General features: G+C 68.7%; 54 protein-coding genes and 5 pseudogenes. 31 read left to right on the plus strand and 28 right to left on the minus strand.

Annotated features, from left to right (window positions below; all coding sequences use genetic code 11):
* Positions 1-161 precede the first annotated feature (161 nt).
* Positions 162-290 carry a hypothetical protein gene (locus ACFV9H_RS29010; RefSeq protein WP_385403823.1) on the minus strand — a complete coding sequence of 43 codons (129 nt, stop codon included), beginning with the start codon at positions 288-290 and terminating at the stop codon, positions 162-164.
* A 91-nt stretch (positions 291-381) separates the two neighbouring features.
* On the opposite strand from ACFV9H_RS29010, the gene ACFV9H_RS29015 reads away from it, so the two are divergent.
* A complete protein-coding gene (locus tag ACFV9H_RS29015; RefSeq protein ID WP_385403826.1) occupies positions 382-753 on the plus strand; it encodes a multiprotein-bridging factor 1 family protein in 372 nt (123 codons plus the stop codon).
* A gap of 4 nt (positions 754-757) precedes the next feature.
* Positions 758-1,243 carry a DUF5959 family protein gene (locus ACFV9H_RS29020; protein ID WP_385403829.1) on the plus strand — a complete coding sequence of 162 codons (486 nt, stop codon included), beginning with the start codon at positions 758-760 and terminating at the stop codon, positions 1,241-1,243.
* 517 nt (positions 1,244-1,760) lie between these two features.
* Here the strand turns inward: ACFV9H_RS29020 and ACFV9H_RS29025 are convergent.
* Complete coding sequence (locus ACFV9H_RS29025) at positions 1,761-3,887, minus strand: ISL3 family transposase (RefSeq protein WP_385403831.1); 2,127 nt, start codon at positions 3,885-3,887, stop codon at positions 1,761-1,763.
* Between the two features lie 1,123 nt (positions 3,888-5,010).
* Positions 5,011-5,238: a hypothetical protein gene (locus tag ACFV9H_RS29030; RefSeq protein ID WP_385403945.1), complete on the minus strand. Its 228-nt coding sequence runs from the start codon at positions 5,236-5,238 to the stop codon at positions 5,011-5,013.
* On the opposite strand from ACFV9H_RS29030, the pseudogene ACFV9H_RS29035 reads away from it, so the two are divergent.
* Positions 5,198-5,513 (plus strand): annotated as a pseudogene (locus tag ACFV9H_RS29035) (transposase); the annotation flags it as partial. The gene ACFV9H_RS29030 and the pseudogene ACFV9H_RS29035 overlap by 41 nt on opposite strands.
* Before the next feature lie 87 nt (positions 5,514-5,600).
* On the opposite strand, the gene ACFV9H_RS29040 reads toward ACFV9H_RS29035, so the two are convergent.
* Both ACFV9H_RS29040 and ACFV9H_RS29045 read right to left on the minus strand, forming a co-directional pair.
* A complete protein-coding gene (locus tag ACFV9H_RS29040) occupies positions 5,601-6,041 on the minus strand; it encodes a phage tail protein (protein WP_385403834.1) in 441 nt (146 codons plus the stop codon).
* Positions 6,042-6,219: 178 nt separating this feature from the next.
* Positions 6,220-6,399 (minus strand): hypothetical protein, encoded by a 180-nt coding sequence (locus ACFV9H_RS29045; protein WP_008742117.1) that lies wholly within the window; start codon positions 6,397-6,399, stop codon positions 6,220-6,222.
* Positions 6,400-6,607: 208 nt separating this feature from the next.
* On the opposite strand from ACFV9H_RS29045, the gene ACFV9H_RS29050 reads away from it, so the two are divergent.
* Complete coding sequence (locus tag ACFV9H_RS29050; RefSeq protein ID WP_385403837.1) at positions 6,608-7,141, plus strand: hypothetical protein; 534 nt, start codon at positions 6,608-6,610, stop codon at positions 7,139-7,141.
* Here the strand turns inward: ACFV9H_RS29050 and ACFV9H_RS29055 are convergent.
* The gene (locus ACFV9H_RS29055; RefSeq protein ID WP_385403840.1) at positions 7,138-7,812 is read right to left on the minus strand and encodes a hypothetical protein; all 675 of its coding nucleotides are present in this window, start codon (positions 7,810-7,812) and stop codon (positions 7,138-7,140) included. The genes ACFV9H_RS29050 and ACFV9H_RS29055 overlap by 4 nt on opposite strands.
* A 738-nt stretch (positions 7,813-8,550) precedes the next feature.
* On the minus strand, positions 8,551-9,387 hold the full coding sequence (locus ACFV9H_RS29060; RefSeq protein WP_385403843.1) for an alpha/beta fold hydrolase: 837 nt from the start codon (positions 9,385-9,387) through the stop codon (positions 8,551-8,553).
* A 273-nt stretch (positions 9,388-9,660) separates the two neighbouring features.
* Here ACFV9H_RS29060 and ACFV9H_RS29065 point away from each other — a divergent pair, with 273 nt between their 5' ends.
* Positions 9,661-9,831 (plus strand): hypothetical protein, encoded by a 171-nt coding sequence (locus ACFV9H_RS29065; RefSeq protein ID WP_385403845.1) that lies wholly within the window; start codon positions 9,661-9,663, stop codon positions 9,829-9,831.
* A 180-nt stretch (positions 9,832-10,011) separates the two neighbouring features.
* On the opposite strand, the gene ACFV9H_RS29070 is transcribed toward ACFV9H_RS29065, so the two are convergent.
* The 4 genes from ACFV9H_RS29070 to ACFV9H_RS29085 all read right to left on the minus strand — a co-directional run bounded on the left by ACFV9H_RS29070 (position 10,012) and on the right by ACFV9H_RS29085 (position 14,445).
* Entirely contained in the window at positions 10,012-10,170 is a 159-nt protein-coding gene (locus ACFV9H_RS29070) for a hypothetical protein (RefSeq protein WP_385403847.1), read from the minus strand.
* A gap of 802 nt (positions 10,171-10,972) precedes the next feature.
* Positions 10,973-12,364, minus strand: coding sequence for a hypothetical protein (locus tag ACFV9H_RS29075; RefSeq protein ID WP_385403850.1), 1,392 nt, complete (start codon positions 12,362-12,364; stop codon positions 10,973-10,975).
* Positions 12,365-13,026: 662 nt separating this feature from the next.
* Positions 13,027-13,566, minus strand: a complete 540-nt coding sequence (locus ACFV9H_RS29080) for a DUF6328 family protein (RefSeq protein WP_385403853.1) — start codon at positions 13,564-13,566, stop codon at positions 13,027-13,029.
* A 576-nt stretch (positions 13,567-14,142) separates the two neighbouring features.
* Positions 14,143-14,445: a hypothetical protein gene (locus tag ACFV9H_RS29085; RefSeq protein ID WP_385403856.1), complete on the minus strand. Its 303-nt coding sequence runs from the start codon at positions 14,443-14,445 to the stop codon at positions 14,143-14,145.
* 187 nt (positions 14,446-14,632) lie between these two features.
* On the opposite strand from ACFV9H_RS29085, the gene ACFV9H_RS29090 reads away from it, so the two are divergent.
* The gene (locus ACFV9H_RS29090) at positions 14,633-15,100 is read left to right on the plus strand and encodes a GNAT family N-acetyltransferase (RefSeq protein WP_385403858.1); all 468 of its coding nucleotides are present in this window, start codon (positions 14,633-14,635) and stop codon (positions 15,098-15,100) included.
* Between the two features lie 731 nt (positions 15,101-15,831).
* On the opposite strand, the gene ACFV9H_RS29095 is transcribed toward ACFV9H_RS29090, so the two are convergent.
* The 3 genes from ACFV9H_RS29095 to ACFV9H_RS29105 all read right to left on the minus strand — a co-directional run bounded on the left by ACFV9H_RS29095 (position 15,832) and on the right by ACFV9H_RS29105 (position 18,871).
* The gene (locus tag ACFV9H_RS29095) at positions 15,832-16,965 is read right to left on the minus strand and encodes a transglycosylase family protein (protein ID WP_385403860.1); all 1,134 of its coding nucleotides are present in this window, start codon (positions 16,963-16,965) and stop codon (positions 15,832-15,834) included.
* A 199-nt stretch (positions 16,966-17,164) separates the two neighbouring features.
* On the minus strand, positions 17,165-18,514 hold the full coding sequence (locus tag ACFV9H_RS29100) for an FG-GAP-like repeat-containing protein (RefSeq protein WP_385403863.1): 1,350 nt from the start codon (positions 18,512-18,514) through the stop codon (positions 17,165-17,167).
* Between the two features lie 171 nt (positions 18,515-18,685).
* Positions 18,686-18,871 (minus strand): hypothetical protein, encoded by a 186-nt coding sequence (locus ACFV9H_RS29105; protein WP_385403865.1) that lies wholly within the window; start codon positions 18,869-18,871, stop codon positions 18,686-18,688.
* Between the two features lie 409 nt (positions 18,872-19,280).
* On the opposite strand from ACFV9H_RS29105, the gene ACFV9H_RS29110 reads away from it, so the two are divergent.
* The gene (locus ACFV9H_RS29110) at positions 19,281-19,778 is read left to right on the plus strand and encodes an RICIN domain-containing protein (protein ID WP_385403867.1); all 498 of its coding nucleotides are present in this window, start codon (positions 19,281-19,283) and stop codon (positions 19,776-19,778) included.
* A 128-nt stretch (positions 19,779-19,906) separates the two neighbouring features.
* Here the strand turns inward: ACFV9H_RS29110 and ACFV9H_RS29115 are convergent, their stop codons facing one another.
* The 3 genes from ACFV9H_RS29115 to ACFV9H_RS29125 are packed head-to-tail and all read right to left on the minus strand — an operon-like array spanning position 19,907 to position 22,373.
* The gene (locus ACFV9H_RS29115; protein ID WP_385403870.1) at positions 19,907-20,497 is read right to left on the minus strand and encodes a transposase; all 591 of its coding nucleotides are present in this window, start codon (positions 20,495-20,497) and stop codon (positions 19,907-19,909) included.
* Positions 20,494-21,009: a winged helix-turn-helix domain-containing protein gene (locus ACFV9H_RS29120; RefSeq protein ID WP_385403872.1), complete on the minus strand. Its 516-nt coding sequence runs from the start codon at positions 21,007-21,009 to the stop codon at positions 20,494-20,496. The genes ACFV9H_RS29115 and ACFV9H_RS29120 overlap by 4 nt, the downstream gene beginning before the upstream one ends.
* Before the next feature lie 53 nt (positions 21,010-21,062).
* Complete coding sequence (locus ACFV9H_RS29125; protein WP_385403875.1) at positions 21,063-22,373, minus strand: M48 family metallopeptidase; 1,311 nt, start codon at positions 22,371-22,373, stop codon at positions 21,063-21,065.
* A gap of 360 nt (positions 22,374-22,733) precedes the next feature.
* Here ACFV9H_RS29125 and ACFV9H_RS29130 point away from each other — a divergent pair, with 360 nt between their 5' ends.
* Both ACFV9H_RS29130 and ACFV9H_RS29135 read left to right on the plus strand, forming a co-directional pair.
* Positions 22,734-23,033, plus strand: coding sequence for a DUF6207 family protein (locus tag ACFV9H_RS29130; RefSeq protein WP_385403877.1), 300 nt, complete (start codon positions 22,734-22,736; stop codon positions 23,031-23,033).
* Between the two features lie 79 nt (positions 23,034-23,112).
* Positions 23,113-23,574, plus strand: coding sequence for a hypothetical protein (locus tag ACFV9H_RS29135; protein WP_385403880.1), 462 nt, complete (start codon positions 23,113-23,115; stop codon positions 23,572-23,574).
* Positions 23,575-23,592: 18 nt separating this feature from the next.
* Here the strand turns inward: ACFV9H_RS29135 and ACFV9H_RS29140 are convergent.
* Positions 23,593-23,807, minus strand: a pseudogene (locus ACFV9H_RS29140) (IS5/IS1182 family transposase); the annotation flags it as partial.
* A gap of 324 nt (positions 23,808-24,131) precedes the next feature.
* Here ACFV9H_RS29140 and ACFV9H_RS29145 point away from each other — a divergent pair.
* The 4 genes and pseudogenes from ACFV9H_RS29145 to ACFV9H_RS29160 all read left to right on the plus strand — a co-directional run bounded on the left by ACFV9H_RS29145 (position 24,132) and on the right by ACFV9H_RS29160 (position 26,348).
* On the plus strand, positions 24,132-24,665 hold the full coding sequence (locus tag ACFV9H_RS29145; protein ID WP_385403883.1) for a hypothetical protein: 534 nt from the start codon (positions 24,132-24,134) through the stop codon (positions 24,663-24,665).
* A gap of 225 nt (positions 24,666-24,890) precedes the next feature.
* Positions 24,891-25,145, plus strand: a complete 255-nt coding sequence (locus ACFV9H_RS29150) for a hypothetical protein (RefSeq protein WP_385403938.1) — start codon at positions 24,891-24,893, stop codon at positions 25,143-25,145.
* A 50-nt stretch (positions 25,146-25,195) separates the two neighbouring features.
* A pseudogene (locus ACFV9H_RS29155) lies at positions 25,196-25,438 on the plus strand (transposase); the annotation flags it as partial.
* 547 nt (positions 25,439-25,985) lie between these two features.
* On the plus strand, positions 25,986-26,348 hold the full coding sequence (locus ACFV9H_RS29160; protein WP_385403885.1) for a transposase: 363 nt from the start codon (positions 25,986-25,988) through the stop codon (positions 26,346-26,348).
* Between the two features lie 108 nt (positions 26,349-26,456).
* Here the strand turns inward: ACFV9H_RS29160 and ACFV9H_RS29165 are convergent, their stop codons facing one another.
* Positions 26,457-27,887 (minus strand): hypothetical protein, encoded by a 1,431-nt coding sequence (locus tag ACFV9H_RS29165; protein WP_385403887.1) that lies wholly within the window; start codon positions 27,885-27,887, stop codon positions 26,457-26,459.
* Positions 27,888-28,428: 541 nt separating this feature from the next.
* Here ACFV9H_RS29165 and ACFV9H_RS29170 point away from each other — a divergent pair.
* Positions 28,429-28,560, plus strand: a complete 132-nt coding sequence (locus ACFV9H_RS29170) for a hypothetical protein (protein WP_385403889.1) — start codon at positions 28,429-28,431, stop codon at positions 28,558-28,560.
* 362 nt (positions 28,561-28,922) lie between these two features.
* Here the strand turns inward: ACFV9H_RS29170 and ACFV9H_RS29175 are convergent, their stop codons facing one another.
* On the minus strand, positions 28,923-29,333 hold the full coding sequence (locus tag ACFV9H_RS29175) for a hypothetical protein (RefSeq protein ID WP_385403891.1): 411 nt from the start codon (positions 29,331-29,333) through the stop codon (positions 28,923-28,925).
* Between the two features lie 340 nt (positions 29,334-29,673).
* On the opposite strand from ACFV9H_RS29175, the gene ACFV9H_RS29180 reads away from it, so the two are divergent.
* From ACFV9H_RS29180 to ACFV9H_RS29215, 8 genes and pseudogenes are all read left to right on the plus strand, one after another.
* The gene (locus ACFV9H_RS29180) at positions 29,674-31,251 is read left to right on the plus strand and encodes an ISL3 family transposase (RefSeq protein ID WP_385403893.1); all 1,578 of its coding nucleotides are present in this window, start codon (positions 29,674-29,676) and stop codon (positions 31,249-31,251) included.
* Between the two features lie 237 nt (positions 31,252-31,488).
* Entirely contained in the window at positions 31,489-31,704 is a 216-nt protein-coding gene (locus ACFV9H_RS29185) for a hypothetical protein (protein WP_385403896.1), read from the plus strand.
* Positions 31,705-32,025: 321 nt separating this feature from the next.
* A pseudogene (locus tag ACFV9H_RS29190) lies at positions 32,026-32,232 on the plus strand (transposase family protein); the annotation flags it as partial.
* A 205-nt stretch (positions 32,233-32,437) separates the two neighbouring features.
* Positions 32,438-32,596 carry a hypothetical protein gene (locus ACFV9H_RS29195; RefSeq protein WP_385403947.1) on the plus strand — a complete coding sequence of 53 codons (159 nt, stop codon included), beginning with the start codon at positions 32,438-32,440 and terminating at the stop codon, positions 32,594-32,596.
* Positions 32,581-32,760, plus strand: coding sequence for a transposase (locus ACFV9H_RS29200; protein ID WP_385403949.1), 180 nt, complete (start codon positions 32,581-32,583; stop codon positions 32,758-32,760). Before ACFV9H_RS29195 ends, ACFV9H_RS29200 begins: the two co-directional genes overlap by 16 nt.
* A complete protein-coding gene (locus tag ACFV9H_RS29205) occupies positions 32,757-32,891 on the plus strand; it encodes a hypothetical protein (protein ID WP_385403898.1) in 135 nt (44 codons plus the stop codon). The genes ACFV9H_RS29200 and ACFV9H_RS29205 overlap by 4 nt, the downstream gene beginning before the upstream one ends.
* A 236-nt stretch (positions 32,892-33,127) precedes the next feature.
* Positions 33,128-34,279: a HEAT repeat domain-containing protein gene (locus ACFV9H_RS29210; RefSeq protein WP_385403900.1), complete on the plus strand. Its 1,152-nt coding sequence runs from the start codon at positions 33,128-33,130 to the stop codon at positions 34,277-34,279.
* 144 nt (positions 34,280-34,423) lie between these two features.
* On the plus strand, positions 34,424-34,699 hold the full coding sequence (locus ACFV9H_RS29215) for a hypothetical protein (protein ID WP_385403902.1): 276 nt from the start codon (positions 34,424-34,426) through the stop codon (positions 34,697-34,699).
* 200 nt (positions 34,700-34,899) lie between these two features.
* Here ACFV9H_RS29215 and ACFV9H_RS29220 read toward each other — a convergent pair whose 3' ends face one another.
* Positions 34,900-36,051 (minus strand): hypothetical protein, encoded by a 1,152-nt coding sequence (locus tag ACFV9H_RS29220; protein ID WP_385403905.1) that lies wholly within the window; start codon positions 36,049-36,051, stop codon positions 34,900-34,902.
* 927 nt (positions 36,052-36,978) lie between these two features.
* On the opposite strand from ACFV9H_RS29220, the gene ACFV9H_RS29225 reads away from it, so the two are divergent.
* Positions 36,979-37,428 carry a DUF3592 domain-containing protein gene (locus ACFV9H_RS29225; protein ID WP_385403908.1) on the plus strand — a complete coding sequence of 150 codons (450 nt, stop codon included), beginning with the start codon at positions 36,979-36,981 and terminating at the stop codon, positions 37,426-37,428.
* Between the two features lie 736 nt (positions 37,429-38,164).
* Here the strand turns inward: ACFV9H_RS29225 and ACFV9H_RS29230 are convergent.
* Positions 38,165-38,332, minus strand: a pseudogene (locus tag ACFV9H_RS29230) (DDE-type integrase/transposase/recombinase); the annotation flags it as partial.
* A gap of 1,320 nt (positions 38,333-39,652) precedes the next feature.
* Here ACFV9H_RS29230 and ACFV9H_RS29235 point away from each other — a divergent pair.
* The gene (locus ACFV9H_RS29235; protein ID WP_385403910.1) at positions 39,653-39,952 is read left to right on the plus strand and encodes a hypothetical protein; all 300 of its coding nucleotides are present in this window, start codon (positions 39,653-39,655) and stop codon (positions 39,950-39,952) included.
* Between the two features lie 244 nt (positions 39,953-40,196).
* Here the strand turns inward: ACFV9H_RS29235 and ACFV9H_RS29240 are convergent, their stop codons facing one another.
* Entirely contained in the window at positions 40,197-40,472 is a 276-nt protein-coding gene (locus ACFV9H_RS29240) for an isoamylase early set domain-containing protein (protein WP_385403912.1), read from the minus strand.
* Positions 40,473-40,675: 203 nt separating this feature from the next.
* Here ACFV9H_RS29240 and ACFV9H_RS29245 point away from each other — a divergent pair, with 203 nt between their 5' ends.
* The gene (locus ACFV9H_RS29245; RefSeq protein ID WP_385403915.1) at positions 40,676-40,873 is read left to right on the plus strand and encodes a hypothetical protein; all 198 of its coding nucleotides are present in this window, start codon (positions 40,676-40,678) and stop codon (positions 40,871-40,873) included.
* Positions 40,874-41,186: 313 nt separating this feature from the next.
* Entirely contained in the window at positions 41,187-41,615 is a 429-nt protein-coding gene (locus ACFV9H_RS29250; protein WP_385403917.1) for an STAS domain-containing protein, read from the plus strand.
* A gap of 46 nt (positions 41,616-41,661) precedes the next feature.
* Here the strand turns inward: ACFV9H_RS29250 and ACFV9H_RS29255 are convergent, their stop codons facing one another.
* A complete protein-coding gene (locus tag ACFV9H_RS29255; RefSeq protein ID WP_385403919.1) occupies positions 41,662-42,078 on the minus strand; it encodes a CBS domain-containing protein in 417 nt (138 codons plus the stop codon).
* Between the two features lie 246 nt (positions 42,079-42,324).
* On the opposite strand from ACFV9H_RS29255, the gene ACFV9H_RS29260 reads away from it, so the two are divergent.
* Complete coding sequence (locus ACFV9H_RS29260; protein ID WP_385403940.1) at positions 42,325-42,723, plus strand: STAS domain-containing protein; 399 nt, start codon at positions 42,325-42,327, stop codon at positions 42,721-42,723.
* A gap of 742 nt (positions 42,724-43,465) precedes the next feature.
* Here the strand turns inward: ACFV9H_RS29260 and ACFV9H_RS29265 are convergent.
* Positions 43,466-43,948, minus strand: coding sequence for a hypothetical protein (locus ACFV9H_RS29265; protein WP_385403922.1), 483 nt, complete (start codon positions 43,946-43,948; stop codon positions 43,466-43,468).
* A gap of 378 nt (positions 43,949-44,326) precedes the next feature.
* On the opposite strand from ACFV9H_RS29265, the gene ACFV9H_RS29270 reads away from it, so the two are divergent.
* The 3 genes from ACFV9H_RS29270 to ACFV9H_RS29280 all read left to right on the plus strand — a co-directional run bounded on the left by ACFV9H_RS29270 (position 44,327) and on the right by ACFV9H_RS29280 (position 47,064).
* Positions 44,327-45,157 carry a hypothetical protein gene (locus ACFV9H_RS29270; RefSeq protein ID WP_385403943.1) on the plus strand — a complete coding sequence of 277 codons (831 nt, stop codon included), beginning with the start codon at positions 44,327-44,329 and terminating at the stop codon, positions 45,155-45,157.
* A gap of 104 nt (positions 45,158-45,261) precedes the next feature.
* Positions 45,262-46,121, plus strand: a protein-coding gene (locus tag ACFV9H_RS29275) for an IS5 family transposase (protein ID WP_385403925.1) whose coding sequence is annotated in 2 segments (ribosomal slippage) — positions 45,262-45,610 and positions 45,610-46,121 — 861 coding nt in all. Because the reading frame shifts where the segments join, the coding sequence is not laid out codon by codon here.
* Between the two features lie 127 nt (positions 46,122-46,248).
* Positions 46,249-47,064, plus strand: coding sequence for a hypothetical protein (locus ACFV9H_RS29280; protein WP_385403927.1), 816 nt, complete (start codon positions 46,249-46,251; stop codon positions 47,062-47,064).
* Positions 47,065-47,291: 227 nt separating this feature from the next.
* Here ACFV9H_RS29280 and ACFV9H_RS29285 read toward each other — a convergent pair whose 3' ends face one another.
* Complete coding sequence (locus tag ACFV9H_RS29285; RefSeq protein WP_385403929.1) at positions 47,292-47,951, minus strand: SMI1/KNR4 family protein; 660 nt, start codon at positions 47,949-47,951, stop codon at positions 47,292-47,294.
* A 311-nt stretch (positions 47,952-48,262) separates the two neighbouring features.
* On the opposite strand from ACFV9H_RS29285, the gene ACFV9H_RS29290 reads away from it, so the two are divergent.
* Positions 48,263-49,180 carry a transposase family protein gene (locus ACFV9H_RS29290; RefSeq protein ID WP_385403931.1) on the plus strand — a complete coding sequence of 306 codons (918 nt, stop codon included), beginning with the start codon at positions 48,263-48,265 and terminating at the stop codon, positions 49,178-49,180.
* A 29-nt stretch (positions 49,181-49,209) separates the two neighbouring features.
* Here ACFV9H_RS29290 and ACFV9H_RS29295 read toward each other — a convergent pair whose 3' ends face one another.
* Together ACFV9H_RS29295 and ACFV9H_RS29300 are read right to left on the minus strand one after the other, a co-directional pair.
* Positions 49,210-50,013, minus strand: a complete 804-nt coding sequence (locus tag ACFV9H_RS29295; protein WP_385403933.1) for a methyltransferase domain-containing protein — start codon at positions 50,011-50,013, stop codon at positions 49,210-49,212.
* A gap of 216 nt (positions 50,014-50,229) precedes the next feature.
* The gene (locus tag ACFV9H_RS29300) at positions 50,230-51,165 is read right to left on the minus strand and encodes an NADP-dependent oxidoreductase (protein ID WP_385403935.1); all 936 of its coding nucleotides are present in this window, start codon (positions 51,163-51,165) and stop codon (positions 50,230-50,232) included.
* Between the last annotated feature and the right edge of the window lie 227 nt (positions 51,166-51,392).

Below are 51,392 nucleotides of genomic sequence, written 5' to 3' on the forward strand. Positions count from 1 at the left end.
GCTCTCCTCGGCGGACCAGCTCCGCCACGACGTGCCGGCCGGTGTTCCCGGTGGCACCCGTAACCAATGTCGTCACGTCGAACCCCTTTCGTCCCATCCGACGCTAGAAGCTCAACCGGGCTTGAGGTCAAGAAACCCGGGGCCTTTGCCGGGTTGGGTGGTCAGGCTGCCGTGTCGCGGCGCTGCGCGTAGTCCTGGCAGCGGGCGCAGTCGAGCGGGGTGGTGAGGGCGGCCGGGGGGAACAGCTTCAACGCCTCGGTGTGGGCGTGGGTGTGGTCGGTGGCTTTCATGGTGCACCCCGTTCGCGGGTCGGGCCGGTGCCTTTACTTTCGGCCCGCGAGAAACCCCGGGCAGGGGCATTCCCAGGGGCAAGATGGGCGCATGGACATCGGGGAGTTGATCCTCGAACTACGGGGTGCGCAGGGTTGGTCGCAGGCCCGTCTGGCCGATGAGATCAACCGCGCCGAGGGAACGACTCTGACGCGCGAGTACGTGGCCCGGTGGGAACGCGGGAAATGCGCGCCGCGCGGGTTCTACCTCGCGGCGCTGTCCCGGGTGCTCGATGTGCCACTGTCCGTGGCTGTCCCCCAGGACCCGGCACTCCAGCAGCCGGCGGTCAGCGTACTGCCGGCCTACCCAGTTCCCGACTGCAGCCGGGAACGGACACAAAAGGCTGTGGCCAATACCTACCCCAGCGGAAGGCAGCAGGTCGGGGCAGGGCACGATGACGGGATCCCTGACCTCGGAGGATGACCTCATGGCTGAGCCCACTGTCCTTGACCTGATAAGGCTCGAAGACAAGCGGGAGACGAGCGGGCACCGCGTTGTCGTCCGCGTGCTGGGGCGGTACGACCCTGGGGTCCTGTCCGGCCATGACTTCCTCGACGCCGAGATCGTGGTGACGACGCCATGCGTCAGTGCCACCTTCGACGTGACGCTGCTGCCGGATGACCTGGAGCAGTGGGAGACCGCGTTGGACGCGCTTGAGGCCGGGACATTCGTCTACTGGCTGACCTCGGGCAGGACCCCGAGTCTGAAGATCGAGCCGATCTCATGGAGCGGCTTCGTGGTCTCGGTACATGACGGGCCCGCTTCCGGCGTCACAGTGACGGTCCCGTTGTCGAACCCGACCGCCGGGCTGATCTACAAGCAGCGGGACCTGCTGGAAGCCGTGCGCCGGGCGTACCCGCAGCAGGTCATCGAGACCCGATCCGGGCGTAACTGGTACCGGCCCGAGGCCTGACGGCCCACAGACGGCCCCAGGGCAACGAGAAGCCCCTACCTGTTTCTAGCGGGTTGTAGTGGTTCAGGCACGGATTCCGTGAAGGCGGCCAAGAGTCGGTTACGTTCTGTGGTCGGCTGGAGATTCGCTCGGGCAGTGCGCTGGGCAGGGCTCTGTGCGCGAGAATGTTCGGCATGACGACTTGAAGAGCATCGGCCGGGCGACAGCATTGGCGAAAGGCCGGGAGCTGGGACACGATTCCCGACGGCGACCGACGTGTCTGCGCCGTCTGCGGAACGCCCGTCAGTTCCTACCAGTACCGCTTCCATCCGCCCGAGTCCTCGATGTTCGAGCGGTGTATGGGGCTCGCCTGGTGTTCCACTTGCCGGATCTACTCCGGCAACATGGTGCACGTCCCGCAGAAGCGAGTCTTGGTCGACCGCCTCGCATCTCTTCCTCCTGAGCAGCGAGAACGGGTTCTGCGTGCGGAGACGCGACTCATCGAGTTCCTGGACCGCCAGACCCGAGGCGCCGGAAGTTAGGGTCGGCGGCTGGCCGCGATCAGGAGGAGCCGCTTGCGCAGTAGCGGAAGTTTCGCTCTGCCGAACATGCTGCGCTTGAGGGCTTTCAGGTCGTTGACGCGGCCTTCGACGGGGCCGGAGGACCATTCGGTGCTCATGCCGAAGACGACGGCGTCGAGGTCGGTGATCAGCCCGGCGGCGAAGGAGGCCAGGCCGCACTGCTGGTCGGCGCAAACGTCGGCGATCCATCCGCGCAGCCGGTCTCCTTCGCGGTTGGTCATGATGGTCGCGAACGTCCGAACGTGGGTGATGGCTGCCGTGAGCTCGGGCGCGCGGGCCAGCAGCGTCTTGAGCTGCAGTTGGTCGTCAGTGCGTAGGTGGTCGGGGTGGCTCATGATCCAGCGCGTGGCTTCGCGGGGCGAGGGCGGCCGCGCCATCGGCGGCCGGCTGGTGGAGGTCCGGCGGCTGGGACGCAGCGGATGGACGTAGTCGCGCAGGGTGCTGTAGGCGCAGCGGGCCCCACGTTCTTGCAACTCGCGGTGGAGGATCGACAGGTTCGTGCAGCCCTCGGTGATCCGTTGCTCCAGGTAGGGCCGGTAGCGGTCGAGTTTGCTGGTCCGGTCTTGCCACTGGCCGTGCAGCATCGCCTCCGGGCTGGCGGCGCGAGCGTACTTGCGCACCGTGTTGCGGCCCAGTCCGAGCCGGCGGGCGACTTCGCGCAGGCTCAGGCCCTGTTCGACCTGGGCCCGGACCGCGGCGTGGGTGTCGCGGAGCCGGTCGAGGAACTTCCCCGCGGGGTAGGACTCGGATGGCTCCTGGCCGATGGAGGTCGGCACAGGTTCGGGTTCCGGTTCGGGCGAAGGCTCCGGCTCGACGAGGTCGGTCAGCGTCCCGGGTCGGCTGAGGATCCATCTCGTCACGACGCGGGGTGCCGGCGGTTGCGCGGTGACCGGCCGTGGCGATGTGCGCTTCTCTCGCAGGTAGGCGCTGACCCGGCCGTAGCTGCCTCGATAGCCCAAGGGAACGATCTCTTCCCAGAGCTTCCAGGCGTTGGTGCAGCCCTCGTCCCAACGTTCGTCCAGGTAGGGCTTGTACTCGTCGAGGACGGAGGTCCTGTTGTGCTGCCACTGACCGCGGAAGAGGTCCTCCGGCTTCGCAGCGTCGGCGAGGCTCTTGACGGTGCGGTGGGTCATCTGGAGCTGACGCCCGATGGAGCGGCGGCTGTGGCCGGCTTCCAGCAGCGCGTGGACCGTGGCGTGCCTGGCTCGGACACGGTTGGCGAACCGCTCGCTCCGCCATGGAGAGTCCGCCTTCTCCTCGGGCAGCCCCGGTGGTTCGGCCTTCGCCTCGGGATCGGGGACCAGGACGCGAAGGCACTGGCGGTGGCGGGCGACAGCCCGCTCAGCGGCTTCCCCGAGGTTATGCCACAAGTGCCAGCGGTCGGCGACCTGCGTCGCCTGGGGTGCCCCGGCGGTGGCGCCTTCCGCGAAGAACGGCGCGCGGTCCCGGCAGACGACCTCGATCCCTGGCCGCTGGGCGAGCCAGGCGGCCAGGCTCGATGCTTCTCGATCAGGCAGGAGATCAATCGGCCGGCGGGTCTCGACGTCCACCAGGACAGTGCCGTAGCGGCGGCCCTTGCGGGTGGCGTACTCGTCGACGCCGACCACCCGAGGCGTCGGCACCTCCGGCTCGGGCAGCGCCTCGACCAGGCGCAAGACCGTACTCCGGCTGATGGACATGCCGAGCACGGCAGCCAGGCGGGCGCCGGCTCGACCAGCCAGGGCGAGGCCGATTGCGGTCAGGATGGAACGCAGTCGCTCGGTGCGCTGGCCATGCCTGCGGGTGAGGCCAGATAACTGCTCCACGAACGTCTGACGTGGGCACTTGGTGTTCCCGCACCGGAATCGCCGGACCCGCAGCTGGAGTACGACGCTTCGTCCGGCGCTCGGGACATCAGCGAGAGACCGCCGGTAGGAGCTGTGAACCCGGGTCGAGCAGACTCCGCATCCCGGGCAGGCGGCGCCGGCAGTGGTGCACTGCGCGTCAAGGCGCACGTTCTCGATATCCACGTTCACCGACCGCACCGCGATGTCCGCGATCGCGGGGAACAACAGCGCCTTCAGCTGGAGTGCAACGTCTTCCACGGCCCGGACTGTCAGCCCAGCGGCACTGACCACCGTCCATTTTCGGGCGACTTCGCATACCGTCCGGAGACGCTCAGCCGTCACTCACCGTGGCCACTGCACGAAAGCTGATCCAGAACCACAACCCGTGAATAAAGCCAGACGGGCTTGCCGGACCGGAAAAGCCACTGCATCGGCAACGGCTCGGCCCGGGTTCAGCGATGTGGGCAGGGGCTCGCGGGGCCACCGCGTGCCAGGAAGCGTGCGCCGCTGCTGCCGGCCGGGTTGAGGCAGACCAGCGCGGTGAACCACCGCGCGGCCTCGCCCGGGTCCCTCAGCCGCAACAACGAGGCACAGGCGAACAGAACGCGGTGGGCAGGACGGTTGTCAGTGCCCCCGTACGGAAGAACATCCCTAAACGATGGGGCAGAGACCGCTGAAGGACACAGACGCCAGCAACCGCCATGCCAGCGCCGCACCAAGGTCGCCAGCAACCGTGTCCAGGTCCCAAGCAGCGTCCTCGACGCCCCCGACCTCGTCCTCATTGACGAGTCCGGCCTACAGACCCGAGGGTGGAGCAAGGCGGCCCCGATCGTCACGGCCGACCCGCTCCACGGACAGCCAGCAGGACCTGGTACTGCCGTCGGAACCTGACCTCAGACCCCACAACCACCATGCGTGATATCGATCGTCACCAAAGTGACCAGGCAGAACGTCAAAAACGTCAGTACAAAGTCGGCAACCACTGTCAGTGGCAGACCTGGATCCAGAGACCACCGACCAGAGACAACCCAAGACGAGACCACTGACACCTCAACGCCGCACTACCACTGACAAACGGGCACAGATCATCAGGCAGGCCCCGGCCGAGGTTGTCAATCCCCAGTCCGGGGCCAGAATAAAGACCTGACAGACAGTCAGTTTCTGTCCGTCGCGGCAATCGCCACCGAATTCACGGACTTAACGCGCTCCGAAAATTTGGCACCTACGCCACGGTGGGATTTATCCCCCCAGGAACCTGATGAGCGCGGCCAGAAGAGGGGCAAAGGAGTCAAAAAGAGGGATTGGAAGTGCCACAGGAAACTCCTATCAGGGTAGTGGTAGCTGCAAACTGACAACGGCCATGTCGCTGGACGTGGAATGGTCATTTGGTCCTCATCACCCGCACGAGCACGCAAACGTAGGCCGGTAGGCCGGTAGACTCCCGGACCTGCTTGGCCGTCTCGTCGGTGCGGGCGATGGCGACGCGCTTGGGCAGGACCCGCAGACGCACGGAGGCTTCGGGGCTCACCGGGACGAGCAGCTCCGCGGCGGCCTCGGGGTCCTGGTCCTCTTCGTCGGGCCAGGAAGTCCTGTTCCGGCTGCGGCTCATGCACCCGGAGATCACGATCGTCTGGGCCGACTCCGCCTATGCCGGCCAACTCGTGACCTGGGCGAAAAAGTACCTGGACCTGACGGTGAAGACGGTGAGCCGACCGAAGAACGCGGTCGGCTTCGTCGTTCTGCCCCGCCGCTGGGTGGTCGAGAGATCGCTGGCCTGGGTCATGCACGCCCGCGACTACGAAGGCTCATCCAGCACTCCGAATCACTGATCACCTGGGCCGCGATCACCCTCATGACCAGGCGAATCACCCGTCGGCAATCCCGCCGGACCGGTCAGCCAGCCCCGCGTGAGCACACCCGGGACTGACCCGTTCACCGCCACCAACCGCACCCAGACCGGCCCTGCGTCGCTCAGAAGAACTTGGTGTCGAGGTCCAGATAACGCAGTTCGAGAGTCTCTTCTCCCACACCGGACTCGCCAGCGGTTACGCCCGGACCGCTCCAGCTGACCGGGCGAACCCGGCCGAAGGACATCTCCCTGATGGGTTCGTTCTTCGCGTTGACGAACACCAGGATCAGGTCCCGCTCCTCGCCGGTTGCGGCGAAATCCCGGGCATCCTTGATCCACTTGGTGAACTCTTCGCTCTTGTCCGCACCGCGCGTCAGCGTCACGTTCTTCCAGCCCGCAAGGGCGTGCTCGTAGTCCTGCTCAACCTTTCCGGACGGGGTCATCGACACTACGTCGATGTATTCCTGATCCACGGTGATCGCCGAGACGCTCTTGAGCGTCTCCACCCGAAGGCCGCCCAGCTCCACCTGAACCCGATACGTCACGATCGCGCTATCCAGCATGCGTGCCCTCACGTTCTGACGTCACAGGACGGCCGTCCGCCCGTGATCATGGACATCGTCGCAGCCTCTGCCACGGCGAACACGAATCTCAACCTTTCGAGTGGTCGTGCTCGCCTTTGTCATGCGTGGCTCAGGAACAGGTACTCATCTTGCCGTTTAACGTCGTGCCTGAACTCGCTCAGTACGAGTTGTCGAGTTGGTCTACGAGGAATCGAAGTTCGCGAGCTCGGCGCCGGGACATGCCGTGGATCACGGCATCCAGGAACTCCCGTGCTTCGAAGGGGCTGCCGCAGCATTCCCACACACCGCAACCGCCGTCCTCGTACTCACTCCAGAGGTTGCGGTACGGGTCTCGCACGAACCCTCGCCAAATCCTCACGGACTCGGCCGTGACGCCAGGCCACAGGTAGTTCCGGTTCCGCTCGACCCTGGCAACTTCGGCAAGAGCAGGCGGGGACAGGCCAGCAATAGGGGGCTGATAGGTAAGCCGGTGCCGCGGCCACTGCTCGGCGCGGACACGCCCGGGCCGTCTACGCGGCATGGGCCTTTCTGCAGAACGTCATGGGGTGATCCTGCCAGAGACGGCTGCACCGAGGCACCTGACTTGCAGCTCAGTCCGTTCGTCGCGGCTTCGTCCCCTCGCCACCGACCCCGACCCCCTCAACACCTCCACTGCCAACGACCCGGTCACCGGACGCCTCGACATCACCGTCCAAGCCAAGCCCGGCGACACCCCCTACTGCAACAAGATCACTGTCAAGCTGCGCACCGGCACGGGCGCCAACGCCTTCACCGATGCACCCAACGACATCACCACAGCAGTCATCGGCGGCTCCGCCCCCGACCAGGGCGGCGGCTGGACCGCCCGGCCCTCCACAGAAGGAACCTGGCGGGTATTCGAATTCACCCCCGCCCGCCCACCACAGTTCAAGGACTGGTCCATCACTCTCGTCATCTCCCGGATCTTGATCAACGAGACCCCCGGCAACGCCGACATCCGAATCATCGAAAGCTCCTCACCCACCAACTCCGACTACACCGCCAAGACCACCGACACCACACTCACGAAATACCCCAACGAATTTGGATCTAGCCATTAACGAACGGCGAACCTACCGGCAGGTAACCCGCCGGTAGCCTTCTGTTCGAAGGCATCTGCCCCGGGGAGATCGTTTCCGGGGCCTGAGCTGTGTAGGTCGTGGGCCTCGCCCCTTTGGTGTTGCGGTGGTCTTTGGGTGGCCGGGGCTGTCAGCGAGGGAGGAACCGTCTGTGGGACGGGACGCGAGCGGGTGAAGCAGGTCCGGCGGGACACGCGCAGGCCGCCGGCAGAGCGCCTCAGCGACCGGCCACGGAAGCAACCGGCGTCCAAACCGCCACGAGCCGCACGGAGGAACCGCTCGGTCATCCTGACCTCGCCGAGCACCCCGAGCGGGCCCGCGCCGGGCGCGGCCAGCCGGGTCAGCGAGGCCCCGAACTCCCCGGCCGCCAAGGGCGGCCAAGCGTCGGCGTCCTCGTCGCTGGACCAGCCCGACAGCCGGTCGGGGTCCTCGACGTCGTCGGTAAAGCCCAGCCACGGGGCATCCAGGCGGAACCGTCGTCCCCCGCCCGCGCAGCGCACCAGCAGCGTGGCCGCCGCAGCACCTACGAGAACCTCGATCTTGTCGTTGGCGACCAGCCAGGCAACGACTGCGGACCGCTCGAACTCCGGATGCACCTCCGTCCCGGCACTCAGGGCGGGGAAGTCGGTGTGGCGGCGGCGCCAGTTGACCACCGCAGCCCGCCCCACGCGCGGCTATCCGGGCCACTTCCGCGAGCAGGACCCGGTCGGTGTCCGGAGTGACGGGGGTCAGCGCGGCGAGCAGGGAGCGGCCGCCCGCACGGGTTTCCCGCACCGCCCTCCAGTCCACCCACAGCCGGACGACGTCCAGGAGCGCGATGGACTACGCGCTGTAGAGCGGGACGGTGGTCACGCCGCCCTGCCGCTTGTAGTCGATGTCCACTGTGCCCACCGGGGCGACGAATCCGCGCCGGACCACCTCGTGGAAGTCCCAGCGCCTCACCCCGAGACGGACAGCTGGTCCGGGCCGAGGGGCACGTGCTGGTCCAGGAGGGCGGGCAGGTCCCGGCGGCGGGCCAGGGCGGCGACCTGTTCCGGATGCACGTGGGGCGGCAAGCTTCCTGTCACCGGCCTTGCGGGCGTGGGCCGCGTACTCGTCGCGTGCCGCGGTGAACTCCGATGGGCGTAGCCCGAGCAACTCGACCGCCAGCGACTCCACGTCCATGCCCGGAAGTCTCCCGCCCCCACCGCGGCCCGGCCGGTACCCCGCACGACACCGCGCGTCGGCCAACAGCGCGACCGTGAAGCGGAGGTTGGTCCAGACACTTGCGCCCGGGGCCCGCTCGTGAGGTGTGCGGGGCGGAGTGTCGGCGGGTTGCTTTCCCTCAGTGTCTGGGCGAGGGCTCCGGGGCCGAGCTGGGAAGCGACGTCAAGGCGGGCAGACGAGCAGGGTCAGGCCGAGTACTGGGCCTCCTGCGCGAAGAACTCGATGAGTGCCGCAGCGAGTGCCTCGGGGTGGGTCAGGAGGGCGGCATGCCCCGCGCCGGGGATCTGGTGCACACGCGCCTTGGGAACGTGGTCCGCCACGTACTGCGCACTGGCGATGAGAAAGGGCCTGGTGTGCGAGCCGTGCAGCACCGCCACCGGGGCGGAGATGACACCAAGCACGGCCGGGTCATCAGCGGTGGGACCTTCGTACTCCATCGACTGCTGGAGGAGGTTGAGCAGGTTCGGGACGTAACGCCCTGCGGCTTCGAAGTAGCCGGCCTGCTCGGCCACTGCGATCTCTTCGTCGTTGAAGGGCCAGCCGGCGAAAGCGCGAGCCGCGTCTGCAAACCTGCCGTCGGCGGCCAGCTCACCCGTCCGGGCGACGGCAGCGCCGAGCACCGCCTGCTCCCGCTCGTCGATCAGGCTCAGCACCCCAGGCTCAACGGAGGCCACCGCATTCACCGTGTCAGACTGCGCCGCCGCGGCAAGCGCCAGGTGGGCGCCGTAGGACCACCCCGCCAGCCCGGTCGGTTCCCCGATGCTGCCGACGTAGGTGAGGACATCCTTGACGAGCCGACCGGGACTGAGGTCATCGTGATCGCCGCTTAGGCCACGACCCCGCAGGCTCGTCAGGTGGCAGGTGAACCGGCCGGTCAGGTGTTCCAGTAGCAGGCCCCAATCGAGGTCGCCATCACCAATGATCCCTTGCAGGAGCACCAGAGGACGACCCTGACCGTGCACGGTTCCGACGATGGTGACGCCATCGCTGGTGGTCGCGGAGTGGGTGCGTTGGTCGCTCATTCCCAGCTCCTGTAGCTCGCGCCGTCATGCCTGCAACGATTCTGCAATCGTCGGAAGTTCCGTGCAGCACGGCTCGCCGTTCCGCTCTCGTGGATCGGTGGGTGGGAGATCCCGTGAGCAGGTCTGGGGTACTGCCGAGTAGGGGGTGTCCGTTTGTTTTCAAGGATCGCCATCACCCCGGCTGCGGGCCGAGGGCATCCCCGCGTGTATCCACTGCCGCCCCAGCACCGCCCTCGGAGTGCTGGAATGACCAGGCACCGGCGGTGCGGAGGAATGAGCCCTGCCCCGCGCGTGGTCGTCCACCCGCCGGACGCCGCGTGCGGGCGCCGCGTCCGCATCGACGGCAAGAGCCTCGGCCGCGCCCTCGGCCCCGCGATCTCCTCGAATTCCTCCGCCGCACGGGCCTCGACCCTGACACCGTCAACTTGGACGACCCGCTGCTGATCGAGTGGCGCGGCGGCGGACCAGCCGCATGGCAACCCGGCCCCGATACAGGGAGAGCTGGTGGAAAACGCTCGCCGTGGAGCTGCGTCGGACCCGTTGCGCAGCGCGCGAGGAGCGCGACGGCCCTCCCGTGGGGAGACGGGAAGACTGTCGGCCCGGAATGGTCCCTGATGGGGGGCTTCACCCCCGCTCTTCTTGCTCCCAACGTGCCAGGATCTCGGCCACGCGCGGGTACCGCTCAAGTAGCTCGGCATCCGTTAGGTCCATGCCAGCTGCCCCCAAGATCGCGGCGGTGCCAACTGGCAGCATCCGCTCTCTGGTGCGGTACTCGTCGGTCACGGGACCTCCAGCGTTCGGTCGGCTGAGGCGCCTACGATCCGCCTGGCAAATGCCTCCGTCAACCCCTGCGGAGAGGGTTGTCCCAGAAGGAGCACACATCGTTCACTCAAGCTCTGCGAGCCCGCTCCTGACGCACCTACGCTTCAGCGGTCCGCCAGTCGGCCGGCACGCCGTCCAAGCCGAGACCCAGGCCGCTGGCACAGCCCTGCCTCGACCAAGACGAGCGGCACCTGCTCCCACGCATCGGGCCCTACGGATGCGGTGACCGCTGCAGCCAGCCGCGAGTCCCATGCCCTGCGACCGGGTCCCGTTCTGGTGGGGCTGGGCGTTCTCGTCTGTCGAGCATCTCCAGGCTGAGGCCCACGCCGCCGCCCTCCGCGGCGACCACGCCACCGCGTTCGCGCTCGCCAACCGGGGGCGGCGGGTCTTCGACACGGCCGACTCCCACGAGCAGACCTCGGACTACGCGGTGCCGTGGTGGCGGGTCAACGTGCTCCGGTCCGTGCTCCTGGCCCGTCTCGGCGAGGAGAAAGCCGCGACCGAGGCGCAGGACCAGGCCCTCGCGGAACTCCCCGCGAGCCTGCCCCGCTTCGCCACCCACCCGGCGCTCCACCGGGGATTGATGCTCGCCCGCTCCGGCAACCGGGCGGGGGGGAGTCGCGCACGCCACGGCCGCGATGGACGCCCTGCCTCCCGAGAAGCACAGCCCGACCCTGCGGATGCTGGTCAACGAAATCCGGGCCTGACCAACGGCCCCCGGCACACCCGAGGGTGCGCCGGGGCCACGCTCCGCCGACGAGCCCTACGCGCTCGCCGCCCTGCCGCGCGTGAGCTGCGCGCAGCGCAGGCCGCCGCCCGCGTGCCAGTCCAGCACCGGGGCGACCTCGTCCCCGTGCTCGACGCACCACAGGACCGGGACCAGGCCGCCGCAGTCGTGCCGCTCGCATACGCAGTCCTCGCCGGTCCTGGCTTGCGGGACGCCGTGGCGGACCACGCCGCCGCGGCCGGTCCGCGTGGTGGTGCCGCGCAGGCGGGCCGGCCATTCCAGCGTGACGCGCAGGGCGCCGGATCCGGACCTGAACCGGTCGGTCACCCGGACGTCGCCGAGCACCGCGAGCCGGCCCGCACTGGGCGCGGTGAGCCGGGTCAGCGTGGCCCCGACCGCGCCCGCGGCCAGGGCGGCCAGCGCGTCGGCGTCCACCTCGTCGACGATCCAGCCCGACAGCTGGTCGGTGCCCTCGATGTCGTCGGCGAGGCCCAGCCACGGGGCATCCAGCCGGAACCGGCCTGTGGCGCCCCCGGTGCCGCGCACCAGCAGCGAGGCCGTCCCCGCCCCGGCGGGAAGGGTGATCTTGTCGTGGGCGAGCAGCCAGGCCACAACTGCGGCCCGGTCGAACTCCGGATGTACGTCCGTCCCGGCGGTCGGGGCGGGGAAGTCGGGGTGGCGGCGGCGCCAGTTGACCACCGCCGCCCGCCCCACGCGCGCCATCCGGGCCACCTCGGCGAGCAGCACGCGGTCCGTGTCCGGGGTCACCGGGACGAGGCAAGCGAGCGGGGAGCGGCGGCCCGGCCGGGTCTCCCGCACCGCCCGCCAGTCGACCCAGGGGCGGGTGACGTCCAGGAGGGCGATGTCCCGGGCGCTGTAGAGCGGGACGGACGTGACGCCGCCCTGCCGCTTGAAGTCGATGTCCACGGTGCCCACGGGGGCGAGAAACCCAAGTCGGACCACTTCGTCGAAGTCCCGGCGCCGCACGCCGAGACGGACCGCCGCCTGGTCCGGGCCAAGGGGCACGTGCTGGTCCAGGAGCGCGGGCAGGTCCCGGCGGCGCGCCAGGGCAGCCACCTGATCCGGGTGCACGACGGGGAACTCCGTCTCGCCGCCGAGGTAGACCAGCAGGCCGGCCCGGACGAGATGCCCGATGGCCGCCGCCGTCACCCGAGGCCGCATCGGCGGCAGCCGCACCCCCAGGGCCTCCGTCAGCCGGTCCGCCGCCACCCCGGCACCGATCCCCCGCAGCGTGGCCCGCACCGCCTCCGGGTCGACGGCCTCGACCACCGCCCGCGACCACACCCCGCGCCCTGCGTCCGCCGCCGGGACCAGACCCGAACCCGCCGCCCACCGCCAGGCCGCCACCGGGACCCGAAGCCGCCCCGCAGCCTGCTCCACGTCGTACACCTCACGCCGCACACCCATGCCGAAACACACCCCAAACGCACACCTTGCAGCCCGACCGTCGAGCCGTGCCGTGCCGTGCCGTGCCGTGCCGAAAGACCCCGAAATGTGTCAAGAGGCAGCTTTTCAGGGTGAGTTGTGAGCACACCGCACAAACCGCCTACGCGTACGCGCGGCCCGAATTCACCCCTGCGGAGGACACGAAGCGGGGGCCGCCACCCATCGGTGACGACCCCTGTGGAACCCGTCCGCCGGCTCGCGGCGGGTGGCTCTGTCGGCAGTCAGCCGGCCGCCTCCGGCGGGCGGCCTCCCTCGCAGCCGCCATGTCGATCTCCCTGACAAAGCGACTCTTCCCAGTCAGGCGGGACGTTGACGGGGCTTGTTGCGACGCGGAGACCTGCGAGTTGTGGCCGGCCTCGCCCTCACGAACGCAGGGCCGTACCAGCACCCCTCCTTCGCCGCCGCCGACCGCGACACCACGATCGCCAAGGTGACCGCGCCAGCCTGGCGGATGCGCCACTACCAGGAGGACTCCGCAATCGGCTACACCATCGGCAACCAAGGCCTGGCGCGTGCTGTACCAGTTCGCATCCGACAGCAGGGCGCCCTGACCATTCGGTCCCGCCAAAAGACAGCTACGGCGACAACCACGCCGCTCACGCATGACCAGAGCGTGTGTGGCGTCATCTCCGATGGCGCAGACGGCACCACATCGGCAAGCCGAACCACAACCAGACCACTCCGCCGACCATCACGGATGCGATCACAGCGGACGTGCCGACCCCCAGCACCATGGTCACCACAAGGAGGAGGGAGCTGCTCATGGCCACCATGAGCAGAATCAGACCGGTGAGTGCCAACCGGTTCGAGACGGTGACCAGCTGTGTCCGCATGCCGCAGCGGAAGACCACGCGGTGGAAGGGGGCCGGTGCCATGAGGAAGGCGGCGGCTCCGAAGGCCACGAACAGGGTCAACACGTACTGCCCCGCCTGCAACTCGGTCACGGCGGCGAACCGCGGGCTGAAGGCGAGGGTCATGAGGAAACCCAGCAGAATCTGTACGCCGGTCTGGGCGACGCGGACCTCCTGTAAGAGCTCGGCGTACGCATGGTCCGGGTCCGGTTCCAATCGCACATCGGGACCTCCCGAGGGAGGAGCTCCTGCGGGCAGGCGGTCTTGCTCGGGAACCGGCCGGAGGGTCGGCCTCTTGGCGGTCAGCGCCATGGCGGTACCTCTTCCAGTGGGGGTGACGTGGGGGTGACGTGCGCGCTCAACTCCTGGTCCAACCTCTGATGAAGTTTCGGTGAACGGATTAACGGCACCCCCGCGTCCCCGGTTCAGCTGAGACCCGCACGGCACGCGTACCTCGTCAGGTTTGTGCCCGCCCGCAGCTCAACGTGGCCGGCCGATCCCCATTGCGCCTTCCCCGCCCTCATGACGACCGTTGCCATCCGACCTGGTGTGTGGGACCTGAGCCTCGAAACCGGGAACAAAGCGCCCAGTGCGGTGCAACCGCGGTCACTTGGGTGTAGGGGACGGAGAAACAATGAGGGGCTTGTCCCAGTCAATCCGCACCTGATCGCGGTCGCTACGACTGACTTGGCACGGGTAATCCTTGGACACCGCGACAATCTGGGCGACCTAGATGGCGTTCAGTACAGGTTCTCGCGAGCCCTCGTAGTCCGGCTCGCCGGGAACGTGCACGCTATTCGGCATCGCCTGTCAGTAGCGAGCACCCGTCCTTACGTGAAGAGACAGCGCCCCGCTCACTGACGAAAGCCCACGAACCAGGGACCGGGGTCAGCGCACCGTGTGGGGGCGGTAGACGCAGATCGTCCGCTCCGCGACACAGACCGCGCCGCTGCACAGGATCGTCGCGCAGGGGGCGCCGAACCGGTAGCGCAGATCAGCGATGACCACGAGGCGGCCGCCCGCAAGAACCTGGTCCCCGACGCGCAGTTCTGTGGGCGGACAGTCCACCGCCACACATCCCGGCGGAATCCGCATCGCCTCCGCCTCCCGCACCACTGCCCGCTTGCCCGCCCCTTCACATGCCACAGTGCGGGCGATCCACTGGAACTCGTCCGTGTCCGTGAGGCGCACTACGAGCGGGGACGGATAGAAGCCGACGACCTCGCCCCTCGCCTGCCGGTTACGGTCGAACGGACACAGCCTTCGACAAGTTCCATCCTCCCGGGTCAGGAGTACACTCGATGAATTTGATCAGCTTTCGGACGCCACACTCGATGAAGTAGCACGTTCTCGACCAGCCACAGGAGCCACCACCGAGATGATCTCCCTCCGCGAAGTACTCGACGGTGATTTGCCTGCCTTTTGGGAGCACCTCTCTGACCCCGAGGCGCAGCACGTGGCCGCTGTCACCAGGAACTACCACTACGACAGGGGGCACTTCGACAGCTACTGGGCCAGGATCCGTTCCAATCCCGATGTCCTGATGCGCACAGTGCTTGCCGGTGACGAGGTGGTTGGCCATGCCGCGGTGTACGGGCCGCCGGACGAACGCGAGGTCACCTACTGGATCGGCCGAAAGCACTGGGGCCGCGGCATTGCCACAGCCGCGCTCACGGCGCTGGTCGATCTCGTAGGCGTCCGGCCGTTGCATGCCCACGCAGCAGCCGACAACGCAGGCTCGATTCGCGTACTGGAAAAGTGCGGCTTCGTCCTCACCGGGCACGGCAGGGGCTTCGGCCAAGCACGCGGTGGCGAGATCGACGAAGTGCTCCTCACCCTCAACTGAAATCCACGGGCCGTTCCACCCAGCCCGAGAGCCTCGCGCAGGCACCCGAGGCCCCTTCACCTGAGCCATCCCAGCTGCCCGCCCGATCACCAGCACCCAGGTCTGCTCCCCGGCGCACGCAGGCGAAGATGTCACTGAGGCCGTTGCCGCGGCCCTCACGAGACCAGCCGTCCGGCGACACGCCCACTCCTCCAGAGGGTCCCGGCACCACGGGGAAGCCGGAGGCATAACAGAGGCCCAGGGGAGGGCTGGGCCGGAGGCACTGGCCTCTGCCGTGGCCGCTGTACCGACTATGGGCCCGCACGCGGCAATGCAGGTCCGGGCCCGCGTCCCGTGTGCCCGGCACGGACACTGTTGGTACGCGCCGATCCCTCCCTTCCGTGACAGTGGTGCGAAACGCAACACAAGCGCCCCACCAACCGCACCGAACAGATGAGCCGCGAGCGGGCGGACGATCTGGAGGAACTCGGAGAACCGCCGGGACAAGCCCACCCCCGAGCAGCGCGCCGCGCTCGCGGAGCTGCGCCGGGAGTGGGTGTGACGCCCCGTCCCACTGGTCGTTGAACCAGGCGGCCAGCTAAGTGACACAAACCGGGCCCCGGGACGTACGTCCCGGGGCCTCGTGCTGTTTGGGGCCGCCCCTCACCGGCTCCTTGGGGCGGGCGGGGAACGGTGTGAAGCCGCCCGGCCTGTGCGGCCGGGCGGCTTGTGGTGCGTTGGTGTGTGGCTGGTCAGATGAGGTGGCTCATGCCGCCCCAGCCCTGGCCGATCTTGACGCCGGCCTTCAGGCTGTTGCTCATGCTGGCGTAGTGGTACAGGTCGCCGGTGGCGGCGGTGGTGGCGACGACGTCGGCGCGGCCGTCGCTGTCGATGTCGGCGAGGGTGAGCTTGTCGATCCCGGACCAGTTCTGACCGATCTGGATGGCCGGGGCCACGCCGGTGCTGGTGCCGACGTACAGGTTGAGGTCGGAGGTGGAGTTCACCATGGCGACGAGGTCGGCGCGGCCGTCGCCGTTGAAGTCACCGGCGGCCAGCTTGGACATACCGGCCCAGCCCTGCCCGATCTGCTTGGTGTAGGTGACGTCCGTGCCCGTGCCCGAGTAGAGGCGCAGGGTGGCGTCGTCCTTGCGGACCGCGACGATGTCGGCCTTGCCGTCGCCGGTGAAGTCACCGGCGACGAAGTCGGACATGGCGTTCCAGCCGGTGCCGATCTTGGTGGTGGACTTGAAGCCGCCACCGCCGTTGCCGAGGTAGAGGTACAGGTCGCCACTCGAGGCGTCGCGGGCGATCAGGTCGCTGTCGCCGTCGTTGTTGAAGTCGGCGGCCTTGATCTTGTCCATGCCGCCCCAGCCGGGGCCGACTTCGTGGGAGGCGAACTGGCCGTCGCCGTTGCCGGCGTACATGCGCAGCTTGTCGTCGCTCCCGGTGACTCCGAGGAGGTCGTCGTTGCCGTCGCCGGTGAAGTCGTGGTCGCGCTGGACGGTCGGCTGCGTCGGGTAGGGGTCGCGGTCGTCGGAGCCGAGGCCGGCGGCCGGTCCGCAGGTGGGCCAGGCGCCCTCGCCCTGACCGGCGAGGACCTTCTCGCCGATGAGTATCTGCTCGGTTTTGGAGGCCTGGTGGGGGTAGGAGGCGTAGGCGCCGCCGCCGTAGGCGTCCCAGGTGGACTTGGAGAACTGCAGTCCGCCGTAGTAGCCGTTGCCGGTGTTGATGGACCAGTTGCCGGTGCTCTCGCACTGGGCGACCTTGTCCCAGGTGGAGACGGCCGCGGCGGAGGCGGGGGCCGCGGCGGCCAGGGGAATCAGGGCGCCGAGGGCGGAGGCGGCGAGGAACGTCAGGGCAAAGCGGCGCGGGGCGTGCTGGGACATGGCGAGGCGAACCTTCATCTCGTACGGCGCGAAAGCGGGGAAGGAGCGGGAGCGGCGAAGCAGTGGTGCGGGCAGGCGGGGGTGCGGGGGCCCGTTCGGGAAGGACGGGCCCCCACAGCCCCGGCCGGGTGCCGGTCAAAGGAGCCGGCGATGGTCACGGGGGCCCACTCGGGCCCCCGTGACCCCGGCAGGGTGCCGGTTAGATGAGGTGGCTCATGCCGCCCCAGCCCTGGCCGACCTTCACGCCGGCCTTGAGGCTGTTGCTCTGGCTCTTGTAGAGGTAGAGGTCGCCGGTGGACGCGGTGGTGGCGACGACGTCGGCGCGACCGTCGCTGTCGATGTCGGCGAGAGTGAGCTTGTCGATCCCGGACCAGTTCTGACCGATCTGGATCGCCGGGGCCACGCCCGTGCTGGTGCCGACGTACAGGTTGAGGTCGGCGGTGGAGTTGACCATGGCGACCAGGTCGGCGCGGCCATCGCCGTTGAAGTCACCGGCCGCCAGCTTCGACATGCCGGCCCAGCCCTGCCCGATCTGCTTGGTGTAGGTGACGTCGGTGCCCGTGCCCGAGTACAGCTGGAGGGTGGCGTCGTCCTTGCGGACGGCGACGATGTCGGCCTTGCCGTCGCCCGTGAAGTCACCGGCGACGAAGTCGGACATGCCGTTCCAGCCGGTACCGATCTTCGTGGTGGACTTGAAACCGCCGTTGCCGTTGCCCAGGTAGAGGTACAGGTCACCCGTCGAGGCGTTGCGGGCGACAAGGTCGCCCTCGCCGTCGTTGTTGAAGTCGGCCGCCTTGATCTTGTCCATGCCGCCCCAGCCGGGGCCGACCTCGTGCGAGGCGAACTCGCCGTCACCGTTGCCGGCGTACATGCGCAGCTTGTCGTCGCTCGCGCTCACACCCAGCAGGTCGTCGTTGAGGTCACCGGTGAAGTCACGGTCGCCCTTGCTGTACGAGGCCGGGGTCGCGCCGAGCGGCGTGACGTAGGCGCTGATGCGCTGATCGATCGAGCTCGGGGTGTCGCCCACGTGCTTCTGCGAAGCGCTCACCGCGACGTCGGCGACCTTGTCGCTCCAGTTGCCGTGCGTGGTCATGATCGAGCCGTCCGCGTTGACAGCGGTGACCATGGCGACGTGCTGGGCCCAGCCGTTGGCGTACTCGAAGACCACCGCGTCGCCGACCTGGGGCTGGTAGGAGGACGAGGTGTGCAGGGTGCCGTTGGACTGGCCGTAGGAGTAGAACGAGGAGGCCCGTGCGTCCGTCCCGCTGACGTTGAAGCCCGAGTTCTTCCACACCCACTTCACGAAGTCCGCGCACCAGGGCTCCGCCTCATAGCCGGTGGCAGGGTTGCAGCTCGTCAGGAAACCTCGGCCACCCAGGGAGTTGGTCGAGCAGGCGTTGTCACCGACCTGGGCCCTAGCCAGGGAAGCGGCCTGCGTGGTGGTGTCGGCGAAAGCTGGAGCGGTGGCCAGGCTCACGGTGAAGCCCACGGCGGCGAGGGTGACACCGGCGGCGGACAGGGTACGACGGGTACGAAGCGACAGGGACATGACAGATCCTCGGGGTCGGGTACTGCTGGGAAGAAGATGGGTGGTGCCCACGCAGTTCGTGTGACTGCTGCCCTGCAGGAGCAGCGGTCAAGGTGAACCGGGGCGAAAGAAGAAACGGAGCCGAATGCAGCCGCGTGGAGCCGAGTCGGGCCGGGGCCCGGGAAAGGCCTACTACAAGATCATGTCGCCGGTGGCGGCGACGACCGGCCTCTCGCCCACCGTGGCCGCCACGGTGAAGTCCGTGGCGAAGTTCGTGGTGGCCGCGCCGGCGGCCAAGTCCGCGGCCAGGACGGCGGCGGGGGCGGCGAGAGCGCGAGTGGCGACCGCGGCGGCCGGGGCGATACGAATGCGGATCACGACAGAAGTCCTTTCCTGAATCGAAGTGTTCGGGAGACCCGAACCGGTCCGCATCCCGCGGTGATGCGTACTCGGTTCTTGCCTGCCAGTCGGTGTTCCCTCCCGGCGATCACTACTCTCGCCGCTGGTCAAAGGCGTTGGAAGAGCTTCCCGGTGGACCGAACAGGCCTTGACCCCTTCCGTCCACCACCCCCAACGGCACTCCGCAAACCCGACAACACCTGCCCGAAGACAGGCCCGACCAGAGGGACTTGGGTGCGAACTCTGGCGGAAGCGGGTGCCGGCTACCTCGGCGGCGAGCCGCTAGTTCCCCCACACAATCCGCCCACTCCCGCCCTGGCCCCCGTCCACGCCCGCCCCCGACAATGGGCCCGTCCCTCACAGGGACACCCAACGGGGAGGAATCCACATGCACACCACAGCCCGACGATGGGCCCAGGCCGTCGCTCCGCTGCTCATCTGCGCCCTCGCCCTGACCGCCACCCCTGCCGCCGCCGAAGACGCCGACCAGAAAACCCCCCGCGACAAAGCGGCCATCACGTCCTTACAGACCTTCAAGAACGCCAACACCGGCGAATGCCTCGACCACAGCTTCCAGTACGGCCTGCGCACCATCACCTGCTACTACAACGAATGGCAGACCTGGAACGTCTGGACGAACGGCCCCTACGTCGTTCTTCAGAACTCCTCCACCGGCCAGTGCCTGTACGAGACCTGGTACGGAGCCCCTGCCGCCACCGGCTGCGACTGGGGCAACAACGACTTCCAGTGGCTGCCCATCGGAGTTGGATCCGGTGGCCGCATCATCCTGACCAACCGCTCCACCAGAAGCTGTCTGGACGACACCCGGCGCAGCGGCCTGCGGGTGGTCACCTGCGAGAACAAGCTCTCCCACCTGTGGTCCTGACCTGAGCGTGCCGGCCGTCGTCCCAAGCCTGACCGCGGCCGGTGTGCTCCGGTAGCGTCAGCGGGCAGGGCGACCGGGTGGACGGCGAGCACCCAACACGCGTGTCACAAACATCCCGGACAACACACCTACTGATCTTTTCGTAAGTTCGGTGGGTGTGGTGGGTGGATGGTCAGGCCGGTGTGGGCGAGGAAGGACCATGGCAGTTGTGGGTTGTCATTGATGCGGTGGATGCCTTGCTCGGTGGCGTCCACGACATCGGCGAGGTGGCCGCCGGCGAGGTTGGCGAGTTCACGTTTTTTGAGTGAGGACCACAGCAGCTCCACCGGGTTCAGCTCGGGCGCGTAGGCGGGTAATCGCTCCAGGGTGAGCCAGTCCTGGCCGGCGACCCAAGCCCGCATCGCCCGGCTCCAATGGGCGGACAGACCGTACCAGACCAGGACCACCCGCTCGCCGCGGTAGAACACCCGCATCTGCTCCAGGACCTCGATGAGGGCGGCGGTGTCGTAGCTGCCGGGCTTGAGACGGAAGCACAGGCGGACCCCTCGATCGGGGTCGGTGGAGTGGTATCCCAAGGCCCCGGCCATCGACGCCCGCTTCCAGTTCAGCCAGTGCCGCAGCAGCGGGGCCCGACCTCGGGGTGCGTAGGTGCGGCGGATCTGAGGCAGCAGGGAAACGCCCGATTCGTCGAGGAACACGATCCAGGCACGTGTGTTCACGGCCCCCATTTGATCCGCGGCCACTCGTGCGCGATCCAGCGGGCGATCTCCGACTCGTCCCTCTCGACCGCCCGCCGCTCGGGCCGCTGCAGACTCCATCCGAGCCGGCCGGTCAGCAACCGCCACACCGACGCCCTCGACAGCACCACCCCCGTCACCCGCTCAACGACGGCGCCAACTCGCTCCAGGGTCCACAGGTCGGCCTCGAAACCATGAGCCTGGGCACCCCGCTCCAACGCGGCCCGGACGGTCTCGACCTGGGCGTCGTCCAGCTTGGGCGGGCGACCGGTGGCCGCACGCCGACGCAAGGCCGAAGCACCACCCTCCTCCCACGCCCGCCGCCATCGCCGCACGCTCTCGGCGCACACCCCCACCGCCCGCGCGATCTCCGCATTCGAGACACCGTCCTCGAACAACTCGACCGCCCGAACACGACGCGCCTCCGCCAACTGAGGCCGCAGCAACGGAGGAAGGGAGGCGCCGGCCGCAGAAGGCGAAGGTCGATAAGCCACCCCGACAGCCTCCCACTGACACCGCCACTACACCCACCGAACTTACGAAAAGATCAGTAGTCCGCGTTGTACCGGATCACCCTGCGGGCCAGCCAGGCGCGGGCCGGGGCCAGTTCAGCCGCGATCGACTGCGCACGGGAGGCGTCGCAGACCACCCGGGCCGGCTGCGGTTCGGCCGCGGCCAGGCAGCGGCGGCGCAGGTGAGTCGGCGGGTGGGTGTCGTCGACGCTGTGCCCGCGCTGGGCCGAGACCCGGCGCAGCCGCTCGTACTCGCTCTCGGGTATGGAGCCGATCCGTGCGGCCAAGCGCTCCCATAGTGCTTGCTCGGCGGCTTCACGCGTTTCGCGGTCGCGGGAGCCACCGTTGGCCTGGGGCGCCGTTATCGACTCGTGTTGCAGGTGGCCCTCTACCGCGTCGCCGACCAGCAGCCGGTCCAGCAGCGTGATGGCCGCCGCGGTCGAACCGGCTCGGGCCGCGCCCGCGTCGGCGCGGTACTCGGCCCGTTGCGAAGCCCGCATCGTCAGGCCGTCGAGCAGGACGATCAGCCCGTAGACCGCCCAGCGCGGCATGAACACCAGGGCGTTCCAGCACAGGTACACGAGGCGCACCACGGGTTGCGGGAGCAGGACGGCGTACCAGCGGGCCAGGGACTGCAGCGCTCCGTGCGTCACGAAGGAGGAGCGGACGTCGCCATTCGCGAAATGCCCGAGCTCGTGGCCCAGCAGGGCGACGCGTTCCTGGGGCGAGAGGACCTCCCACAGCCCGGCGCCCAGGCACATCACCCGCCGGTTGCGGATCCCGTAAGTACGTACCCAGGCGTTGTGGGTGGTGTCGAGCACCACCGCGTGCACCCCGGTCGTACCCACGGCCGCCGCCACTTCGTCGATCAGCTCGAAGAGCCGGGGCGCGTCGGCGCGGTAGAGCACCGGCGCGTGCCGCGGCAATTGGCCCGGCCGGGGCAGCAGTGCCGCCAAGATCACCAGGAGCATGACGCCGAAGAGGGGCAGGATGCGAGTGTGCCACCCGCCGATGATCAGCGCCCCCGCAGCCAGCAGCAGGCCCATGGTGACCGAGTGCACCAGCAGGGAGACGCCGAAAGCCAGGACGGTCGACCTGTCCGGCCCGACCTGGTCGGCCGCCTGCCCATTCCGCTCGATCTCCTCCGCGAGCTGCTGCCCGTAGCGCATGGCCAGGCGCCGGCGGAACACCGCGAGGCGGCCCCGCTCCGGATCCGGTGCGCTCGGATCCACATTCCAGTCGCAGGCCGCGCACCAACTCACGAACCGCGCCGGCACCGCGATGGCGGCCCCGCACTCCGGGCACTGCCGAACCTGCGGCGCGTCCACCTCGTCGACCGTTTCCATGCCTGCTGATCCTCTCCCCGCGGCGGACCAGTTTGATCCCCGGTCCGCAGGATAGGCGCGGTCAGCGCGGGATCCGCGGTCGCCCCAGGCTGGACGCTTTTGGCCATGCCGAGGGCAGTGTCGTCGCGTTGAACATCAGTGGTGACGCTGGTGCGAGTCACGGAACGGCACTCGGCGCGTTCGCGCAGGGCCTCTACCGGCAATCCGAGCACGACTCAGGAGCTTGGTCGCAGTCTCACAGGCCAGAGCCGAGTGGATTGAGCACAAGCGTTGGCAAGCTACACCGACTGCCGCGCTCAGTCATACGGGGAACCACGGATCGGCCGCGAACCCCCTGCTCGTGCGGAGCGTCCGGAGGGCATGGAGCAAATCGACCCGATCCATGTCAGCGAGCCCGGCCTCCTGGCCTTGGACATCACCGGCCGGGACGAGGCCACCGGGCATGCGGCGGCCCAGGAGCTGGGGCGCCGGTGGGCTACCTCTGGCACTCCGAGCATCCAGCGCGTGCCGGCAGAGCCTGGGGTGACAGCACGGCTGTGCGCCGATCTGAGGCGCAGCGCCGACGACCCGGACCCTGGTAGCCCCGCCCCACTGCACGGTCGGCACGGCGCGACACTGCCGGTCGGGTGCACCTCGCCGCCGCGCGCCACCAACGCCTAGAGCCTGTCTCCTTGATGAGCCGGTCCACTGATCGGCGCCTCCTGAATGCTTGCGGCATCGCGCATGGAAGCCTGTCCACATGGACACATTCGCGGACCGATTCGACGGCGGGTGCAAGTGGTGGGAAGCCGCCATCGAAGAAGCGCAGGAAGGGCGCTGGGTCCGTGACGCCGTGGAACGGCAAGTCATCAAGGACATCGGCGCCGCCACAAACCCTCTCCATGGCGGACGGATGGCCCCGTTCACCGAGGACTCGTGGCACATACGCATCGGGAGGATCGCGAACTGGGGCGGGGTGCTGCGGCTCGCGGCCCGGTCAGGCGGCTGGGTGCTCCAACCCGTCGCCGGACGCGTCCCGTCAAACCCTGCCGGCATGACCGAGCTGCTGTCTGGCCTCTACGCGGTCGGCGAGCAAGGAGAAATCTGGATGCGGCAGCTCCTGAAGGGTGAGCTGCCACCAGAAGACGAGATCGCGAAGGCTGAGGGCTTCCTCACCGGGCCGGGATCCGTCGAGGACCTTGAGCTCTTCTTCTACGACTGAAAGGCCGTCGCTTCGTCGTCACCGCCGTGCCCAGATGAGGATGGCGGCGAGGTGGAGTGCGGCCTGGTAGGCGATGGCAAGCTTGTCCGTTCGCATGGCCAGGCTGCGCCACTGCCTGAGCGGTTGATGCATCGCTCGACCGCGTTGCGTTGCCTATATGCCTCGGCGTCGAAAGCCGGTGGGCGACCTCCGGCGCGGCCTCGCCGCAGACGGTGGCCGATCTGGTCGGACGGCTACGGACAGAGCCGGGCGCCGGCGTCGATGCGCATCTCCGCGGCACACGGCAGACCCGCTGTGTGCCGTCAGCGGCTACTCGGCCGGTACGTAGGTGAGGGTCGTGTTCGGGCAGCCCGCATCGAAGCGCAGCAGCGCCCCCGTGCGACGTGGGCCAACGCAATGTGCGGCGCGGCAGGAGCAGGCGGCGTTGGAACCCATGGCTGCGCCGGCAATGCAGGCCGCTTCCGCCTCCAGGACGCTGAGGGGCACGGTGTGGTCTGGTTGTGGGGGGTGCCGAATCGTGATCCACCTGGCTTTCGATCGCACGTACGATGCCGAGCGTGATCGTTGCTTACGTGCACGCAACCTCCCAGAGCTTTGCCCTCGGGCAGGTGACCGGCGTTCTCTCCATTTTCGGCGTCGCCATCGTGCTGCTCTGGCGCCTTACCCGGTCCTGGCGCACGCCGTCGACCCCGGCGGGGGGCGACCCTGCCACCACCCTTCGCGAGGAACAGAGGCGCCGACTGATCATCATCGGTCTTACAGCGCTGATCGCGGTGGGCGCGGGGATGCAGGCCGTGGCCTCGTACAACCCGGAGCCACGAGCCTCCGAAGCAGTGGCGACCGGGCCCGTTTCCGCTGGCCAGGGTGGGCAGGCGGACACGTCGCGCACTGTCGTTCTGCCGGACAGCTTCTCGGAGTTCCGGCGAATGACCGGCGAGGCCGCGAAGCAAACCGAGGCAGCGGTGCTGGCGGGCCGCAAACTGCCCCGTCCGCAGGTCAGCGCACCCGGAGTGGGGAATCAAGGTGAGCAGGTCTGGGGAGCACCCCGAGCGAGGGTGGGGAAATTCAAGGCTGTGGCGGATATTTCGTGATGGCCAGTTCTAAACATCCGTCATGACCGGCAATGCCCCTTCATCAGCATGGTGTTCGTGGGGGACGAACAGTTCTGGGATCTGGTGTGGCCCGACGTCGAGGGGCTGGACATCGATGCGGTGAGCGTCGTCGGCGATGCCGTGTGGATCGACCTGCATGCTCGGCAGCCGACGGTGACGTGCCCCTCGTGCGGCGGGACCGCTTCACGCATGCACAGCACGTACATGCGGCGCCTGACCGACCGCCCGCTAGGAGGTCGACGGGTGCTGCTGCGCCTGCGGACCCGCCGGTTCTTCTGCGACAACGGCCTGTGCTCCCGCCGGACCGTGGCCGAGCAGGTATCGAGCCTGACCACGAGGTACAGGCGCCGAACCACGGCCCTCGCCCGGATGGTGCAGGCGATCGGGCTGGCCGTCGGCGGCCGGGCAGGCGCCCGATACTCGCTCGCTACCTGCCGGTACGGGCGAGTCGGGACGTGATCGTGCGGGAAGTCCGCCGGCTCCCGGACCCGCCGTCCGGCCAGGTCGCGGTGCTCGGAATCGACGAGTTCGCGTTCCGCAAGGGCGCCACCTACGGCACCGTCCTTATCGATGTCGAAACGCGACGGCCCATCGACCTCCTGCCCGACCGCACCGCGGACACGGTCGCCGCTTGGCTCGCCGACCACCCCGAGATCAAGGTGATCTGCCGGGATCGGTGCAGCACGTTCAGCCAGGCCGCCGCCCGCGCGGCACCCGACGCGATCCAGGTCGCAGACAGGTGGCATTTGCTGCACTCGCTCGCCCGCGCCGTCGAAAGAACCGCCCACCAGCACCGCGCCTGCCTGCGCAAAGACGCCGAGAGCGACGATCTGGCCCAGCCCGAGGAGCCGTCGTCCCCCGCTGCCCTGGCGGCGCTGATCGGACCACCGGAGCCGAACGACCCACCGGACGGCCAGCTCCTGGCCCGCGTCCGCCAGTGGCATACCGACATCCACCAGCTGCGCGAACGCGGCTGGACGATCAGCGCGATCGCCGACCGCCTGGGCCGGGACCGCAAGACCGTCCGCCACTACGTGACCACCGACCTCGACCAGATCCTCGCCTCCGCACGCGAACGCCGCCCCAACGGCCACATCAACCGCTTCAAGCCTTACCTGCAACAACGCTTCCTCAGCGGCGCGACCAACGCCTCCGCGCTGTTCAGTGAGATCCGCGAACGCGGCTACCGCGGCAGCCGCGTTGTGGTCACCAAGTACATCGCGACCCTCCGCGCCGGCACCGCCGCCCCTGAACCACGCCAGCCGATCCCCCGGCCCTCGCCGCATCACGACCTGGATCATGCGCCGCCCCGACACCCTGACCGACAGCCAGCGCGAACAGCTCAACCGGATCCTGTATGCCGGCCCCAATCTGGCCACCGCCCGCGAACTCGCCCACGAGTTCAGCGCCATCGCCCGCGAACGCCGAGGCCACGACCTCACCCACTGGATGACCCGCGCCCTCGGCCAAAAGCCGCCCCCAATCCAGGGCTTCGCCGCCTTCCTCCAGAACGACTGGGACGCCGTCATCAACGGCCTCACCCTGTCCTGGAGCTCCGGCGCCGTCGAAGGCCAGGTCACACGTATCAAACTGATCAAACGCAGGTCCTACGGACGAGCATCATTCCCGCTGCGGACCCTCGTTCTTGCCCAGCCACCGTGACCGCTCGGTGCCGCGATCTCGCCGCGCTATACGTCCTGGCCGCGTCGTCTGACCCGTACCCTGGCGGCCCAGAAGGCTGCCGGACGGCGGTGAATGCGGCGCGGTCACTCAGCCTGTGCAGCCAGCGACGGCATCCGGTGGGGCGCAGTTGTTCGGGTGGTTGCGCTCGACCTCGGTGCTGTTCAGCGTGACGGTGCCGGACTCTTCGAAGATGCCGCCCCCGTCGCCCGCCTTGTTGTCGGTGACGGCGCTGTCGTTCAGGCTCGTGGAGCCGACACCGTTGAAAATGCCGCCGCCCCGGGCAGTGCCGCCGCCGGAGGCTCGAACGGCGTTATTGGTGATCTTCGATTTGTCGATCTTCACGGAACCACCAGTGGCGTTGTTGATTCCGCCGCCCTGAGCACTACCGCCACCGGAAGCACTGGCAGTGTTCCGCTGGACTGTGGTCTGGCTCAGTTCGAGGTTGCCGAGGGCGCCGATCTGGATCCCACCGCCCACCGCGGTGCCGCCGTCCGGGGCGCTGGCGTGGTTGTCGACGACACGGGAGCCGGTCACGGACAGAACGGCGTTGCTCGCGACTCCGCCGCCCTGGGCGAAGCCGCCCGGGGCGCTGGCGGTGTTGTTGGCGATGACGCTGTCAGTCACCGTCATCGCGTCCGGCGGCACGGCGCCGGTGGTCAGAGCGGCGCGCGCGAAGCCGCCCGGGGCGCTGGCCTGGTTGTGGGCAAAGGTGGTCTTCCTGACCGTCGTTCGGGCGAAACCGGCGAGGCCGGAGCCGAACGCAAAACTGTTGGTTCTTTCGGTGACACTGACAGTATTGTTGGTGAATCGACTGTTTTCCACCGTCAACGGCCCGTTGTTCAAAACCCCGCCGCCCGCTGCGGAACTCTGAACCTCGCCGTTGTAGACGGCGGTGTTTCCGCTGATCTCGGTGTCGTTCAAGGTCGCCGTACCAGCGCCTTCGAAGGTGCCGGTTTCGATGCCGCCGCCCTCGGCGAAGACGTCGGATTCGGCGGTGTTGTGGATCACCTGGCTGTGGTTCACCGTCAGCGTGCCGAGGCTGGAAATGCCGCCACCGCAGGCCCCGCCTCCCGGGAAGTTGGGGCAGTCCGTCGCCTTGCCGCCGCTGATCGTCGACTTGTTGAGCTTCAGTTTCCCTGCCTCGTCCACGAAGAGGATGCGGAAGTCCGGGGCGGACTTGTCGCGCGTGATCTTCGCGCCGTGTCCTTCGATGGTGATCTCGCTGGTGATGGCCGGCAGGCCGTTGGCGGGGTTGTCGGGGTCGGGGGCCGTCAGCTTGTAGGTGCACTTGCGGGCCAGGCGGATGGTGTCGGCGCCCGGTGAACTGTTCGCCGTCTTGATCGCCTCGACGAGGTCCGGGACCGAGCACCGCACGGTTGCAGCGCCGGCGTGGGCGACCTGTCCCGGTAGCGCGAGCCCGGCCGTGGCCGCCAGGCCGAGTGCGGCGATGAGCCGGGCGGGACCCGAACGCCGAGCACCGAGGAGAGAAGCCTTCGCTCGGAGGTTCTGCCGTGACATCAGGGGCTCCTCTATTTCCCGCACCGGAAGGCAGCGCATCTGAGCGGGTTTCGTCCAGATGCCCAGGCCGCCACGACGCGGGCCCTTTGGCGTGGCGTGCCGGAGCCACCCGATCACGTCTCCTACCTGGCGGCTCCCTGACATGACGCCAGTCCGTTCGTGTCTACCGGACCGGAGCAACTCCAATGGTCCATTCGTGCCAATCGGCAGCTAGGTTCCAGCACCCGTGGAGACGCCCCCGTTCGAAAGCGGGCGGTTTTCCCCCCGCATCAGACGCTCGACCTCGGCCACGGTGAACACCGTCGCACTCCCGTCACGAAATATCAGCCACAGCCATTTCAGGGCTGTGGCGTGCATTTCGTGACAGTCACAGAGTAGCGGCCGGTCCAGCACCGGCTCCGGCGTTCCGTGCCCGCATACGGACGTGCCCTGAGGAAGGGCGCATGGAAATGTGGCCCAGGTCCGCTCGGGTCAAAAGTGCGACGAGGGAATGGCCCCTACGGATCTCCACCGCTCCCCATGTACTGGTGGAGACCAGTGCTTGCTCAGCGACCAGCAGAGCGTCTACCAGGTGGGCAGCACAACCGACCGGCACGTCCTGGCGGTCGACTGTTCGGACCCGATAGGTGTCCTGGCCGTGCGGATCATCGAGTACCTGGACGTCGGACCGTGAAATGGAGAGGACCAGGCGGTTCCCATGGAGCACCTCGACACGGTCGGCGATGTTCTCGCGGATCCAGAAGCAGGCTATGCCGCCGGCCTGAGTCAGAACGTCCACCCCGGTCACGTCGAGAAGAGTGGGTGGTCCTTCCGACCGCGTCACATCGCGCCGGAGCCGGTACAGGTGTCCATCGGAATCTATGAATCCTCCTTGTGTGGAGCCCGCTTGACCGTACCCCCTGGGAAGCCGTCACGAAATATCGGCCACAGCCGATTTCAGAGATCCTCATCAACAGCACCTGGGCTGACTGGGCCCCCCGTTGGCCAAGGACGTGAGGCCGGTACCGCAGGCGGGCCGGGTCGCGTCGTGCTGGGCTACAGGTACACCTGCCACCAGCGGTCCGCCTCAGCGCGAGCCACTTCGGTGTCGTACTGACTCGCGTCGAAGTGGAGCTCCGGCGGAGGGTGGGGCACGGGGGTGTGCGCCGCCCACGGAACTTCCCAGTCCGACCACTGCACGATCTCCCCGAACCGCTGGACGATCACGGTCAGGAAGCCGCAGCAGCCACCGGTGCAGTCCGGTTCCCCCAGCTCCAGGCGGCGGGCCTCGCCGGTCGCCCAGAGAGGGGTAGGACGGTCGGCCGGCAGCGCATCAGCCGCGTACGGTCCGCGGCCGCCTTCGCCAACCGCCTCTTCGACCACGTCCTCGCCGTTGACCCAGAATCGCACCTGGGGGGCGAACCGGGGTCCCGGCGGCAACACCTTGATCTCCAAACGATCGAACATCAGACCACCATACGGGGCGCGCTGACGTCGGCGCGCGGCCCAGCCGCGGCGTACCTCAACCCGGCCAGCGGGAGGGGCCACAAGGTGCCTCCCATTCTCGTGAACATCGACCACGGCTCAGTCGGGGCGCCTCCCGAAGACGTGTACATCCGCCGTCGGGACTCGGTTCTGGCACAGATCTTGGGGAGTCGTCGCGGAGCGTTACCCCGATGTTCGATTGCGAGGAGTCGGGTTCGTGTGAGACCGCGTACGCCTTGTCGTCGGACAGCTGGAAGTGACGCTCCCTCAGGTGTCTGCTGGCCGCTGCTGCGGTCGGTTGTGGGCGGTGATGGTGCTGGTCATGCAGACCGATGCACTGTTCTGGGACTCGCTGGTGTTCGAGGGGATCGATGATGTGGATGTCGAGGCGGTTACGGCCGCGTTCGGCATGGTCGAGGTGGTGGCGAGAGGCTGGGCGGCCGGCTCTGCATGTCCGGACTGCGGCCGCTTCTCGGACCGAGTCCACGACCGATACCAGCGCAGGCTGAAGGACCTTCCGCTCGCTGAGCAGGGCTTTGTGATCCGGCTGACGGTCCGGCGCTTCATCTGCGGAGCGGCGGACTGCCCGCGCCGGACGTTCACCGAGCCGTTCTCGCGGCTCGCCGCCCCGCACGCACGGTTCACCACGCGGCTCAACCACGCCCTGGAGCGAGTGGGACTCGCGCTGGCCGGGCGGGCCGGCGCCCGGCTGGCAGCCCGGCTGGGCTTCGGCGCGGGAAGAATGACCCTATTACGCAGGGTCGTGGCACTGCCCGATCCGGAGTTCAGTACTCCGCGTGTGCTGGGCGTGGACGACTTCGCGATCCGCCGCGGCCAGACCTACTCCACCGTCCTGACCAGCGTCGAAGACCACCAAGTGGTCGATGTCCTCCCGACACGTGAAGCCGGTCCGCTAGCCGCGTGGCTGATCCGTCACCCAGGCGTGGAGATCATCTGCCGGGACCGGGCGGGCGCCTACGCCGAGGGCGCCCGGCGCGGTGCCCCCGACGCCCTGCAGGTCGCCGACCGGTTCCACCTGTGGCAGGGCCTCGGCAGAGCCGTGGAGACCTGCGTCGCCGCCCACCGCGACTGCCTGCGCGACCCGTCGCCCAGCGGCATGCTGCCGGAGGCCACCGGAGGGCCTGCCGGTCGACCGCCGGACGACTCGGCACCCGTAGGCCGGCGGGCCGAGCGCAAGAAGGCCGCACACGCCTTGGTCCACGAGCTGCTTGCCCAAGGCCACTCACGCCGGGCGATCGCCCGGCACCTGGGCTGGGGCCTCAACACCGTGCTCCGCTACGCGAACGCCGCACGCTGGCAGGACACCATCCGCGACAACCGGCCCAGGCCCAGCAGACTGGACCCCTACAAGCCCTACCTGGAACGACGGTTTGCCGAGGGATGCACCAGCGTCACCCACCTCCACAGCGAACTCGCCGCCGCCAACGCGCCCGTCACATACCAGATGGTCCGCGCCCACATCGCCAGCCTCCGCCGGGCTCCGGCCGGCGCGGCGCCCCGGCCCCCGACGGTGCGCCAGGTGACCGGCTGGCTCACCCGACACCCCACCGCGCTGAGCGAGGACGACCGCGCCGGCCTGAAGGATGTCCTGACGCGCTGCCCCGAACTGGAATCAGCCGCCAGGCATGTCCGCGACTTCGGCGAGATACTCAGCAACCGTCTGGGTGCCACGCTTCCTGCCTGGATCGACTCGGTCGACGCCAGTCAGCTACCCGGCCTCAGCGGCTTCGCACTCCACCTGCACCGAGACCTCGACGCCGTGACAGCCGGCCTCACCCTGGACTGGAGTTCCGGCAGCATCGAGGGAGCCGTCAACCGCATCAAGAAGATCAAAGACAGCTCTACGGCCGAGCCGGATTCGAACTACTCCGCAAAATGATCCTGCTTCAGTAGCGCCCGCCAACGGTGTTGGTGTGTCACGGGCGAGCACGTTCGCCATCAGAGGTCGGCCGTCCAGAACCCCACAGGACGCTCGGACCTACGCAACGGCTACTGCAATATGGCTCAAGTGAGCGTATCAACTGAGCAAGTGCAGACCGCAGGTCGTCTCTGGCAGGAACACCGCCAAGCCCCCTTCCCCGACAGCCTACGGCGTGCCGAGATCGGGGGGACAGACGTGTGGCTGCTCGACCTGTACACCGCTGGCTGCGTTCTTGCGTGGCTGGACAACGACGGCACACTCGACACGGAGAACGGCCGCATCCTGCACAGCTGCATCGAGGACCTGGACCGCGTCATCCCTGAGATCAACGACCCTGCAGGAGCTCAGTACTGCCGGCGGTTGCACCAGCTCGCCGTGCTCATATCCAGGAACCTAGCCAGCACCAAATGATGTAGTCCCCTAATCGAACAACGTCGTCACCCTCCGCAACGGCTCCCCAAGATCTGCGCCAGAACCCGGAACTCAGTGACATTTCCACTCGGCTAGATCAACATCCGCTGCCGAAACTCGGTTCTGGCACAGATCTTGGGGAGCAGTCACGGAGCGTGGTCTCAGTGTTCGATTGTGTAGGGCGGATGGGTCGGCGACGGCGTACGCTCCGCTGCCGAAGCCGCTCCAGTGACGCTCCATCAGGTCTGAGGAACCCTCTGCCGCAGTTGACTGCGACCCGCGACGGTACTGCTCATGCGGACCGAGTCATTCTGGGAGTCGATGGTCTTCCACTGCGTGGGCGACGTTGGCATTGAGGCTGTCTCGACGAGTTCGGGCATCGTCGAGGTGCTGGCGCGGGGCAGGGCCGGAGGAGCCGTGTGCCCGGACTGCAGGTCCTACTCGGATCGGGTGCACGGCACCTATCAGCGCAGGTTGAAGGACCTCCCGCTCGGCGAGCGATGCGTCTTGATCAGACTCACGGTGCGGCGCTTCATATGTGGATGGGACGGCTGTTCGCGCCGCACGTTCGCCGAGCCGTTCACGCAGTTGGCGAGGCCGTATCAGCGCTTCACGGGCCGCCTCAACCACGTCCTGGAGCGGGCTCGCGCTGGCCGGACGGGCCGGCGCCCGCCCGGCCGCGCACCTTGGCTTTGGCACGGGTCGCATGACCTTGCTACGAAGGGGCATGGCCTTGCCGGATCCCTCGTTCGACACACCGCGGGCGCTGGGCGTCGACGACTTCGCGACCTGCCGGCGCCAGACCTACTCGACCGTGCTGACCTGCGGCGAGTCCCACCGCGGGGTCGACGTGTCGCCGACCCGCGAAGCCGGCCCATGGCGGCCTGGCTGACCGATCACCCGGGTGTGGAGATCATCTGCCGCGACCGCGCCGGCGCCTACGCAGAGGGCGCCCGGCGCGGTGCACCCGACGCCGTGCAGGTCGCCGACCGGTTCCATCTCTGGCAGGACCTGGGGGCTTCGCACTCCATATCCTGCGAGACCTCGACGCCGTGACCGCCGGCCTCACCCTGGAGTGGAGCTCCGGCAGCGTCGAAGGAGCCGTCAACCGAATCAAAAAGATCAAGAGGCAGCTCTACGGGCGAGCCGGGTTCGACCTCCTTCGGAAGATGATCCTGCTCCAGTAGCACTCCGCAGCCCCTTTGGGACCGCATTGTCAAACGATCAAGTAATTCCCACGATCTGCATGATCAGCGTCAGGTACCTCGCCACCCTGGCGGTCACGATTCCCCAGGGGGACGCTGACCGTTGATGGTGCTCGTAACAAAAGACTGCCGGAGTAATGCCGAGATGATCTGGCACCCGACTGACCGCGAGGAAAAATCCGTTGGCTGTCGGTGTTCCCTGCTGGAACGATCCTGGGATGACCGACCACCGTGACGCCGTCCTCCGCCTGTGGGGTCGCCAGCTCTACGAGCGTCAGGGAGAGCCACTCGCCTGGGCGGAGGCGGTCCTGGAGGCCACCGGTCGCCCGCCGACCGCCGTCACCGCGGCGATGTCCGGCCGACTCGACGCCCTCGCTGATTCCCCATCGGACCGCGCACGGCTGCTGTTCCGTACGGTCGCCAAGCTGGCCGCGAACCTGCGGGGCGACGGCCGCTACGACGCGGACGTCGGCACCCGAATCGGCCCACTGGCCCTGTGGTTGGGCGAGCTCGAACCACCGCTCGCCGGCCCGCTCGGGGACGCACTCGGCCACCCGCCGGACGGGCCGACATCCCTCGTCACCGTCCACGCCGCCGAGTTGAGCAGGAACCGCACGATCCGGCTGCGGGCGATCGACGCCCTACTGGAATGGGCCGAGCTCGGCCATCCGCAGGCCCGGGCGGCCCTGTCCGAGGTCGCCTCCGACCACCGGACGCAGGATGTCACTGTCTGGACCAAGGCACTCAACCGGATCGCCCTGTTCGGCGACGCGAGCGTCGAACCGGGCCTACTGCGCGCGCTCGCCGACACCGGGCACCGCGGGGTGCGGTGGTCGGCGCTCGCCTGTGCGGAACTCGGCTTCCACCAGGCCGTTCCGCTGATCACCGCCCTGCTGGAGCATCCCGATCCAATGGTCCGCGAGGGTGCCTGCGAGGCGCTCGGCCTCTTTGAGGAACACGCCGCCGTGCCCGCCTTGACAGCCCGGCTGAACGACGAGACCACCTGGGTACGCAGCAGGGCCGCCCTGGCGCTCGGCCAAATCGGCGGCGACCGGGCACTCGCTGCGCTCTGGCAGGCCATGATGGAACGCCGGAACCCGAAGGCCAGTCATCTCGCCTCAGCGATCGCTGCCTTCGGCCCGCCGGTGGTGGACGACCTGATCGCCCTCACCACCGATCCCGACCCGGACCTCCGAGCACTGGCCTGCCGCGCTCTCGGCTCCACCGCCGACGACCGGGCCCTGCCGGCACTGGAACGCCTCGCCGCCCACGACCTCGCCAGAACCACCCTCGGCGGCCTCGTGGCAACCGCCGCCAAGCAGGGACTGCGGACCGCGCACCGCATTCGCGCGCGCACCGCATCGACCTGAGCTCGACGCTCGTCTCGACTGACGTTCACTCTGAACCCCCGTCGGTCGACCTGACCGTACAGCGGCTGGGCGTGAGACGGTGGGGAATTGTCTGACGTTTGACATGGGGAACTGACCGACCGTCGACAGCACTACCGTTGGGCTGTGGCATGGAGCGAAACGGAGTACCTCGACTGCCTGCATTCAGAGCGGCGCGGCTACGCGTGGGCCATGCAGCATCATGGTGGGTTGTCTCCAGAAGAAGCCGGGGAAGCCGCCCTGGAGCGGTATCCGTACGAGCCCGCCGAAGCGGCCAACCGAGGACTGATCTTTCACGACGAGGCCTGGCACTGGGCGATGCCGGCGATCCACGGCGATCGGTACGAGGCGGATCATCCCGAGCTTGTTCATCCGTCACCTGACTACCTACCCCTCGAATAGCCATGCCGTGAGCAGATTCGAACGTCCATCACTCTCTGCGACTGCTCCCCAAGATCTGTGCCAGAACCCGAAACTCGGCATCAAACGCTCTTCGTCATCACCTACGAAGCCAACGAGCGCAGCCTCCAACGCGGACGTTCGGGCCGCCGGTGCCACTTCTTCTTCCGTGGGTGAGTTGAAGATCTCGTCGCGGCTGGTGATTATTCGCTCTTGGTGATGCGGACGATTTCTGTGTTTCCGTCGTCACTGATCGCCAGCAGGCGGCCGGTGCGGGGATGGCGGGCGCGGGCTGTGAGGCCAGGGCGGCTGAGCAGTCGGTGGCCAGTAGCTATGTCGTAGACGGCCAGGCCGTGATGCAGATGCTCGTCCACTGCGAACCCCCAAGCCGCGAGACGGTTGTCCGGGCCAAAGACGTACAGCAGCGTGCCGTCGCTGGTCAGTTCGCCGGTGGGCCCCGGGAACCAGTCGGTTTCCTCCTGCCGCTCCACGTCGTAGATCCGCACGCCGTGATGCAGGTGCTTGTCCACTCCGAATCCCCAAACCGCGAGACGGTTGTCGTCGATCCAGGCCCGCGGCGCATCCCAGACCCAGGGTCTCGGGTCGGGCACAAAGCGGGACGGGCCGTCCTCGGACTCCCACGAGTTGCCACCCAGCCACGCCTCAAGATCCCAGATGGCCAGTACCCCCCAGGGGTGCCACACCCACCCATCCGACACGATGCGTCGGCCCCCAGGGGAGACGCTGAGGCCACAGAAGAAATAGTCCAGGTAGTGCGCATCTTTATCGCCGGGGGTCCGGTACTGGGGGGTGTCGCGGTCCGTCAACCGGGCACCGGTGGAGGGGTCCGAGCAGTCCAGGCGGTTCCACTCGGTGGCATGCACCAGGACCGTTCGGCCCGCGATGTCGGCGAATGCCAGGGGGAACCGGCAGACGTCCTCGTGATAATCGCCGCGGTCCAGGTGCATGGTGACGCGGCCGGTAGAGGTTTCGATCACTGCACCGTGGCGTCCTTCCGCCGACGCGACGGCGACGAAGCGCCCCACCCGATCGGTGGCAACCACCGGCGTTGCGTCGCCATCCAGGAGCAGCGGGCCGGCGGGAAGGGCCGTGATGCGTCGGATGGCCCCGTCACCGGCGGTGTCCAGCTCGATCAGTCCGTCGTCGGACACGACTATCCAGCGCTCTCCGGGCCCGTCGGCCACCGGCGTAACGGCTCGGATCCCTTCGAGGCGTACGCCGAGCGGCTGCCGCACCAGGCCGAGCTGCTGAGGAGCATCGACGGGGTTGGGAAACCCGACCACTCCCTCCCAGACGCCCTCCCGCTCAAGACGGTCCACGAGGTCCGGAGACACCGGTACCAGACCTCCCGAGGGGTCAGGGCTGGGGCCGGATGCGCATGCTGGGCACAGGTAGTCGAATGTGCGTCCCTGCGCGTGAAAGGCCCTCCAGTAGGCGCCGCTCCGGCGGCACGGTGCTCACACGCTCCGCGCGCGTCACGGTGGGCCCATTGTGGTATCGCGATTCGTGCTCGCTCTGTCATAGGCGGACTGTAGGGCACACTTCGGCTGATCTTTAAATAGATTTCCGCTGCTCGGTCACGGCTCCAACATGGCAACAGGGCCGGGGAAGTTCAAAAACATGCGTCGTGCGTGTCGCAACGGACTGGCCGAGAGCATGAACACCAAAATCCGGCTGATCACCGCATCGTCTTCGACTTCGACGCCCCACCCTCATCGTTCTCGCCATGCTCGGCCTCGGCGGCCACCGCCCGGGGGTCTGCACGGTCAGCTATGGCGCACATTGAGTGGTGATCAGTCTGGGGGATTCAGCCTTGCGGCGCGGGCTGGTTCGGTAGTGCGTATGGCATGACGCGCGTGCAGTTGTTGAACGAGAAATGGTGTACCTCGCTCCGTACGTGCCGATCGGCAGGTACGGCTCGTATCCCCAGCGGTTGCAGCAGCAGTTCGAGTGGAACCAGCGGCACGTCTCGCGGCGAGCGCGTGACCGAGCATGCATGGGCGGTCGTGGCCGGCGCGGAGCGGCGCCTGCCCCGTGTGCTGCCGTCGACTCCCAGCTCCTCCGCCACGCCGCCAGGTGGCGACCTGCGCAGCCCGCCGAGGATGCGCTTGCCTTGTCGGGACCGCTCGGGGGTGTTCGTGACTGGTGGCATTCCTCAATTTAGTGCCCAGGAGCGGGAACCGCTGATCCGTACAGCACATCCTTAAGGGGATGTGCTCGCGCACAGGGTGCGAGCCGGGTCATCGATGAAGGAGTAGGGAATGCTTGCTGTGGGTGCGGCAAACGGGCTGAGCATGGCGTTGCTCGGGCTGATGCTTGCCGTCGTGGGAGCCGTGGGAGTGGTCTGGCTGGTGCGCAGCGGCAAGGAGAACAGACGGATTTTCCGGGACGGGCTCGTGGCAGAGGCCAGATGCCTGGAGACCTACGTGATGAACAGCCGCTCCACTGACGGGTATCTGTCCAGCCGGCGGGTTCTGGTCCTTGGGTTCCACACACCAGACGGGCGGGACGTGCGGACCGAGATGGCGGACATACCCTACGCGAAGGGGGACACCGTGCCGGTGCGCTATCTTCCCGAGCGCCCTGAGCGGGTCCTGCACGCCGGGGCCCGGCCCGGGCTGGACTTCGGCTCCTGCTACAAGGGCGCGGTGTTCCTGGGCATGGTCTGCGGAGGACTCATGATCGTGAACTTCGGGTTCAGCGGTGCCTAGAACACGGAAGGTCGTACCGAAGGCGTAGCAGGCGTTCGGGGCGAGGACCAGGAGGGGGTGCATTGGGGATGGTACGAGCGGCACGGGGCTCGGAGCGGCACTGGTCGTACCCCCGGCCGGTGGCTGGCCTTCGGATGCCTACGCGCCTCGATGATCCGGCTCAAGGACCTCACCCGAACCACCCATTGATCACGGATCAATACCCGCCCCAGGACAGTCCCGGCCGGCGATGGGGGTGTTTCATACGCGGTCGCTCGTGAAACATGCCGCTTGGGCGGCGATCAAGCTGGGATTTTCGTGGTCACAGGTCGTTGCAAGTACCCCAGCGGCTGAAACACCCTCATGAAACGCGGTGGCACGACTGCCGCTCTGACCTGCGCCGTTGATCCCTACCGTTGGCTGAATCGGTCGCTCGCGTTCTGACTTACCCAGCACACCGCAACCATCGGCCTTCAAGCCTGGTCTTCATCCGCATGACAGTCATCCGACGGCCGCGATCAGCCCCGAACGATCGGGAGTTGCGACTGTGGAAGGTCGGCCGTGACCTGACGGTCACCTTCACTGCCGCAGTCCTGGCAGCGGGCAGCGTCTTCTACGGTCTGATCGTCCTGCTGGACGTCCGGGAGATCGACAGCACCGCGAAGCTCGACGCCAGCACGCTCTTCGACCTGGTGAAACTCTCCTTCGGGGTGGTCGCCGGGGCCGGCGCGCTGGTCGCCCTGGTCTATTCGGCGAGGGCCTTGTACTGGCTGCCGCGGTCGGAGTGGAAGACGACCATCCCTTGCGGTTGCCGCTGGTGGCAGGCGGCCTTGAGAGCGTCCGCGGCCAGTGAAGTGCCCAGGTGGTCGGAGGTGGCCCAGCCGACAACGCGCCGGGAGGCGATGTCGATCACGGTGGCCAGGTAGAATCGGCCGTGAAATGCCGCCTGGGCCGCGGCTTCTTCTTCGGCATGTTCTCCATCATGGACACCCCTTCCCGGGCACGAGCCCAGATCTCGGATGTCCGCCAAACCGAAGCAACCTCACCGTCTCCTTCAGCACCGCGACGTTCTCCGGCGGTGTGGTGGAGTTCGAAGGCGCTACGTTCTCCAACGGTATGGTGGACTTCAACGCCGCGACGTTCTCCGGCGGCACTGTGCACTTCCACCGGGCGAATGGTCCGGCTGCCGATGGGCTTCTCCGTTCCGTCAGCATTTCTGCTCCTGCGACGGTCACCCTGCCACGGGCCTGGGTGCCCCCGAATCCGTAGCAGCCAGGGGCTGAATCGGAGGGCGCAGTAGGGAAGGCAGTGGGCGGCCGATAGGGAAGCGAGCCCTACACACACGCCATGCCGGCTACCTGCGAAACGACACCAACCTGCACCAGGTGTACGCCACACCCTGCCCAGCTCAACGCCCCGCACCCGGGCAACGGTCGGGGCCGTGTAACCCCCGGGGGCGGGGACTCCCGGCCGTGAGCCGTGAGCAAAGACGGTCTCGAGCCTCGTTCCTCCGACGGGTCGGCTACGCCTTGATGCCATGCATGCTTTACAGTTCAACCGCCGCACCGCGCCGATGGCCTGTTCCTAAACCAAGCCGTCCCGGGGCCACGCACACTACGGCCGCCGAAGCACCGCCCCCGCGCCCGGCGGCCCTTCAGGGGGCTGGCGCTCTCCCCCCGTGCGCGCCGGCCCCAACCCCCTGCCTCAACAGGGCGCCAGCCGCCTTCTGACGCGCCCGCAACAGGTCCGCTCTTCTCCGTCCCGGATACCAGACCGGCCAGGGCCGCTCTGCCAGACGGCGACCGGCCGGGTGACCTCCCACCCTGGCCGCATGCGCGCCGGTGAGCAACCGCCGCACGTCCACGCCCCGCCGTCGAGACCACCCATCGCGGCAGCCACGTGCGGCCAGACCGGGGAAACGAGAATCGCGCCGCGGACCATGCCTCAGCATCGTGGCCCGCAGCAGAGCACGTTGATGTCGGCCTAGCGTGGAGTGCCGCGTGGCTCACGGTGATCCTGCCGACAGGCGAAACGCTCCCGCCCGCCACACCGCGGCGGGCCGCCTTCTCCGAGCCTCCCGCCCCACTCCGCAACGGGCGTGCCGCCGTGGCGGACGCCCGGTCCCCCGGGCCGCGTGGGCGGCCCGGGGGACCCGCAGGTGCGGCTGGAGCCGTGACCGGAACGATCACCGGTTAGGCCCGGTCCGGTGGGTCGTTGCCGGGGTGGCTGCGTCAAGCTGGTGTCCATGACCAGCGAACCCTTGCAGATTCCGATCGATCAGCTGCGTCGCGTTGTTGATGCGGCGCTTCGGCACGTAGAAGCGTCAGCCGGCCCCACCGTGACTCTCAAGGAGGACTACTTCTGGTCCGTGCCCAACGATTCGCTCCACGATGTCTTCAACGAGCCCGGGGACCTCACGATCGGGCGGCTTTCGGAGTCATGGCAGCACCTTGAGGATCTACTCGCCCACCAGGATCAAGCAGTGGGCCACCACCTGGTGTGGCTTGCCGACGTGATCAGGGCGATCGGCCGGGACATCCCCTGACAGGGGCTGGTCCGCGCCGGGGCAGTGTGGGCGGTCGCACGACCCACCGGATCCTCTGCTCGTACGCCTGATCCCGCAGCACGCCCGGCGGCGGCACCTGCGCGGCGGCCTGCGCCGGCATCGGCTCCACCGGGGGATTGAGCACCACCGCGGATCTCCCTCGCTCGCACCGACCCCCTGCGGCCGGCCTGACCCGCACCCGGGGGCACGACTGCGGTATCAGGTCCGGGCCGGGCCGCGTGGATCAGGTGTGGAGGCGGCTGTTGGGCCCATCCAGGTCGACGGCGCTGTCGTCGTTGAACCAGTAGTCCCCGGCGGCCAGATACCGGAATGAGTGGACGCTCTCACTGGGCAGCGCGACCGTCACCGCGCGCTTGCCGTCCTTGCGGGTCTTGAGGGTGTGGACGCCGGGCTGCCAGTCGTTGAAGTCGCCCACCACGCTCACCGGGCCGGGCGGGGTGTCGGCGGGAAGGACGAAGGTGACCTCGGTGCGGTCGTTCTTCAACGTGCGCTCCAGCATGAGCGGGCTCCTGACGGCGGAAGCGGATGGGTACGCCGCCATCGTCCAGTCAGGCACCGTGGCCCGCACGCCGACCCGGCCTCCCCCGGCCCGGCATCACCCGCCCACCACGCTCGGTGACGTAAATGATGCGACGTGTCACTCCCCGTGTGAATGTGGCGAGAGGGAATCCCCCGCCACGCATCGCAAAAGGAGTCGCCGTCATGGGCGGTATGCAGGACAAGCGCCAGGAGCCGGGCAAGGGCCGCGAGGAGCAGCAGCGCATGCCCCGCACGGGCCAGGACCCCGTCCACCCCGACGCCGGCGCACGCGGGAAGAGCCCCGAGGAGCTCAAGCGGCGCCGCGAGGAGGAGATGAGCCGCGAGCGCGGCGAGGACGAGATGCGCGACGAAGAGCTCTGAGGCCGGCCAGACCCCGCCATACCCCCGCACGCAGGACCCCGCCGGGCCCGTAATCCCCGGCGGGGTCCTGTCATGCCCCGGCTCCCAGGCCTGGCCCGCCGGGTGAGCGAGTCCTGGAGCTCCGGCCCGAAGGCCCTTCGGCACCGGGCCTTGGAACCGCCGCATTGCGGGCCCGCCGGAGCGTCCGGACGGGCCTATGGTGAAGGTGGGCTTGCTGCCGTTTCAGGGCGTGTGCATCCAATCAGGCCATCTCCCCGGAAGCCGGGCGGGCACGCATCGAGCCTGGCCGATCGTCGCGGCGAGGTGAGACGGCATGGAATGCGACTTCGACATCACGGTGAGGCGCTACGGTCCGACCCTGCACGTGACCCTCGCAGGGGAACTCGACCTGGACACCAGATCGGCTCTTGACGACGTGCAAGCCGCCTTCACCGAAGGCGTCGCCGTGCTGGCGTGCGACATGCAGCGCCTGACGTTCATGGACGTCACGGGCATGCACCGGCTCCTCGACCTCGCCCGACGCGCGGGCGAGCGAGGCATCGCGTTCCTCGCGTACAACTGGCGGCCACAGCCCCGCAGGCTCCTGGACCTCGTCGACAGCCTGTACCCACCAGAGAGGACCGGGAAGCCCCGCACCGGACCCACCAGCCTGCTCAGCCGCACCCTGCGGAACGCTGTGACATCCCACCGCGCCACCGGGGCCGAGACCGTCCATGCCGCCGTATCCCGACGGAGGCTGTGATCGACGGGCCGTGAGACCGGCAGGTGGGGCCGGCGGCGCGGGCTGGTCAGCTCTGCGAGATCGTCTGGAGCAGGTCGCCGACCTTCGCATCCGGCAGGGCGCGGGCGACGTCGGCCAGTGCGACGATGCCGACCAGCGTGTGCCCGTCGATGACGGGGAGCCGGCGGACCTGGTGCTCGCTCATGGTGCGCAGGATCTCTGCGGCGTCGTCGTCGGCGCCGATGGTCACGGCCTCGCCCTGGGCGAGGTCGCCGGCCTTCACCTGGCCGGGGTCCTTGCCCGCGCCCAGGACCTTCACCACGATGTCCCGGTCGGTGAGCATGCCCTTGAGTTTCTCGTCCGTGCCGCAGATCGGCAGCGCGCCGACGCCCAGTTGGGTCATCTTTTTCGCGGCCTCGAGGACCGTCTCCTGGGCGCCGATGCACGTCGCGTCCGGCGTCATGATCTCGCGTGCCGTTGTCATCCTCGTACTCCTTCGTCTTCGTCTGCTCGGGTGCGGGGCCGGTCCTCTCACGCGGACGGGCCACAGGACCCATGAGTGCCCCCTGCCCCCGAGCGGTAACGGCATTCGCCCCACAACCACCCCCGGGGCCGTGGCCGGCCCGCACACTTCAGCGTGCCTCGCCCCGGCGCCGGGGACGGCGACGCCAGGATGGAAGCCCGCAGGCACGCAAGCACTGCGGCAGGCGGAGGAGAACCATTGATCACTGTGGGCGTCCAGCACTGCGGCATCTCGGTCCTGGTCAGCGCCGTCGGGGAACTCGACGAGGGCGCGGGGGAAACGCTCCGGCGGGCGCTGGACGAGGTCACCTCCGATGAGCGGGATCTTTTGGTGGACCTGCACGGTGTCGCGTTCATGGATGCCGACGGGCTGCTCCACCTCCTGGACGTGCACCGGCGCGCGGAGCGCCTGGGCCTGAGAGTCCTGGTCACCGGCTGGCAGCCTCAACCCCAGCGGTGCATGGCCGAGGTCGCGGGCATTCCCGGCCCCGGCTCGGCCACCGGGGAGCGGTACGCCCTGGCGGGCTTCCACCGGCTCATCGAAGAACGCGCCCAGCACGCACGAGACAGCGTGGATTTCGCCGCCGGATGGCCGCCCCGCGCCTAACGCGGGGCCGCCAGTCGACGTCGACCACGGGGGCTGTCGAGCTCGTCGAGCGGGTGGGCCTTGGACGTCAGGCAGATCGCGACGTCTTGACGGGCTGGACTCGCCAGGTCAGCGGCACGATGGGTCGGTGGTGACGGCCACCGCGCTCGTCGGCGGCGCGGCCACGCGCGCGCACGCGGCCTGCACATGCCTCCACGACTGGCCCGTGACTCCTCGCACCTGCTGAATTTACGCTGGAGGCTGCGGCGCGGCCGGCTCGGTGAGCGGCCTCCGGCCGCACCCGTGGGCACCTGCCCCTCCCCCTCTGTTGCAGGTGCCCACTCAGGTGTTGCAGGTGCCCACTCAGGCCTTCAGCCGGGCGCCGAGCCCGGGCCCTCGCTGAACAGCGGCACCTCCTCCACGGTCACGTCCAGGCGCAGCCGTTTGAAACGGACCGGGTGCCGGAAAACGCGCCTCGATCGACGGCCGTATCGGCGCTGATCTCCACGACCAGCTCGGGGTGTACGAGGGTCATAACCAGGATGTCCCGGGTGCCCCACACCGATGCGAACCGCCGGCCCTCCCAGGGATGTCCGGCATCGGCCGCGATCACATGCCCCCGACCAGGCGCGCGATCTCGGCACGGAGGGGTGCCGTGCGGCCGATCGCGCGGAGGTGACCGTACGCGTCGCGGCGTCCCAGCAGGAGGAGCTGGGGTCGGATCAGGGTTCCGGTGATCGCTCCGATGATCGCCTCGGTCCTGTTACGGGTGACGTAGTTTGTACCAGCCTCTGGGTCCTGGCCGGTAGGGCTGGTTCATGGCTTTGACCACGATGCCTTCGACCCCGGGGATCTCGGTCCAGGACTCCAGCCACTGCTGCGCCTTGAGCAGGTCGGTTGTCATCGGGCACAGCGCCCAAGGGGACGTGAGTCGGTGGAGGGCGAACAGGGCTGCCAGCCGGAGGCGGCGTTGGCGGTAGGGGTAGCCCATCAGCTCGCTGCCCTCCTGTTGCAGGATGTCGAAGGCGAAGTAGGCCGGCCACCGGGCGGCGAGGCCGGCGGCGCCACCTGGGAGCGGGCGGCGGCCCGGCGCTGCAACGCCTCGCACGGCAAGTGCCCCGCTTCCGGCCCAGACGACCAGCTCGCCATCGAGGACCAGGCCGTGCGGCAACTGCCCCTCGGCGGCCGCCACCAGATCGGGGAACCGGTCCTGCACCAGCGACCCCCGACGGGTCTGCACCAGCACCCGCCCACCCGGGCCGCCGCGGTGAAGACGATCGCCCGGTGGCCGTCCAGCTTCTGCTCGTAGGCCACCCCTGCCCGCAGCACACCAGGGCCCGGCACCGACTCCGCGGCCTGCGCCAGCATCGGCTCCACCGGCGGGGGCGTCACCCCAGAGCCTCCCTCACGGCTCGCCGCCCGGCGCGGCCTGCACCCGGGCCCGGGGCGGGAGCCGCGGACATGGCCGAGCTGGGCCGCGCGGCCCAGGGCGTGACCAGCCCCGCCATCACCGCCCTGGCCACCAGACATACTGTGAATTAGCGCTGTAGTTGGCCCGTCCGGCCAGATACGCGCTCAGTAGTCGGTGGAGCCGATCCACGGCGTCCCGTACGGTCGGTGCGTGATGATCAAATTGGGCGACCCGCGTAGCCTCGGCCTCCCTGCCCCCGAGGCGCGGCTGCGCTTCGACACGGAACTGCAGGAGATCGGCGGGGGGCCACGGCGCCGCTTGCTCATGGTCGACGACGAGCCTGCCTTCGAGCTCAGCTTCTACTGCGGAACGTGCCCGTTGCTGTTCCGCCGGTTGGAGGGCGCGAGGGAGAAGTTGTCCCTGGAGATCGTGCAGGAACAGCTCACCGGCGCACTGGACGATCCGGACGATGACCGCGTGATCGATGCGTTCGGTGCGTTGCTGCCGGAGGGCGAGTACCTTCCGCTGCTCCTGGGCGTGGAACCCCGGCTGGTCGTCCCCGGCCAGGAAGGCGACTACTTCAGCGGCGAGCAGGTCACGACGTGGGGGATCGATCAGTTCTGGGGCCTCCCGGAGCACCCGCACACCCCGTACTACCGGACCTTCGAGACCGCCGTCGACGCGGACGCCCACCTCTACGAGTTCGTTGTGCCCATGGTCCCCCCGACGTGGAACGAGAGGAAGCGCGTCGAGGAGTACGTCGCGCTCATGAAGCAGGGAACGGTCCCCACGGCAGTGGCGATCTCCACGCTGGACGTGTGCCAGCCCGCCCACGACTTGGGAGATGACCCCTCCGTGCACTGGGGCCTGACCCACTTCCTCCTCGACGGCCACCACAAACTGGAGGCCGCTGCCACAGCCGGCCGGCCGGTGCGGCTCCTCTCGCTCCTGACCTTGGGCGAGAGCCTGGCCGAAGCGCAAGACTGTGCACGGCTGCCTGCCCTGCGCGCCCGACCCCGCTCAGTCCGAGCAACCAGTACCTGAACAGCGCCGAGGATCAGGCCTGCGGGCCTGCAACAACGCACACCCAGGCCAACTAAACGGCTAGGGCCTGTCTTCAAAGGGTTCTGATGGGGGATCATGTCGGCATGGTGCGTCGTCATGAGCTGACGGATGTGGAGTGGGAAGCGCTGTCCGGGTTGTTGCCGCGGTCGTCCTCGGGGCGGCCGCGGCTGGACGACCGGCGGGTGCTGAACGGGATCGTGTGGAAGCTGCGGACGGGGTCGGCGTGGCGTGATGTGCCGGCACGGTACGGGCCCTGGAGGACTCTGTACACGCGTTTCCGCAGGTGGGCGCTGGACGGGACGTTCACGCGGATGTTGGCTGCGGTCCAGGCGGAGAAGGACGCGACCGGTGACATCGACTGGCTGGTGTCGGTCGACTCCACGGTCACGCGGGCCCATCAGCATGCCGCGGGCGCCCGCAAAAAGGGGCAGGGCAGGGGGACGAAATATGTGATCACGCCCTCGGACGATCCCGAGGCGGACTGACCACGAAAATCCACCTGGCCTGCGACGGCCGCGGCCGGCCGCTCGGCTTCGTCCTCACCGGCGGCAACGCCGCCGACCGCACCCGCTTCGAGGAGGTCATGGACACCATCAAGGTCCGCCGGGCCGGGCCCGGGCGGCCCCGAACCCGCCCCGACCACGTCCTGGGCGACAAGGGCCACAGCTCCCGCAAGACACGCGCCTACCTGCGTAAACGCGGGATCGGCCACACCATCCCCGAACGCCGAGACCAGCGGGCCAACCGAGCCCGCCGCGGCCGCGACGGAGACAGACCACCAGCCTTCGACAAACAGCTCTACAAGAAACGCAACGTCGTCGAACGCTGCTTCAACCGCCTCAAGCAGTACCGCACGATCGCCACCCGCTACGACAAAACCCGCGAATCCTACCAGGCAGCCGTCACCATCGCATCCCTGTTCCCCTGGCTCAAGCCCCTTTGAAGACACGCTCTAACGGGCCAACTGAAGGGTTCTGACCGCTCTTCCGTGACGGCTAGCCGAAGGGCAGCCGCGTCCAGACTGGGGAGGCGCTGGAGCAGCACCGGGTCTGCGCTCATATCCTGAACTGATGTACGAGAACTCCGCCGCTCTGGCGACCGCCCGCTGGCCGCTCGCCGCGTCCGCGGAGACCGACTGGCTGAGGGAACTGGCTGCCGAGGACGGGCTCACCGGGTTCATGCCGCCGGCGCTGCCCGACGCGGCCTGGGTACTCCATGCCATGTACGAACACGAACTCGGGCCCTTCGACATGTCGTACGTCGAGTACCTGCGGGCCTTCCTGAACAGGAACAGCACCAGTCCCGCGATCATCCCGGGTCTCGACCCCGCGGACGTGTTCACCGACCCCTCGGACCCCTTCGCCAAGTCCACAGGCGAGCACCCCGGACCACGCTATCGCCGCCTGCGCTGGGCAGAGCTCGCCCGGCGGACCGGCGATCCCGTGGCCGCCGAGGGGCGTCTGCCCGACTACACATCCTTCCCTTCGCTCCGCAAGTCGGGCGGGTGGCCGGTCGGCATCACGGGTCCGTCCGAGGGCAGCCTGGACCGCCCCGACTGGAACCGGCTGGTCGAGATCCTCATCGAGCACAGTCCGCAGGGCCCGGAGACCCGCTGCCTGGCCTACTACACCCCGCTCGTGCTCGGAGCCGAGGACTTCGACAACCTGTGCGTCCGGGCCGGCCGGCTCGCGGACGCGAAGGCCCTGTACGACCACCCCGACGCGGAGTTCGTCACCCCGTCCAACCTCTGGGCCCACGACCGGTCCTGGGTCCTGTGCACGGACTACGACCTGGGGGCCACCAAGGTCGCCGGCCCGGCCCCGCTCGTCGAGGCACTCATCGACGACTCGGAGATCGAGGCCGTACGACTGCCCTGGGCCCCCTGATCCGACCGCCCGACCTGCGGCCAGTTCGGCGTCAGCTAGTTCCCCGCCCAGGTGGTCACATTCCCTCATCGGGACGCTGACCGCCGTCGGCCGCCTCCTACTGAGGTTTTCGGGTTGTCGTCGGGTAGTGACGGTTCATGATCCCTGCGGTATGCCGGTGGGGTCAGGTATCCGGAGGGTGGGGGCCTGACCGCTGAGCGTCGGGCGTTTCGTGAGGGGATCCGGCTTCAGGCCGGCGAGCGGTTCGCGGCGGGTGAGGAGACCGCGGTGATCGCGAAAGAGCTCCCGCCTGGCTCACGCGAACGCAGAAATCGGGGCCCCCACGCGGCGCTCGCGACGATCGCCGGAGAGGACAGTCCCAGCGCGGCGTTGTCCTTGCCGTCCCGCATGTGGTTGAGCCAACGCTCGTACCAGCTGAGGAAGTCGTGTGCTGAGGAGACGTTCGGATGCCAGAAGCCGTCCGCGTTGCCGGTGACCATACGGCCGGCAAGGGGGCCGGTCACGCCTATCAGGCACAGATCGCTGCAGCCCATCTCGATGATATGGAGGAACAGGTCACCCTGCTGCGCGTCCGGGTGGTCCACATTCGTGAATCCCCGCGGGCTGCCATCCAACGGCTTCCGGTTCATCGTGAACAGCCTGCACTCATCCAGCGGCAGAAGACCGTAGAAGGGGCCGGCACCGCTGCCCCCGAGTTCCGTGAGGAACGCTCTGTAGGCCGTTGGCAAGACAATGTGGTGCTCCGCCTCGAAAGCGTCGGCTTCTGCAGAGCTGATGCGTGGGCGGAGCCGGAACCGGTGGCGCTCTCCGCACACGGAGTGGCTGCGCTGCGCCTGGTACGGCATCTCCGCCAGCTTGGAGCGTATGCGGGGTATACGGGAGTCCATCGGAGGATCTCTTCTCTCGTCTCCGCTACCCTACCGATCGGTCCGGCAGAGATCCATCCGAGGGCCTGGAGAACGCTGGCCTGGTTGCAGCGGGTGACGATGTCGGCAGCACGATTCACCATGCTCGGCCTGTAGTCGGGCACGCCGGAACATGTACCCATCGCGTCAGTGGCGGGTGCCTCCCAAACCCGGGCTCTGGCACAACTTCCGTGCAGCGGCCACGATGAGTGACAACTGAGCCTTCCCGGGCGGCATGCGAAGTCGCCCGAAAATGGTCCGTGGTCAGCGCGGGTGGGCGGACAGTCCGGGCCGTGGAAGAGGTCATGCTGCGGCTGCAGGAGCTGCTGTTCCCGGCGATCGCGGACGTCGCGGTGCTGTCGGTGGACGTGGGAATCGAGACAGTGCGCGTTGACGCGCAATGCACCACGGCCGACGCCGCCTGCCCGGGATGCGGAGCCTGGTCGACCCGGGGCCGCAGCACCTACCTGCGGTTTCTCGCTGATGTCCCGAGCGCCGGACGAAGCGTCGTACTCCGGCTGCGGGTCCGGCGGTTTCGGTGCGGTAGCACCAAGTACCCGCGCCGGACGTTCGTGGAGCAGATACCCGGCCTTACCCGCAGGTACGGCCGGCGCACCGAGCGGCTGCGCTCCACCCTGGCCGCAGTCGGCCTTGCCCTGGCCGGTCGAGCCGGCGCCGGCTCGGCTGCCGTCCTCGGCATGTCCACCAGCGACACGGTCATCCGGCCCGCCTCACCCGTCTGCTTCGCGTCCGCCGCCCCCAGCGGCAGCCGCGCCACGACCCTCGACTTCCAGAACTTCGTGCGCACGGAGGGGGCCCTGTACGCCTTCACGCCGTCGATCCCCACGCTCCGGGCCCTGGCCGAAGGCTCGCTCGACAATGCCATCGAGGTGCATCCGGGGACGGTCCTGCGCCCCGCCGACAGTCTGGACGCGGGTTCGGTACGCCTGCGCTTCGATGCCGCCGGTGGACTGACGCTCCAGGCGCAGGACGGGCAGACGCTGTGGGGCGCCAGGACGGCCGGGTCCGGCGTCGACGCCCTGTTCGCCGCGAACGGCGAACTCAGCGTGCGCGATGCCGCCGGCAAGCCGCTCTGGTCCTCCCGTACCGGCGGCGCGCCGGGCGCTCGCCTCCTGGTCCGTCCGTCGGGGGACGCCGTCATCCTCAGGAACGGCCGTCCCGTGTGGCGGGTGTCCGGGCCGTCGTCCTGAGCGGGCGCCCGACTCGCCGTCCGGCCAGGTCAGGTGCCGGCGCGGCCGGTGAGGAGCAGGTGCGCGGAGGCGTCGGTGACCGCGTGATGGCGATCGGCGAGGCGGGCGGTCTCGATGGCCCCGGTGAGGAGCGGCGAGTCGTGCAGCGGCGTGCCCGCAGTGCGTTCGGCGGCGCGGAGGTAGGCCCAGCCGGGGCCTTCGATTCCGAGGACCCGGACCGTGGTGAGGCCCGCGGCCATCGCTTCGTCGAGGAGTTCGTCGCTGGTGTGGAAGTGGGCGACGGTGAAGCCGCGGCTGCCGTCGTACGAGCCGTGGTCGAGGACGCCGGCGACTTCGCCGTGCAACAGCTCGGGGGTGAGCTCGGCGTGGACGGTGTAGTCCTGGAGCAGGCTGTACCGGCTGATCCCGGCGGCCGCGATCAGACCGCCCGGGCGGGCGACGCGGACGGCCTCGGCGAGCGCCCTGACCCGGTCGGCCCGGCTGGTGAGGTGGTAGAGCGGGCCGAGGAGCAGCACTACGTCGTACGAGTCGTCCGGGGCGGTGAGGGCGCGGGCGTCGCCTGCTTCCGTCGTGCAGTGTGCGTACGTCGCGGCCTGTTCGAGGTGCTTGGGTACGGGGTCGATCAGGTGGACCTCGTGGCCGTCTTCGGCGAGCCAACGGGCGTGGGTGCCGGGGCCTCCGCCGACGTCGAGGATCCGGGCGGGTGCTGCGGGCAGCAGGGGACGAATGAGCTCCTGTGTCCGCAGGAATTCGAGCCTGCCGGAGGCGGTGAGGCGGAGCCGGTCGGCCTCGGCGAACTCGGCGTAGAAGTCGGTGATCTGCTGGTCGACCATGTGGCTCCCCTGTCGGTCGGGTGAGCCGAGGGTAGGGCCGGGAGCTCGGTGCGGGCCTCCGATTTTCCAACGCCCCCCGCACAGCCGGCCCACGGCTGGGGTGCGTTTTCCGATCGCCGCGGCCCCGGAGGGGAAGACGGCGTGGCGCTGGATCCCGGGCCGTTCGGGAGGCCGCCGGCCGTGGGCGGTCGTCGGCCTCCGTGAGCCGGGGTCCGGTCAGGCGCGGACTCCGATGACGGTCTTGCCGCGGGCGCCGCCCCGCTCCACCTTCTGCAGGGCCTCGGAGGCCTCGTCGAGCGGGAAGACCGTCTCGACGATCGGCCGGAGCTGCCCGGACTCCACCAGGCCCGCGAGGCGGGCGAGCTGCTCGCCGTGCGGGCGCATGAAGAAGCTGCGGGCCTCGACGTTCCACCGGGCCTTCTTGGCCTCGGCGTCCGCAATGGGAACGATCGAGACCAGAGTGCCGCCCGTCTTGAGTACGCCGAACGACCGCTCCTGGGTCTCGCCGCCGATGGTGTCCAGGACGACGTCCACGTCGGAGACGACCTCGTCGAACCTCTCGGCCCGGTAGTCGATCACCCGGTCGGCACCGAGCTCACGAACCAGTTCCACGCTGCCGGCACTGGCGGTCGCCACGACCTCGGCGCCGAGCTGTTTGGCGATCTGCACGGCGGCGGAGCCCACGCCGCCGGCGGCGCCGTGGACGAGCAGGCGAGTCCCGGCCCGTACGTCGGCCTGCTCGGTCAGGGCCTGCAGGGCGGTCAGCGCGACCAGGGGCAGCGAGGCGGCCTCCTCGAACGTCAGGCCGGACGGCTTGGCGGCGACCAGCGACTGGTCCACGGCGGCGTACTCGGCGAAGGCGCCGCCCACGCGGGGGTCGACGCGGGAGAAGACCTCGTCGCCCACCGCGAAGCGCGTGACCTCGGCCCCGACCCCGGTCACCACACCGGCGAGCTCGTTCCCGATGACCAGCGGCTGGGCCGGCTCACCCGCGCTCATGAAGCCCTTGACGATCAGGTGGTCCACCGGATTGACCCCGGCCGCGCGGACCTCGATGAGCACGTCGCGGGGGCCGATGGCGGGGACGGGTGCATCGGTGACGCGGACGACGTCGCGGACCTGGCCGTACTGGTCGATGACTGCTGCCTTCATGGGAAGTTCCTTGATCGAGTCTGTGCCGGCCGCCGAGCGGTCGGGCCGTGTGCGAGAGGGGGGTGGGGTGGTGGGACGGGGTCAGGCGGTGGGGGCGGGGGGGGGGGGGGCCCCCCCCCCCCCCCCCGCCGCCCGGCGGGCGGGGGGGGGGGGGGGGCCCCGGGGCACCAAAGTGGCGGGGGGGTCGGAGGTGGGGAAAGGCCGGAAACCCACGGGGGGGGGCCACG

It is taken from the genome of Streptomyces sp. NPDC059874 (genome assembly GCF_042731135.1).
Lineage (GTDB): Bacteria > Actinomycetota > Actinomycetes > Streptomycetales > Streptomycetaceae > Streptomyces.

Bases quoted from the DNA above. Each gene is read 5' to 3' on its own strand.
- ACFV9H_RS29245 (WP_385403915.1), top strand. From the start codon at position 40,676: ATGGGCGGTATGCAGGACAAGCGCCAGGAGCCGGGCAAGGGCCGCGAG.
- ACFV9H_RS29165 (WP_385403887.1), bottom strand. From the start codon at position 27,887: ATGTCACGGCAGAACCTCCGAGCGAAGGCTTCTCTCCTCGGTGCTCGG.
- ACFV9H_RS29100 (WP_385403863.1), bottom strand. From the start codon at position 18,514: ATGTCCCTGTCGCTTCGTACCCGTCGTACCCTGTCCGCCGCCGGTGTC.
- ACFV9H_RS29285 (WP_385403929.1), bottom strand. From the start codon at position 47,951: ATGGACTCCCGTATACCCCGCATACGCTCCAAGCTGGCGGAGATGCCG.
- ACFV9H_RS29240 (WP_385403912.1), bottom strand. From the start codon at position 40,472: ATGCTGGAGCGCACGTTGAAGAACGACCGCACCGAGGTCACCTTCGTC.
- ACFV9H_RS29235 (WP_385403910.1), top strand. From the start codon at position 39,653: ATGACCAGCGAACCCTTGCAGATTCCGATCGATCAGCTGCGTCGCGTT.
- ACFV9H_RS29110 (WP_385403867.1), top strand. From the start codon at position 19,281: ATGCACACCACAGCCCGACGATGGGCCCAGGCCGTCGCTCCGCTGCTC.
- ACFV9H_RS29225 (WP_385403908.1), top strand. From the start codon at position 36,979: ATGCTTGCTGTGGGTGCGGCAAACGGGCTGAGCATGGCGTTGCTCGGG.
- ACFV9H_RS29200 (WP_385403949.1), top strand. From the start codon at position 32,581: ATGGCGGCCTGGCTGACCGATCACCCGGGTGTGGAGATCATCTGCCGC.
- ACFV9H_RS29075 (WP_385403850.1), bottom strand. From the start codon at position 12,364: ATGGGTGTGCGGCGTGAGGTGTACGACGTGGAGCAGGCTGCGGGGCGG.
- ACFV9H_RS29175 (WP_385403891.1), bottom strand. From the start codon at position 29,333: ATGTTCGATCGTTTGGAGATCAAGGTGTTGCCGCCGGGACCCCGGTTC.
- ACFV9H_RS29210 (WP_385403900.1), top strand. From the start codon at position 33,128: ATGACCGACCACCGTGACGCCGTCCTCCGCCTGTGGGGTCGCCAGCTC.
- ACFV9H_RS29160 (WP_385403885.1), top strand. From the start codon at position 25,986: ATGCGCCGCCCCGACACCCTGACCGACAGCCAGCGCGAACAGCTCAAC.
- ACFV9H_RS29300 (WP_385403935.1), bottom strand. From the start codon at position 51,165: ATGAAGGCAGCAGTCATCGACCAGTACGGCCAGGTCCGCGACGTCGTC.
- ACFV9H_RS29125 (WP_385403875.1), bottom strand. From the start codon at position 22,373: ATGGAAACGGTCGACGAGGTGGACGCGCCGCAGGTTCGGCAGTGCCCG.
- ACFV9H_RS29065 (WP_385403845.1), top strand. From the start codon at position 9,661: ATGAGCCCTGCCCCGCGCGTGGTCGTCCACCCGCCGGACGCCGCGTGC.
- ACFV9H_RS29135 (WP_385403880.1), top strand. From the start codon at position 23,113: ATGGACACATTCGCGGACCGATTCGACGGCGGGTGCAAGTGGTGGGAA.
- ACFV9H_RS29270 (WP_385403943.1), top strand. From the start codon at position 44,327: ATGATCAAATTGGGCGACCCGCGTAGCCTCGGCCTCCCTGCCCCCGAG.
- ACFV9H_RS29020 (WP_385403829.1), top strand. From the start codon at position 758: ATGGCTGAGCCCACTGTCCTTGACCTGATAAGGCTCGAAGACAAGCGG.
- ACFV9H_RS29180 (WP_385403893.1), top strand. From the start codon at position 29,674: ATGCAGACCGATGCACTGTTCTGGGACTCGCTGGTGTTCGAGGGGATC.
- ACFV9H_RS29280 (WP_385403927.1), top strand. From the start codon at position 46,249: ATGTACGAGAACTCCGCCGCTCTGGCGACCGCCCGCTGGCCGCTCGCC.
- ACFV9H_RS29015 (WP_385403826.1), top strand. From the start codon at position 382: ATGGACATCGGGGAGTTGATCCTCGAACTACGGGGTGCGCAGGGTTGG.
- ACFV9H_RS29010 (WP_385403823.1), bottom strand. From the start codon at position 290: ATGAAAGCCACCGACCACACCCACGCCCACACCGAGGCGTTGAAGCTG.
- ACFV9H_RS29130 (WP_385403877.1), top strand. From the start codon at position 22,734: ATGGAGCAAATCGACCCGATCCATGTCAGCGAGCCCGGCCTCCTGGCC.
- ACFV9H_RS29250 (WP_385403917.1), top strand. From the start codon at position 41,187: ATGGAATGCGACTTCGACATCACGGTGAGGCGCTACGGTCCGACCCTG.
- ACFV9H_RS29080 (WP_385403853.1), bottom strand. From the start codon at position 13,566: ATGGCGCTGACCGCCAAGAGGCCGACCCTCCGGCCGGTTCCCGAGCAA.
- ACFV9H_RS29295 (WP_385403933.1), bottom strand. From the start codon at position 50,013: ATGGTCGACCAGCAGATCACCGACTTCTACGCCGAGTTCGCCGAGGCC.
- ACFV9H_RS29090 (WP_385403858.1), top strand. From the start codon at position 14,633: ATGATCTCCCTCCGCGAAGTACTCGACGGTGATTTGCCTGCCTTTTGG.
- ACFV9H_RS29095 (WP_385403860.1), bottom strand. From the start codon at position 16,965: ATGTCCCAGCACGCCCCGCGCCGCTTTGCCCTGACGTTCCTCGCCGCC.
- ACFV9H_RS29040 (WP_385403834.1), bottom strand. From the start codon at position 6,041: ATGCTGGATAGCGCGATCGTGACGTATCGGGTTCAGGTGGAGCTGGGC.
- ACFV9H_RS29030 (WP_385403945.1), bottom strand. From the start codon at position 5,238: ATGAGCCGCAGCCGGAACAGGACTTCCTGGCCCGACGAAGAGGACCAG.
- ACFV9H_RS29150 (WP_385403938.1), top strand. From the start codon at position 24,891: ATGCGGCGCCTGACCGACCGCCCGCTAGGAGGTCGACGGGTGCTGCTG.
- ACFV9H_RS29060 (WP_385403843.1), bottom strand. From the start codon at position 9,387: ATGAGCGACCAACGCACCCACTCCGCGACCACCAGCGATGGCGTCACC.
- ACFV9H_RS29255 (WP_385403919.1), bottom strand. From the start codon at position 42,078: ATGACAACGGCACGCGAGATCATGACGCCGGACGCGACGTGCATCGGC.